Origin of the sequence: Pseudomonas sp. SMN11 (genome assembly GCF_052041945.1) — a bacterium.
Lineage (GTDB): Bacteria > Pseudomonadota > Gammaproteobacteria > Pseudomonadales > Pseudomonadaceae > Aquipseudomonas.
This window is the reverse complement of sequence record NZ_JBKGGW010000015.1, coordinates 55,952-112,642: the sequence shown is the minus strand read 5'-3', so window position 1 is coordinate 112,642 and position 56,691 is coordinate 55,952. Positions and strand designations below refer to the sequence as shown.

The following is a 56,691-nucleotide window of genomic DNA, read 5'->3' as shown; positions in this document are numbered from 1 at the left end:
TGGCGCTCTGCTCTTCACTGCAGAACCCCATCACCCGTTCGACGCCGGCGCGGTTGTACCAACTGCGGTCGAAGATCACCACTTCGCCGGCAGCAGGCAGATGGCCCAAGTAGCGTTGCACGTACATCTGGGTCTTTTCCCGCTCGGTGGGTGCCGGCAACGCCACTACGCGGAACACCCGCGGGCTGACCCGCTCGGTGATGGCCTTGATGGTGCCACCCTTGCCGGCACCATCACGGCCCTCGAAAACGACACATACCTTAAGGCCCTTGGCCACCACCCATTCCTGAAGTTTCACGAGCTCCACGTGCAGTTTCTTGAGCTCTTGCTCGTAGGCTTTGCCGCCCAGTTTCTCTGCCTGTTCTTTCGCATCTTTCTTCCTGGACGGCTTGGCCATGGCGCTCTCCCGAGGGCGAATGAAGAGTCAGTATGGTCGATCCATGACAATTTGCCGTTTCGCTTGTTAAGGCAAATTACCGCGCCCTGGCAGCCCTTACTTCGCCAGCTTGTTGTAGCTGGTCATCAGGTTGCGATAGTCCGGGATATGGTTGGAGAACAGGGTGCCGAGGCCTTCGATATCGTTGCGCCAATCCCGGTGCAGCTCGCAGGCCACACCGAACCAGGTCATCAGCTGGGCACCGGCTGCCTCCATGCGCCGCCAGGCCGAATCACGGGTCAGCTCGTTGAACGTGCCAGAGGCGTCGGTGACCACGAACACCTCAAAGCCCTCCTCCAGTGCCGACAAGGCCGGGAAGGCCACGCAGACTTCGGTGACCACCCCGGCGATCAGCAGCTGCTTCTTGCCGGTGGCTTTCACCGCCTTGACGAAGTCTTCGTTGTCCCAGGCATTGATGTTGCCGGGGCGGGCGATATAGGGGGCGTCGGGGAACTGCGCCTTGAGTTCGGGCACCAACGGGCCGTTGGGGCCGGTTTCGAAGCTGGTGGTGAGGATGGTCGGCAGTTTGAAGTACTTGGCCAGGTCAGAAAGCGCCAGCACGTTGTTCTTGAAGCGGTCGGGGTTGATATCGCGGACCAGTGAAAGCAGGCCGGTCTGGTGATCGACCAGCAGGACGGCGGCGTTATTCTTGTCCAGACGCTTGTATTGGAAAGCCATGGCGCAACTCCTTGCTCTGACGGGTTGGGACTATCAGCGTAGGCAAGGATATGGACAGAGACAGACCGTCAGTCAGTTAGCTTGTTGTTTGCTCTACTGGCCTCATCGCCGGCAAGCCAGCTCTCACAGGTACAGCGCAAGGCTACGAGTCTACGGTGAGCCTGTGGGAGCAGGTGGGAGCAGGTGGATGTCCTACTCCTACCGCGGCCCCATCCTGCGGTAGTTGGAATTTATGGATCATTTACGATAAAAAATGTCAGCTCCTCATTCCGGGACCGTACACCTAAACACATCGACCCTAAATATTATTCACGCGACGGATAGCCGTTGCAACGTCATCAAGTTTAAAACCTTCACTTATCTTACTTGCACGATCAAGCTGCATAGGTGTAGCACTTGCATAGAAGGCATAATCTGAAAATATACGCTCCAACTTTCTACGCTTCGCCGAACGGACATACTCAAAAGAAACATCAGCACCAGATGAATTAAACTCATTCCTTCGCCCTCCCAAGTTTATAGCCATGGTTTTCTGACCTTCACGAGGCACCGTAGAGTAATCAGGAGCGGGGACACTCACAATACCAAATTTCCCCACGGAACGCCTATAACTTGGCGGGGCTACTTCATAAGGAAAAGCCATATAGCTACCCATCGTATAATACTCACTCTGAGCGTCTACCAATTTTAATAAAACGTTGAACTTTCCAGGCCTGGACTGATTCGATGGCCTCGCACTTGCGAAAAAAGGTCTAACAAAAGTAGACACACCTCTGAAAAAATTAAAAGTACGGGCCGAAGTTGGAAATCGCCTATCAGGATCGACATGATTTACAGGATCTCCACCGCAATAGGCGTAACAATTCACTCCACCTCTTCCAAAAGGGCTATGCTCATCTGGCCTGACAAACCGCATCAGCCTGAAATCGTAGACTCGATAACCATTCCCCAATGTGCAAGCACCTTCGTAGATCCAAGGCTGACCATTGAACCCTAAAATTGGCATTCCATCAGACGTAGAAAAAACATATCCATATGGACCATAGGAAAAAGTACTTGATATACCAAGAGCCATAATACCTCCCCCTGCAGAGCTCAGCTATCAGCTACTATCCGTGAAGGCGAGACAAATTAAAAACTATCAAAAATGATAGTTTTCGCCAGCACTCATATAGCAAAATGGCACTAACTACTCCTCAATTTCAGGTTTCCTGGCCAGTTCGCTGTAGCTGATCATCCAGTTGCGGTAGTCCGGGGAGCCAAAGGCGTCAGTGACGACGAATACGTGGAAGCCCTCCTCTCATTGCCCGTAGCGTCGAGAGATTGCTTGCAACCCCATTCATGGGCCGTGCGCGGCCAGAGGACCGCGTCGGGATTGAGAAGTCAGTACTCTTGCCGCTTGCGAAACGCCCAGCGCCCCTCCAGGAAGGTAAAGGTCGCCACCAGTGCCACCAGCAGCCAGAAGCCGTTCGGGTCGTCCGAGAGCGGCACGCCCCCGACGTTCATGCGGTGAATGGAAGTGCTCACCCTGCTTCACCGATGAGCGCAGCTTGTCCACCGAATGCAACGGCTGCAGCCTGGCACTCACCAGCAGCTGGCTGCTGGCGCAGGCCCACAGGGTAGAGACATCCGACGACACCAGGCCGAAGTTGAACACCACGTCGTTGACCACAGCCAGCAGGGTCGAGTCGACATGCTCGATGCGCGTCGAGCGCGAGCCTTCGCGCAAGGTTTCGAAGAACGCCTGCTGACAGATGGGTTCGCCTTGGGCCTTGTTGCGCCTGGGAGATCGAGCGCCGCCCGCGCGGCGCATCGCGGATAAATCCGCTCCTACATTTGTTGCAACGTGCCAAACCTGACAGGCCATGGTTGCCTGCCTTGTGCCATGGCACTCACTTCACAGATTTCTGAACTAATTATTTCTCCTCCGCGATTTTTCCACTCGCCTGCCCCCACCAGAATCGCTTCACCACAATCACAATAACCGTGAGGCCACTCCCGTGGACCAGACACTCCAGGTACGGCAAGCTGCTGCCGACCTCATCAAAGCCTTTGCCAGCAACGACACCGCCCGCTACTTCGCCTGCTTCAGCGAAGACGCCACCTTCCTCTTCCACACCTTGCCGCAACCGCTGCTGTCGCGCCGTGACTATGAAGACCTCTGGGCCCAATGGCAGGCCGAGGGTTTTGCCGTGCTTGGCTGTGAATCGAGCAACGTGCAGGTGAGCCTGCAGGGCGACGTGGCGATCTTCATGCACGACGTTGCCACGCACATCCGCATTGCCGGTGAGGAGCACCAACTGGCCGAGCGCGAGACCATCGTCTTCCGCCGCCATGGCGAACAATGGCTGGCGTGCCACGAGCACCTGTCGGTCGTCACCGCAGCCTGATCCGAATTTACGCGGCCTTGCCGCACTGCCATCGCACCCACAAGAAGGCCCGCGCACCGCGACGGGCCTACAACAACCGCGCTGGAGCATCACCATGAGCCACTCGACCGGTATCGAGACCAATGGCGTCGAACAGATCCCCGACGATCAACGCGACGCCTCCCCGCTGGACCTGTTCCGCCTGATCTTCGGCGGTGCCAACACCTTCGCCACTGCCGTGCTGGGCAGCTTCCCGGTGCTGTTCGGGCTGTCGTTCCAGGCCGGGGTCTGGGCGATCCTCCTCGGCGTCGGCGTGGGCGCGCTGATCCTGGCGCCGATGGGCCTGTTCGGTGCCCTCAACGGCACCAACAACGCCGTGTCGTCGGGCGCGCACTTTGGCGTGCACGGGCGTATCGTCGGCTCGTTCCTGTCGCTGCTCACCGCCGTGGCGTTTTTCTCGCTGTCGGTGTGGAGCTCGGGGGATGCCCTGGTCGGCGGCGCCAAGCGCCTGGCCGGGCTGCCGGAAACCGACCTGACCCTCGGCCTGGCCTACGGCCTGTTCGCGGTGCTGGTGCTGGTGGTGTGCATCTTCGGCTTCCGCTTCATGCTGTGGGTCAACAAGATCGCCGTGTGGGCTTCGAGCCTGCTGTTCCTGCTGGGTATCTTCGCCTTTGCCGGACCGTTCGACGCCGGCTTTGCCGGTAGCGTCAACCTCAGCCAGCCGGGCTTCTGGGCAGCCTTCGTCGGCGCGGCGATCCTGGCCATGAGCAACCCGGTGTCGTTCGGCGCCTTCCTCGGTGACTGGTCGCGCTACATCCCGCGGCAAACGCCGAAGTCGCGCATCATGCTGGCCGTGATCGCCGCCCAGGTCGCCACGCTGATCCCGTTCCTGTTCGGCCTGTGCACCGCCACCCTGGTGGCCACCCAGGCGCCTGACTACATCGCCGCCAACAACTACGTCGGCGGCCTGCTGGCCGTAGCGCCGAGCTGGTTCTTCCTGCCGGTCTGCCTGATTGCAGTGATCGGCGGCATGTCCACCGGCACCACCGCGCTGTATGGCACCGGCCTGGACATGTCCAGCGTGTTCCCGCGGTTACTCAGCCGCGCTGGCGCCACCCTGCTGATCGGTGTGCTGGCGATCGGTTTCATCTTCATCGGCCGCTTCACCTTCAACCTTGTGCAGAGCGTGTCGACCTTCGCCGTGCTGATCATCACCTGCACCAGTCCATGGATGGTGATCATGATCCTCGGCCTGATCACCCGCCGCGGCTTCTACCACGCCGACGACCTGCAGGTGTTCACCCGCGGCCAGCGTGGCGGCCACTACTGGTTCCTGCACGGCTGGAACTGGCGCGGCATGGGCGCGTGGATCCCCAGCGCGATGGTCGGCCTGTGCTTCGTCAACCTGCCAGGGCAGTTCGTCGGCCCGCTGGGCGACCTCGCCGGTGGCATCGACCTGAGCCTGCCGGTAACCCTGGGCCTGGCCGGCGTGCTGTACCTGCTGCTGCTCAACCTGTTCCCTGAACCTGCTGGCGTGTATGGCCCGAATGGCCCGCGCTGGGTGCGCTGCAAAAGCGCCCCGCGCACGCCGGTGACCACCGCCGAAATGGCCTGACTGGATACCGACCATGACCACTTCCCACTATATCGCCGGCCGCTGGGTCGATGGCCAGGGCAGCGACTGCATCAGCGTCAGCGAGCCTGCGCTGGGCCTGCCCTTCGCCGAACTGAGGGCCGCCAGCGTGGCCCAGGTCGACCAGGCCGTGGCCGCCGCCCGTGACGCCCTGCCTACCTGGAAAAAGGTCAGCGCCAGCACGCGCGCGGCCTTCCTGCGCGGCTTTGCCGAACAACTCGGCCAGCGCCGCGAAGAACTGATCACGTTGCAGATGCGCAACAACGGCAAGCCGCGCCACGAGGCCGAAATCGACCTGGACGATGCGGTTGCTACCTTCGCCTACTACGCCGAGCTGGCCGAACAACTGCCTTCGAAGAACCGTGACGTGCCGTTGGCCGTAGCGGGCTTCACCGCTCGCACCCGTCTGGAACCGGTGGGCGTGGTCGGCCTGATCGTGCCGTGGAACTTCCCGCTGGTGACCAGCGCCTGGAAGCTCGCCCCGGCCCTGGCGGCCGGTTGCACCGTGGTGCTCAAGCCGTCGGAAGTGACCCCGCTGATCGAGCAGACCTACGCCCAGATCGCCGACGCCTTGGGCCTGCCGGCCGGTGTGCTGAACATCCTCAACGGCAAAGCCGAAACAGGCGCCGCGCTGAGCAGCCACAACGGCCTCGACAAACTGTCGTTCACCGGCAGCAACAGCGTCGGCAGCCAGGTCATGCGCAGCGCTCCGGCGCAGTGCCGGCCGGTGACCCTGGAGCTGGGTGGCAAGTCGGCGATCGTGGTGTTCGACGACTGCGACCCTGATCAGGCGGTGGAATGGATCGTTGCCGGCATCACCTGGAACGCCGGGCAGATGTGCTCGGCCACTTCGCGCCTGCTGGTGCAGGACGGCATTGCCGATGCGCTGCTGCCGCGCCTGCAAGCTGCGCTGGAAAAGCTGCGGGTCGGCAATCCGCTGACCGAAGAGGTCGACATGGGCCCGCTGACCAGCCAGGCGCAGTGGCTGAAGGTTGCCAGCTACTTCGCAACAGCACGTGAAGAAGGCCTGCAATGCCTGGCCGGCGGGCAGGCACTGGACCGTGAGGGCTGGTTCGTGAGCCCGACGCTGTATGCCGATGTACCAAAGGAAAGCCGCCTGTGGACTGAAGAAATCTTTGGCCCGGTGCTGTGCGCACGTCGCTTCGCCACGGAAGAACAGGCCATTGCCGAGGCCAACGACAGCCGCTTCGGGCTGGTTGCCACGGTCTGCTCCGCCGATCTGGAACGTGCCGAGCGCGTGGCCGATGCACTGGAGGTTGGGCATGTGTGGATCAACTCGGTGCAGGCGGTGTTTGTCGAGACTTCGTGGGGCGGCACCAAGGGCAGCGGGATTGGCCGTGAGCTGGGGCCTTGGGGGTTGTCGGCCTACCAGTCGGTGAAGCATGTGACCCGTTGCCTGGGGTGATAACCAAGGGGCTCTTTCTCCAGAAGGGAAGGGGCTCGTCCCTGAGACCCAGGTATCAGTCGAAGTCTTTGCCCGCGGTTTCCGGCGCCAACTTCAGGCCTACCAACGACAGCAAGATCGCCGCGATGATGTAGAACGCGGGGGCATTGGTGTTACCGGTCAGGCTCACCAGACCGGCGGCAAACAGCTGGGCGAAGCCGCCGAACAAGGCCACGCCGACGCAGTAGGCCAGGGACATGCCACTGGCGCGAATGCGCGTGGGGAACAGCTCCGGCAAAATCGCCAGGTTGGGCACGATGGTGTAGGTCAGCGGAACGCTCAAAAGGAATACCACGGCCAGCAACACTGGCAGGGTCGGGTATTGGTTGAGCAACAGGAAGGCCGGGTAGATCGTCAGCAGCAGGATCGGCAGCGGCCAGAAGATCGCCTTGCGCCGACCGATGCGGTCGCTCAGGCGGCCGGCGTGGGCCGACAGCAACAGCGGCGGCAGGCAGGCGATGATCGCAGCCCAGGTCCCGCTGGCCAGGGGCATGCCCAGCACTCCAATGGCATGGTTGGCGAGGTAGAACTGGATGGTATAGATCGGCACGGTCGCGCCGATCACCAACAGCACGCCCGCCAGCATCTGCCGGGGGTGTTGCAGCAGCAAGGCCAGCTGCTTTCCCTGCGAGGCCGGTGCATGGCTGCGGGTCTGGCGATGGGCATGGGTTTCTTCAAGGCGATGGCGAATGTACTCGCTCACCGGGATGGCCAGGATGCCCATGGCGAAGATCAGGCGCCAGCCCCAGCTGTCCATGGCCGTTGGGCTGAGGAGGTTGCTCAGCAAGGTGACCATCAATGCCCCGATGCAAATGCCCAGGCTCTGGCTAAAGGTCTGCCAGCTGCAGTAGTAGCCGCGCGAATCCTTGTCGGCGTACTCCATCAGCATGGTGGTCGAGGTGCCGATCTGCCCGCCGACCGCGAAACCCTGCAACAGCCTGGCGACAATCACCACCGCCGGCCCGAGCAGGCCGGCCTGAGCATAGGTGGGGGCCACGGTGAACATCAGCGATCCCATCGCCATCAGCCACAGGGTCAGGCGCATGGCCGCCTTGCGTCCGACGCGGTCGGCGTACAGGCCGATCACCAGACCGCCGAGCGGGCGCATGACGAAGCCAGTACCGAATACCGCCAGCGATAGCATCAGGGGGATCAGCGGGTGGTCGCTGAAGGGAAAGAACAGCTTGGCCATGAGCGTGGCCAGCAGGCTGTAGACCAGAAAATCGTAGAACTCCAGGGCATTGCCCACGCAGATCGCGGCAATCGCTCGGCGATTGCTGGGTGGGGCACTGCGGGTGTCGGTGGCGAATTCTGTTGTTTTTGTTGTCATCGTCGTTGCTCTCTTGCGGTGGCCGTCAGGCCAGGAAGCGCCGCGCCAGTCGCACCCAGAAGGTTGCGCCCAAGGGCAGTGCCAGGTCGTTGAAGTCGTAACCGGGGTTGTGGACCTCACAGCTGCCACTGCCTTCGCCATTGCCAATCAGCAGGTAGCAACCGGGCACCCGCTCCAGCCAGAAGGCGAAATCGTCGCTGGCGCAAATGGGTTTCTGGCCCTGCGCCAGGCCTTCATCACCGAGCCAGTCCTGTATCACCTGTTCGGCCAGCTGACTGGCCTGCGGATCGTTGACCAGCACCGGGTAGCCTTCACCGAAGCTCACTTCGGCGGTGGCGCCGTAGCTTTGCGCGTGGTACTCGGCCAGGGCCTGGATGCGCTGGCGCAGCAGGCGGCGCACGGAGGGGTCGAGAGTGCGCACGCTCAGGCGCAGTTCGGCCTGCCCGGGGATGACATTGGCAGCATCGCCGGCCAGGAAGGCACCCACGGTGATGATCGCGGTTTCGCTGGGCGGCACGTTGCGCGAGACGATGGTCTGCAACGCCAGTACCAGCGAAGCACCGACCACCACCGGGTCGATCGCGCGGTCCGGCATGGCGCCGTGACCGCCGTTGCCGTGGATGACGATGGTCACGCTGTCAGTGGACGCCATGCGCGGCCCGGCGAGCACGCCGAACTGGCCGAGTGGCATGCCGGGTGAATTGTGCAGGGCATAGACGGCGTCGCAGGGGAAGTATTCGAACACCCCTTCATCGAGCATGCGCTTGGCCCCGGAACCACCATGGCCTTCCTCGGCGGGCTGAAAGAACAGGTGCAGGGTGCCGCGCCAGTGACGTTCGCGCGCCAGTTCGCAGGCTGCGGCCAGAAGCATCGCGGTGTGCCCGTCATGGCCGCAGGCGTGCATCTTGCCCCGCACCGTGCTGGCCCAGGGTTTTCCGCTCTGTTCGTCGATGGGCAAGGCATCGAGTTCGGCGCGCAGGCCCAGTGTGGGGCCTTCGCCATTGTGCAAGGTACCGACCACGGCGGTTTCGGCCAGGCCTTGGTGGACTTCATATCCCCATTGGCGCAGGTGGCTCACCACTTGGGCGCGGGTGGCGAATTCTTCGAAGCCCAGCTCGGGCTGGCGATGGATGGCCCGGCGCAGATCGATCATGGCCGGAGTGATGGCGATGATACCGGGGGGAATGCAGGGTGTAGGCATGTTGTTGTTTCCTGGTCTGCGAGGCGACACTGCACGGCCCGTTGGCGGCCTTGGCCTCGTGCTCTAACCTAGCGCCAGCGGCGGCGGGGCATAAGCCGCAAAAATGTTGTCATGACGACCCTTGGTGTTCAGGCAGGAGACGCATCGTGAAGCTGCACCAGCTACAGGCTCTGATCGCGGTGGCCGACCACGGCGGTATCCGTTCGGCCGCCCGCGCCCTGGACCTGTCCCAGGCCGCCATCACCCGTGCCTTGCGCGAGCTGGAAGAGGAGCAGCGGCTGCCCTTGCTGGCCCGCCATGCCGGCGGCGCGCGCCTGACCTCGGCAGGATTGGCCCTGCTGCCCCACGCCCGGCAGATCGCCAGCCAGCTGGAGAAGGCCCAGCGTGACCTGGCGAGCCTGCGCGGCGAGCCGCCGACCCACCTGTGTGTGGGGGTCACGCCCTGGTTCGGCCAGACCTTGCTCGGCACTGCGCTACAGGCGTTTCGCGAGGAAATGCCGATGGTTCAGCTGGAGCTGTATGAAGGGCTGCAGGCGGTAAGCCTTGCGCTGTTACGCACCGGCCAGATGCAGTTCGCCCTGGGGCCCGCGAGCGGGCTACCTGGGCAGGAGTTCAGCCATCAAGTGCTGGCGCATTACCACATGCGAGTGCTGGCGCGCACAGACCATCCGCTGCAAGCAGCCCACTCGCTGGGTCAGTTGCTGGAGCAGGACTGGGTCATGAACTTTACCCAGGCCGGGCAGCACGCGCTGATGCACCAGTTGTTCGGGCGCCACGGTTTGAGCATCGAGCCGGGTCGCATCGTTTGCGCCCAGTCCAGCGCCATGCTCAGCAGCCTGATCGTCGACGCAGGCCTGCTCGGTTATTCGCCCGAGCCGATGCTGTTGTGCGAACCGCTGCGTAGCAATGCCAAGGCGCTGGTATTGAACGAGCCGCTGGAGGAAGGCGACATCAGCGTGATACATCTGCGCGACCAAGCCCTGGACCCGGCCGCACGGTGCCTGGTACGTTGCCTGGAGCAAGCGCTGAAGGCTTGCAGCCGATCGCGTGACGCCAACGACCGGGAGTTGGCCGACATGCTCAGGTTGTGCTTCTGATTCGGGGCTGCTGAGGACTGCAAGGCCGAAGCGCTGGTGCCGAGCCGTCGAGAAGAGGCCGGCACATCCAATACAAATCTCCCCCACGTGACTTTCCCCTCCCCCCGCAAAGTCCCACTCCCTGGTACCCCCACAATCACAACACCAGGCCGGACCACCATGCACCCTCAACGCACCGCCTTGCACAACGAGTTGCACGCCCGCCCGTCGCTGTACTTCGATGGCCCGGCGCATGTCTTTCACCTGGCCGTCCTGGGCGGCGATGCGGCTTGCGCTGCACTGCTGCAACGCTGCTGCCCGGAAGCGATCGACGCCGATGCCGCCCAAGGCATCACCCGCCTGAATGGCCACCCGTTCAAATGGGAGCGGCACACCGAGTTCTTCACCCTGACCCTGGTGGTGCCTTGCTCTGCCGCCGACACCGAATGGCTACCGCTACCACCGGTGCTGGCCGAAGCCATCGCGCCGCAGGCGGCGCAGGTGATCAATGCCGTGCAGGTGCTGGTACGTGACGAGCAGGACCTCAACCTGCCCCACTACGGTTTCAAGGACCCATGCGGTTCCTGCGTCGGCGGTGGCGATGCAGTGGTGTGGAGCGACTTCCGCCTGACCACGGACGGCACCAACCGCTTCCTGTTCATCAACCGCCGCCTCAACGCCTACCGCCAGGGCCGGATGATCCGCCGCCTGCTGGAGATCGAGACCTACCGCATGATGGCCTCGCTGACCCTAACCACGGCCAAGGCCCTGAGCCAGGAACTTGATGCCTTCGACAAGACCTTGGTGCAACTGTCGGAGCGCAGTGCCGGCGGTGATGGCCACGATTCCAAGGCCCTGCTCGAGGCCATCGCCCACCTGTCGCGCCAGGTGGTCAGCCGCACGGTGAAGACCCGCCATCGCTTCGGTGCCACCCAGGCCTATGCGCAGCTGGTGTTCGAACGCCTGGGTGAGTTGCGTGAGAGCCATGTCGGAGATTGCCAACGCCTGGGCATCTTCATCGAGCGCCGCTTCAAGCCGACCGTGCGTTACTGCGCGGCTACCGAACAGCGCCTGGAGCAACTGGCGAAGAACGTCGCCAACCTGGGTGACTTGCTGCAGGCGCGGGTGCAGGTCGAGATGGAAGAGCAGAATGCGGGGATCCTGCGTAGCCTCAATGCCCGCGCCGATGCCCAGGTGAAGATCCAGCGGGCGGTGGAAGGGCTGTCGATCATCGCCATCACCTACTACCTGCTGAACCTGTTCAAGCTGCTGTACGGCGGGCTGAATGTGCTGGGGCTTGGGCTGACGGCGCGGGATGCGCTGTTGGGCATGGCGCCGCCGGTGTTGTTGGTGCTGTTGGTGATTTTGCTGCGGATCAGGCAGGCCAAGCAGCATTGAATTCGGGGGCGCTGTGCGCCCCTTTCGCGACACAAGGCCGCTCCTACAGAGGAACGCGATCTCCTGTAGGAGCGGCCTTGTGTCGCGACAGGGCCGCGCAGCGGCCCCGAAATCACACCGATTCGTCGGCCGGACGCGAACTTTCCTGTACCAGCACCATGCTCTGCGGCGAGGACAGGGCAATGCCTTCATCGCGTAAGCGCCCGAGAATGGTGAAGAGCAAGTCGCTGCGGGTGCTCGACACCTGCCGTGGCCCCGCCACGTATCCACTCACACCTATGACCATGCCCGCCGAGGTCAAGTCCTTGAAGCTCACCGAACAGGCTGGCGCATCGAGAATCGCCTCATGCTCGTGATAAGCCGCCAGCAACAGCTCGCGCACGTGGTTGGCATCGGTCTCCAGCGGCAAGGTCAGGGTGATACCCACCACGCCCAAGGCATTGCCCATGGTCACGTTGCGCACGTTCTGCGAGATGAACTGCGAGTTGGGCACGATCACCGTGGAGCGGTCGGACATCTGGATCTCGGTGGCGCGCACGTTGATCCGGCGAATGTCCCCTTCGACCCCCGCCAGGCTCACCCAGTCGCCCACCTTGACCGGGCGCTCAGTTAGCAGGATCAGGCCGGAGATGAAATTCTGCACGATCTGCTGCAAGCCGAAACCGATACCGACCGACAGCGCACTGACCACCCAGGTCAGGCTGGTGAGGTTGATGCGCAGGGTCGACATCACCAGCATGGCCAGGAACAGGAAGCCGAGGTAACCGACCAGGGTCACCAGCGACGCCCGCATGCCGGCGTCCATGTCGGTTTCCGGCAGCAGCCGCTCGCTCAGCCAGCGCTTCACCACGCGAATGCCGAACATGCCGCCGAATAGCATCGCCACCGCCAGCAGGATGTCCTGCGGCACGATGTTGAGGTTACCCAGCAACTTGCCGCCAGTGCCATCCCAGTCGCCCAGGCTGAGCAGCAGCTCGCCGGGGCTGGTACCGGACGGCATCAGTGCCAGCATCACCGCCAGGAACAGCAGCACCGTGCGGCTGATACCCACCAGGATAGTGCTGGCCTGGGCCTGGTGGCGTGGCGCCAAGCCCAAGGTCGAGGCCAGCGCCAGGCCGCCCGACTGACGCGGTGACAGCAGAGTCTCGCAGAGGTCGGCCAGGAACGTGGTCAGCAGATACGCGCACACCGCTACCACGCTTATCCACAGCAGTTTGGCAGTGAGGAAGTAGGCCAGGGTCAGGTAACCAGCCAGCAGCGCCAGAATGATCAGCCCGACCCACACTACGATCACGAACGGAATGAGGCCGGCCAACCCGGTCGGGCGATCCAGTTTGTGCTTGCGTAGTGTGCGGCGGTATCGCACCAGCGCCATTGCGAAGATCGCCGCCACCACCAGCGCCGTCAGGCCGTTGGTGGCCACGGTCAGCGCCAGGCTGGTGCCAATCACGCTGTTGATGCGTTCCATGGTCAGCATGACCATCAACGCCAGCGCCAGCAGCTTGGGGAACCAACCCAACGCATTGGCCACTTCGTCATGGATCGGCGGTAGCCGCCAGGACGGCCGTTGCAGCATCAGCATGGCACGGCCCAGGCCGGTGATGAAGGCGCTGAACACCACCAGGGTGAGGAAGTGATTAGTCAGGCTGGCGATGTCCGAACCCAGTTCGGCGCTGTTTTCCAGCCCCCAGCGCAGCAGCGACACCGAGCCGGAGATGGTGCCAAGGGTGGCCAGGCTCACGCTCAATGCCAGGGCACTGCGACGCAGGCGCCCCTCTGGCAAACGATGCACCATGATGCTGGCCAGCAGGCGCTCGATCACCCGCCGCAGCCAGATCCACACCAGGAACGCGGCCACTACGCTACCGATGAAGAACCAGCGACTATCTGCGCTGAATGCGCTGCTCAGGGCATCGCTGGCCTCGCCACGCAGGTCGCGCAAGCGCGCCACGTCGTCCTCGGTCGGGCGAATCAGGCTCGACCAGAACGCCGGGCTCAGCGGTGAGGCGGCGCGGCTGAGTATCTGCGAGTTGAACTGGCTGCGGCGCAGGTTGACGATCTGCGTCGACAGGTCACGCGCCGACTGGGTCAGCTTGGCGGCTTGCTCCTGCTGCGCGACCAGAGCCTTTTTCTCGGCATCGAGTTGCTTGCGTTGACGGGTCAGGCTTTCGGCTTCGTCCGGTTGCACCGGGCCGAGCACCTTGAGTTTGTCGTCGAGCTTTTCCACATCGGCGGTACGCAAGGCGCTCAAGGCATCAGCCTGGCGTTGTACCTGCACCGCGGCCATGCGCAGCTGCGACAGCAGGTCGTCGTTGGCATTGCTGGTCACGCCCTGGCGGATCTGGTCGAGCCGCTCGCTCAGTTGCTCGTAGCTGGCATTTTCATCGAGCACCGGCATTTCCGCGGCGGCCAGGCTGGACACCGGCGTGGCCGGGGCCGACCAGGCCGGCGCGGCCAGGGCCAGCATCAGGGTCATCACCCCCAGGTAGAATCGGGCAAGGCTGACACGCCTCATCGAATGTTCCTCTTTACACATCGATTTGGCGGGGCATTCTACGCGGCTTCCGGTGATCAGGAGAGTGCCGTTTCTCGCGCCAACAGTTGCCGCTTGCGCTCAACCCCCCATCGATAGCCGCTGATGTCGCCGTCGCGGCGCACCACCCGATGGCAAGGGATGGCCACGGCAATGTGGTTGGCGGCGCAGGCCATGGCCACGGCACGCACGGCCTTGGGTGCACCGATGCACTCGGCGATGTCGGTATAGCTGACCCGGCTGCCCACCGGTACTTCGCGCAAGGCCTGCCAGACCCGTTCCTGGAAGGCGGTGCCCTGGACATCCAGTGGCAGGTCAAGGCCCAGTGCCGGCGCCTCGATAAAGCCTACAACTTCGGCGACCAGCCGCTCGTAGCCGGCATCGCCTCCGATCAGGTGGGCTTTGGGGAACTGGTCCTGCAACTGTTCGAGCAACACTTCAGGATCATCGCCCAAGAGAATCGCGCAGATCCCCTTGTCACTCTGGGCCACCAGAATCGCCCCCAGGAAACATTGGCCAATGGCGAAGTGGATGCGCGCCCCGGCGCCGCCTGAGCGAAACTCACGGGGGCGCATGCCCAGCCGCTGGTCGGCGCTTTCATAGAATCGGCTGTTGGAGTTGTAGCCGGCGTCGTAGATGGCATCGGTCACCGAGCTGTGCCCGTCGCCCAGCCGCTCGCGCAGGCGTCGGGCACGGAAGGCGCTGGCGTAGGCCTTGGGCGTGAGCCCGGTTTCGGCCTTGAACAGGCGGTGCAGGTGGAAAGGACTGACGGCCAGATGCGCGCCGAGCTGGTCGAGGCTGGGCGGGGTGTCGCTGCTTTCCAGCAGACGGCAGGCGCGGGCGACCAGATCGGAGCGGCGGTTGGCGTCTGGTTTTGCCATGCAGCGGCGGCAGGCACGATAGCCGGCAACTTCGGCGCTGCTGGCATCGTTGAAGAACTCGACGTTTTCGCGCTTGGCCATGCGTGATTTGCAGCCGGGGTGGCAGTACACGCCAGTGGTGCGCACGGCGTAGACGAAGTGGCCTGTGGCAGACTGGTCGCGGGCTTGTACGGCTTGCCAGCGTTGGGTGTCAGTAGTGAAGGCATTCATCGCGGTCTACCTCGGCTATCTGTTTCGTCTGTTCCGGCCCTTTCGTGGGTAAACCCGCTCCCACAGGTACTGCACAGGGCTAGGGCATGTTGCGCCCCCTGTGGGAGCGGGTTTACCCGCGAAGAGGCCGGCAAAGCCAATGCAAAAAATCAGGCCCGCCACAGGTACCAGGCAGCCACTGTCCGATACGGGCTCCAGCCACCGCCCAGCGAGCGCATCTGGGCGGGTGTCGGTGCCTTGTCCAGCCCCTTGAGCCGGCGATACCCCTCGCGCACGCCAAAATCGTCCACGGGCAGGATATCCGAACGCTCCAGGCTGTAGATCAACAGCATTTCCACTGTCCAACGGCCCACCCCACGCAAGGGCACCAGGCGCTCTATCAAGGCTTCATCGGCAACGGCCAAAGCCTCATCCCGGCTCGGTACCACGCCCTCCAGGCTTGCCTGGGCGATCCCCTGAATGGTCGCCAGCTTGCTCGCCGAAAAGCCGCAGCCACGCATCACATCGGGGCTGACCGCCAGCAGTTGTTCTGGCGCCGGAAACACCTGCCCAGGGAACAGCGCCAGCAACCGCCCGAGGATCGCCTCGGCCGCCCGCGCATGCAACTGCTGATAGGCAATCGCCCGCACCAACGCTTCATAAGGTTCGCGCCCTGGCGTCGCCTGATGCAGGCAGGGCCCGGTCACCTCGATATGCCGCGCCCAGTCCGGGTCCAGCGCGGCCAGGTATTCAGTGGCTTCACGGTAAGCGTCAGGCGAGAGGTCGGCGAGGATCATCCGTAGCTCCTGTGGGTTCAAAGCAGGCCCAGCTTAGCCCAGCTGCCCATCGCACACCCCCCGGATCTTGCGCGGCTAATTCTTGGTATGCCATTGCTCAATGCCAGCATCCCCGCATAGAATTGAGAACTATTCACAAAAACACACCCCCCCAAAGGACCAGGCCTTCGATACGATGCAGATCAACGACACGCTCAAACCGACCGAGGTCGCCCTGCTCTATCAGTCCCATCACGCCTGGTTGCGTGGCTGGCTGCGCAGCCGGGTAGGTTGTCAGGAGAACGCTGCCGACCTGGCACAGGACACCTTCGTCCGCCTGCTGCGCGCACGCCAGGTGTCGCCATTGAAAGAACCGCGCGCGTACCTGAGCAGCATCGCCCGCGGACTGATGATCGATCAGTTCCGTCGCCGTGCGCTGGAGCGCGCCTACCAGGAAAGCCTGGCGCTGCTGCCCGAGGGCGAAGTGCCCAGCGAGGAGCACCGACTGGTCATCCTCGATATCCTCGAACGCCTCGACCGTGCCCTGCACCAGCTCAAGCCGCGTACCCGCCAGGCCTTCCTGCTGGCGCAGCTCGATGGCCTGAGCATCCCGCAAATCGCACTGCACCTGGATGTTTCGCGGGCTACCGTCGAGCGTGACCTGGCCAAGGCCTTGGGCGCCTGCTACCGGTTGCGCTATGCCGAACTCTGAACGCGCACCCGCACAAGCTCAGGTCGACCAGGCCATCGAGTGGCTGGTCAAACTGCGCTTCGATACCCCGAGCCCGGCTACCGAGCAACGATTCCAGCAATGGTTGGCCAGTCACCCACAGAACGCCCTGGCCTGGCAGCGGGTCAGTGGCCTCAGCAACGAGCTGGCCGGGCTGCCCAACACACTGAGCCGGCGTACTTTGGAGGGCAGCCAGCGCCAGCGCATCAGCCGCCGTGACCACCTCAAGCTGCTGGCCGTGCTGGCCGTCGGCGGCAGCCTCGGCTGGGCCGCCCGCGAGCCCCTCGGGCTGCCGGCGCTGATGGCTGACAACAGCACGGCAACGGGCGAACGCCGCCGCGTGCAGGGCAGTGATGGCAGCCACATCCAACTCAATACCGCCAGTGCCATTGACCTGCACTACAGCGCCGGCCAACGCGAACTGACCCTGGTGCGTGGCGAGTTCAGCCTGGACAGCAACGCCAGCGACAATCGGCCGTTCCGCATCAATACCCGCCTTGGCCCGCTGGCCACACGCGACGGCCAGTTGCTGCTGCGCGAGAACGACCAAGGCCTGCTGCTGGCCGTGCGCCGCGGCGAGGTCACGCTATTCCCCTACTCCGCTTCGCCACGCCAGGTGCATGCCGGCGAAGTGCTGCAAGTGTCGGCGAACGGCGCCTACTCACCGGCCAACCTGCACGCCGACCCTTGGGGCTGGACCGATGGTGTGCTCAGCGTGCAGCAGATGCCGCTCGGCGAGTTTGTCGCCGAACTGGCGCGCTACCGCCCGGGTTTGCTGCACTGTGCGCCGGGAGTGGCCGAACTGAAAGTCTCTGGCACCTACCAGCTGGACGACAGTGAACGAATCCTGCAGCTGCTCGCGCGCAGCCTGCCGGTGCGTATCGATTACCGCACGCGTTACTGGGTCAGCATCGACGCGGCCTGAAAGTTTTCAAAAAAGAATGAGGTGGAATCTCATTCTCGTGCGGCCTGAAGGAACAAAGCCCGAAAAGTGGTCTACGAAACCTTCAGGAGCGGTCGATGATTCACCCGAGTTCCCCCCGCAACGAGCGGCTGCGCCAGGCTGTGCGCGCTGCCGTATTCGGCCTTGGCCTTGGCGCTGGCTTGGCACTTCCGCTGGCGGCACTGGCGGCGCCGGCCGGCCAGCAGCAGATCGACTTGAACATTCCAGCCGGCCCTTTGGCCCCCGCGTTGGACCAGTTGGCTCGTCAAGGCGGGCTGAACCTGTCGTTCGATGCCGCCAGCCTGCAAGGCAAGACCACCCGTGGCGTGCAGGGCCGCCATGATGGCGCCGGGGCATTGTCGATCTTGCTGCAAGGCAGCGATGTGCAGGTGCAGCAGGAAGGTGACAGCAGCTTCCTGCTGATCCCGGCCATGGATGCGGACGGTGCGCTGGAGCTGGGGGCCACCAGCATTTCTTCTGACCGCCTGGGCGAAACCACCGAGAACAGCGGTTCATACACTACCGGCGCAGTGACCATCGGCAAGACCGCGCAAAGCCTTCGCCACACCCCGCAATCGGTCACTGTGGTCACCCGTCAGCGCATCGACGATCAGAACATCACCAACCTGACCAACCTGCTGGAGCAGACGCCCGGGGTTGTCGTGAACCTGACCGACAGCGAGCGGGTGCAGTACTACTCGCGCGGCTATGCGATCGATGCCATCCAGTATGACGGTGCCACCGTGGTGCAAAGCAGCGGTGGCGGATCGTTCATCCAGAGTGATTCGGCAATCATCGATCGCGCCGAGATCCTGCGCGGCGCCACCGGCATGATCCGCGGCGCCGGCAACCCGTCGGGTACGGTCAACCTGGTGCGCAAGCGCCCAACCTATGAGTACCAGGGCGAAGGCAGCGTGACCCTGGGCTCGTGGGACGCCCAGCGCTACGTGGCGGACATTTCCGGCCCGCTGACTGAAACCGGCAACGTGCGTGGACGGGTGATTGCCGTGCACGATGACAAGGACCACTTCCAGCAATCGCGCCAGGAACGCAAGGAAGTGCTCTACGGCGTGCTGGCCTTCGACCTGAACGACAGCACCACCCTGACCACTGGCCTTGAGTGGACCAAGCTCGACGCCACTGGCGCCTGGGGCAACTTGCCTGCCGACTACGACGGCTCGCCCCTGCCATTCGGCCGTAGCACCTACCTGGGTGCCGACTGGAACCGCTGGAACCGCAGCAACCTGCAGACGTTCGCCGAGCTCGAGCACCGCTTCGACAACGACTGGAAGCTCAAGCTGATGGCCCAGCGCACCCACTTCAAACTGGCCGACGACGGCTTCAAGCAGACCTACTTCACCCGCGCCAGCGGTACCGCCAACCCGACCAACAACCCGTACCTGATGAACTATCAGGTCACCGAAGGCGATGGCGGTGAGAGCCTGCAGAACAACCTCAGCGCCACGCTGAACGGGCCATTCGACCTGCTCGGCCGCACCCATGAGCTGATGCTGGGCGTGGAGCGCATTCGCAACGACTCCTACGCCTCTGCCACCAACAATGTGCAGTCCGGCGTATTCGACATCCGCGAGTGGGACCCGAAGACCAGCCTGGCCAACCCGCACATCGACATCACCGCCCACCCGGTGCGTACCCGCACCACCCAGGAAGGCGCCTATGCCACCTGGCGCATCTCACTGGCCGACCCGCTTACCGCGATCATCGGCGCGCGCTCGAACTGGTATGACTACGAGCAGGAAAACAACACGCGCAGCAATGGCAAGTTCAGCGTCGACAACAAGATCGTGCCGTACGCCGCGCTGATCTACGACCTCAACGACAACTTCAGCACCTACGCCAGCTATACCGAAATCTTCAACCCGCAGACCGCCACCGACGTCAGCGGCTCGGTGCTCGAGCCGACCACCGGCGAGGCATACGAAACCGGTATAAAGGGTGAGTTCTACGAAGGCCGACTGAACACCTCGCTGGCGTTCTTCCGCATCTACCAGGTGGGCAACCCGCTGGACGACATCAACGGCCCCAACCCATGCCTGCCCAACTACACCTCGGGTTACTGCAAGGTGGCGGCGGGCAAGAACCGCAGCCAGGGTTTCGAGCTGGAGATTTCTGGTGAAGTGCTGCCGGGCTGGAACGTCAGCGGTGGCTACACCTACAACACCACCGAGTACCTCAAGGACACCACCAGCAATACTGGCAATGCCATCCGCACCACCGACCCCAAGCGCATGCTGCGCCTGTTCAGCTCCTATCGCCTGCCAGGCGAGCTGGGGGCCTGGACCATCGGTGGCGGGGTTCAGGCGCAGAGCGACATCTACAACCGCAGCGGCACGGCAGTGGCTTCACAGTCGGGCTATGCGGTGTACAACGCCATGGTCAACTACCGCTTCAACGACAACTACTCGTTGCAGTTGAATGCCAACAATATCTTCGACCGCAAGTACTATCGCCAGGTGGCGCCGACGCCGACCGGATATTACTGGGGTGATCCACGCAACGTGTCGGTGACCCTGCGCGGGACCTTCTGAAATCCTGCACCGGCCTCTTCGCGGGACAAGCCCGCTCCGACACAGATTGCGCAATACCTGTAGGAGCGGGCTTGTCCCGCGAAGAGGCCCGTACAGGCAAGCCAAAACTCAGTCGGCAACCGCCCGCAACTTCCCCACCCTCCGGTACGACTGCCGGGCAAAGCACACGAACAGCCCCGCCATCAGCGCCAGCGCCATCGGCAAGCCATGTGGCGCCACATCCATCGCCGCCCCGCTCACCAGCGGCCCGACCAGGCTGCCGACACCCCACAGCAGGCCCACGCTGGCATTCGCCGTGACCAGGTCCTGCCCCTTGAAGCGTTGCCCGATCAGCACCAGCGCCAGGGTGTAAATACCGCCCGCCACCGCGCCCAGCAGCACCAGCATCGGCCACAACAGCCAGGTTACCTGCAGCAGCCATGGCAGGGCGATGCCGATGGCCATCGCCACCAGCCCGCACACCAGGTGCAGCCCGGTGCGCTCGACGCGGTCGGCCAGCCAGCCCAGCGGCAGCTGGAACACCATGTCGCCGGCAAACACCACGGTCACCATCAGTGCCGCCACGGCCACGGCAAAACCGTGGCTGCTGGCATACACCGGCAGCAGCGACAGCACCACGGCATCGAAGAACGAGAAGAACAGCACCGCCACGCACAGCGCCGGCGCCACGCGGAAGAAACCTGCCAGGCCGAAGCTCTTCTCACCCTCATCGCCATGCTCGACATGGTCGTTGGGCACGGTCAGCAGGATGCACAGCAGGGCCAGGCCATAACCGATGGTGACCACGCCGATAATCCACGGGCTGTCGGCGCCCATCAGCGCGATCAGGGCCGGGCCAAGCACCTGGAAGCCGGTGAAGCTGGTGGCATACAGGGCCATGATCTTGCCGCGGTTGTGGTCCGGGCACAGCTCGTTGACCCAGGACTCGCCGAGGATGATCGCGATGCCCATGCCGATGCCCAGGCCCAGGCGCAGCACGGCCAGCAGCCACAGCGTATCGAACGCCGAATCGAGCAAGGCGATGCTCACGGTGCACAGGCTGAAGCACAGCAGGTAGATGGTGCGCCGGGTCAGGTGCCGGCAGCAGGCGTCGACCATGAACGCCGAGAGCATCATGCCCGCGGCCGGGATGGCCGAAATGACACCGATTTCCAGGGTGCCGGCACCGGCCTCGTGCAAGCGCAACGACACCAGCGGCAGGCTGGCCCCCAGGCTGAAGCCCACCACCGACACGGCGAACAGAAGGCCCGCCAGCAAACGCATGTTCATGTACCACTCCAAGCAAAACTGAAAAAGACGCACAGATACAGGCGCCCACACGCACGCCAGGAAGGCGGACGACGCAAAGGCGCGGGGATGTCAGTTCAGGGCTTGGTGTGGCGAGAAAGTGAAGGCGAACAGCACGCTGCGGCGACGCTTGAGCACCGTATCGCTCGGCCACGCACGACGCATGGCCTGGAGGGCAGGCTGGCGGGCGTGTGGAAGGGATTGGCTACGGCGCATTGCTGTGGCTACTACGCAGGTGTTGAAAAGAGAGGCGGCACTCTAGGCCAAGGTTGACCTTATCGTCAATTGCCCGGGGGCCTCTGCGAGGCCCTTTCCGACCGGTCCGGCGCCCCGGCAAGGCCGCTCCCACAGTGATCGTGTCAGCCTGGCGATGTGCAGTCCGTGTGGGAGCGGCCTCGCCGGGGCGCCAGACCGGTCGGAAAGGGCTGCAAAGCAGCCCCGGCGATGTCAGCGTTTACCAGTATTTGGCAGAAACACCGCCAACAGGCCGAACAACGGCAGGAACGAGCACAACCCATACACATACTCGATCCCGCGCAAATCAGCCAGGTACCCCAGCAGGGCCGCACCAATGCCGCCAAAGCCGAACATCAACCCGAAGAACACCCCGGCAATCATGCCCACGCTGCCCGGCACCAGCTCCTGGGCATACACCACGATCGCGGAAAACGCCGAGGCCAGGATGAAACCGATCACCACGCTGAGCACCGTGGTCCAGAACAGGTCGGCATACGGCAGCACCAGGGTGAACGGCGCCACACCAAGGATCGAGAACCAGATCACCGCCTTGCGCCCGATGCGGTCACCGATCGGCCCGCCGAAGAAGGTACCCGCCGCCACCGCACCAAGGAACAGGAACAGGTGCAACTGCGAGCTGGCCACCGACAGGCTGAACTTCTCGATCAGGTAGAAGGTGAAGTAACTGGTGAAGCTGGCCATGTAGAAGTACTTGGAAAACACCAGCAGCCCGAGTACCACCAGCGCCGCGATCACCCGCCCGCGTGAGATGCCGTGGGTGGCCTGCACCGCCTTGCGCGCCTTGGCCTGGTTCAGGTGCTCCTTGTACCAGCGGCGCAGCATGAGGGTTACGGCAAAGAAGAACAGCGCCGCCACGCCGAACCAGGCCACATGGGTCTGGCCGAACGGAATCACGATCGCCGCCGCCAGCAACGGACCGAAGGCAGAACCGGTGTTGCCGCCAACCTGGAAGGTCGACTGCGCCAGGCCGAAACGGCCGCCCGATGCCAGCCGCGCGATCCGCGAGGTCTCCGGGTGGAAGGTCGACGAACCGATGCCGACCAGTGCCGAAGCCAGCAGAATCATCGGGAAGCTGCCGACGAAGGCCAGCATGACGATCCCCACCAAGGTGCACAGGGTGCCCAACGGCAACAGGTTGGGCGTGGGCCTGCGGTCGGTGAAGAAGCCGACCCACGGTTGCAGCAGCGAGGCGGTGATCTGGAAGGTCAAGGTGATCATGCCGATCTGGGCGAAGCTCAGGTCGTAGTTGGCCTTGAGCATCGGGTAGATCGCCGGCAGCACGGACTGGATGAGGTCGTTGATCAGGTGCGCCAGGGCGCAGAAGGCGATGATGCGCATCACCAGCGGATTGGCTTGGTTTGCCGAACCGGTGCTGGCGGTGGGGGTGCTGCTGATGGCCATGAGCTTGAATTCCGTCCGCAGGTTTGGGATCCGATTATCGGGAAACAAATAGATACATAGCTACCTTTTTGTTTAACCTGCAATGCGTACTTGTAAATGGTTCTCAATATATTTAGCATCCTCAGCCTACCTTCCCCCGTAATCGTTGGGCGAAACCGCCCTCACGCGAGCACACCGACCCATGAGCCCGATGCCCGCCACGCATATTCAGGCCGATCCTCAGCAGGAAGCGCTGGAGTGGTTTGCCCGCCTGCGCCAGCCCGGCTGTGATGAAGGCGAACGCCAGGCATTCGGCCGTTGGTGCCAGGAGCCGCGCAATGCGCACGCCTATGCCGAACTGGAAGCGTGCTGGCAGCAACTTCAGGTGCCCACCGCCCGGCCACGGCCGCGTTTGCTCAAGGTCCGCCGTAGCAATCTGGGCAAGGTATTGGCCGTGCTGTTCCTGCTGTTGCTCGGCGCTGTTGCCTATCTCTACTGGCCACTGATGCAACGCCTGGCGAGCGAGCTGGCTACTGATGTAGGTGAGCGGCGCAGCGTGCGCCTGGCTGACGGTTCAACGCTGCACCTGGACAGCGCCAGCGCAATGAACGTCGATCTGCGCGGGCGCACGCGCCAATTGCACCTGGTACAAGGCCAGGTGTACCTGGAGGTAGTCCTCGATGGCCGCGCCATGGAGGTTCAGGTCGACGATACCCGCATCCAGGTGTACGGCACCCGCCTGATGGTGGCGCGCCATGCCGATCAGGATGAACTGGTGGTGCTCAATGGCAAGGCCATGGTCATCCAGGGCGGCGACCAGCGCATGGTGTCGGCGGGTGAACGAGTGACCTTCAGCGAGGCACGGATCAACCCGGTACAGAAAGCCGACGTTAAGACGGCGGATGCCTGGCGTACCGGCCACCTCCGCGCCAGCGACATGCCCTTGGGACAAGTCATTGAGCGACTGGCAAGCTACCAGGGCCGTCGGGTCTGGCTGATGGATGAGCAGACTGCCTATCGACGGGTGAGTGGCGACTTCAACCTCGACCGCCCAGGCGAAACCCTTGCGGCACTGGCTGCCGAGCAGCATTTGCAGCTGTATGGCGTGCTCGGGCAGTGGCTGATCGTCCGTTGAAACCGGGGTCGGTCGCTAAGTTTTTGAAAGGCGTGCAATTTTTTTTGAAATGAGTGTTGACACAGGTCCATCACAAGGGAATAATGCGCCCCATCGGCTACATAGCTCAGTTGGTTAGAGCATAGCATTCATAATGCTGGGGTCCGGGGTTCAAGTCCCTGTGTAGCCACCAAACAAGTCAAAGGGCTTACCGCAAGGTAGGCCCTTTTTCTTTGCCTGCAGAAAAGTCCCGCCCTATCAACGCACGCCGGCGACCGCCACGGCCAGCCCCAAACCGATCAGCGCAACACCGATCACACGGTCAACCAGCCGCTGCCTTGCGATCATCAGCGCACGCAACCCCGCACGGGAAAAGAACAACGCCACCAGGCTAAACCAGGCCCAGTGAGCGAACGACATGAATGCACCGTAGGCGAAATCCATTCCCAATGAACTGCCCGGCCGCACCACCTGGGTGTAGGCACTGACGACAAAAAGCATGGTCTTGGGGTTGAGGGCGTTGGTCATGACGCCTGTGCGTAAGGCTGCCAGCACGCCGGGTTGCGCCACCTCCCCTTCCAGGCTGATGCGACTTGTATTGGTCAATGACTGGTAGCCCAGGTAAATCAGATAGCCCGCACCGAGCACTTTCATGGCCAGGAACAGCGCCGGGCTCTGGCTGATGACCACGGCGATCCCCAGCACCGTGTACAGCACATGCACCTGCACGCCCAGGGCGATCCCCACCGCAGCGGCCAGTCCGGCCTTGCGGCCCTGAGCGTAACTGCTGCGAGTGACCAGGGCGAAGTCGGCGCCCGGGCTGACGACAGCCAGGATAGTGAAGAGGGCAACAGCAATGAGTTCGGTCAAGGGAAAGGCCTCGATAGACGATGAAAAAGCACAGATGCATCTATTATCGCGGGCGTGGGTATGCCTAAAAATCGATTTATAGTTGAGTAGATCTGATAGTTTTTTTCACAGACAGGGGAACCATGAAACTGCCAACCCTCAGTGCCTTCCGCTACTTCGACATCGCCGCTGAAACCGAAAGCTTCGTCCGCGCCGCCGAGCGCCTGCATGTCACCCACGGCGCCGTCAGCCGCCAGGTGCGCCTGCTAGAGGAAAGCCTGGGCATCGAACTGTTCGAACGGCGCAACCGGGCGATTTTCCTCACCCCCGCCGGCCGGGCACTGCACGGCACCACCCAGGCGATATTCGAACAGCTCGAAGGCGCCGTGCAGCGCCTGCAACAACAGCAACGCGACAACGTGCTGGTGCTGTCTTGCGAGCCGACCATCGCCATGCGCTGGCTGATCCCACGCCTGCCACGCTTCCATGCCGCGAACCCGGAGCTGCAACTGCATCTGGTGGCTGCCGGCGGGCCGGTGGACTTTGCCCGGAGCGGGGTCGACCTGGCACTACGCCGGGATGACTTCCATTGGCCACCGGCGCTGCACAGCATGAAAATATGCGATGAGTGGATTGGCCCGGTCAGCCGCACCAGCAGCGACAATCTGGGCGGCCAACGCCTGCTGCACAGCAGCACCCGCCCCAACGCCTGGCCCACCTGGCTGCGCCTGAGTGAGCGGCAGGCAACCCACTGCAAACGCAGCGACTTCGAACACTTCTACCTCTCGCTACAGGCCGCCAGTGCCGGCCTGGGCCTGGCCATCGCCTCGGCATTGATGGTGCGTGACGAACTCGACAGCGGCCAGTTGCACGCCCCGTTCGGCTTCCTGCGCGATGGCTCTGCCTATTACCTGCTCAGCCCGCAGCCACTGAGCGATGGCGGCAAGCGCCAGCGTTTCGCCAAATGGGTGATAAGTGAATGCCAGGCCTGCCTCACTCACCTAGGCTTGCTGCAGAACGACGAGCTTGAACCGCCATCACCACCCCAGGTGCGATAACCCGCGGTATCGATGTGGATGCGCCCGCTCGGGTAGCGCCCCAGGCCCATGTTCCAGGCCTGACCATGCTGCTGCCAGAAGCGACACAGTGGATTGGGGTCGGCCCAGGCCGGCAGCAGGATATCGACCGCGAAGGCGCGAGTATGGGCACTCCCCACGGCGCCGCCCGCGCAGCGATTGAGATCGGGGCTGCGATAAGCCGACACCACTTCAAACTGGCGCAAGATGCCTTGCCCGTCGAGGGTATTGAGCAACGACAACGTGGAACGCACTGCCGGCCAGTTGCTGGCCGGCGGTACCGCAAACGGCGAGGCATGGCACAGCTTCCAGTCCGACGCCGAACGCAGCAGCTGATGGATAGGTACAACTCCGTACAGACGCGCATCCACCAGCATCTCGCGAAACGGCCGGGTCTGATGGTCACCCGCCCACTGCGCGAACATCCACACGTCGCGCTCGTCCGCCAGTGCCATTGTGCTCGACAGCACACCTGCGGCCAGCAGCAGCCCGCTTGCTCTTCTCATCCCCACGCTCCCTGCCTCAGTATGAGCACGGCCGCCAACCCGGGAGGCCACTGACAAGGAGTTAAGCATGCACAAGACTGCCTTACCGATCCTCGCCGTCCTCGCCTTCAGCGGCCTGGCCCTGGCCGACGCGCGCATCGACCTGGGCGACACCCAGCGCGTCACCCGCCTCTTCGCCTTCCCCAACAACTGCCACGTGATCTGCTACCGCGACTGGACGCTGGAGCAGACCGTCGAGCACTACCTGACCCAGAGCGTACGCCGCGACGGCCATGCCAACGCCCAGGTCCACGTCAGCCGCGAGCGCGACCGGCTGCATGCCACCATCAGCGACGTGCCCGCCAACTATGTCGAGCCCCTGCGCAAGCTGCTCGACACTGGCGAGCTGGCCTATAACGGTGCCACCCAGCTGAACAAGGACGGCAAATGGTCCTACGACTGGTACCTGTTCCTGCCGCTGGGCATGGCCCTGCAGAACCGCCGCAGCATCGAGCTGCTGCACTTCCCGCCGGACTATTCGCTGACCCAGGCCCAGGACTACCTGCGCTCCAATACCACCGACCGCTGGGCTGAACTGCTGACTTTCAATGGCGTCGACGCCAGTCAGACCCCGGCCTACCAGACCATCATCGACATCGCCCCGATCGCCGCCCCGGCCAGTGCGGGCGATGCCCTGAGCGGCACCTACGGCTACTTCAAGGACTACCAGCTGCGCATGGTCAAGGAGATGACCCTGCAGAACACCGCCAAACCCCTGCCCATGGTCGCCTTCGGCGCACCGGTGCGCAGCTGGATCCAGCAACAGTACGGGCCACAGGTGAATGTGCTAGGCCTGGTCAGCATCAGCTCGCAGGCGGGCGCCCAGGTGCCGGTGCTGGGCGCCAACCACCCGAGTGCGATCTGGTATGCGGCGAACAAGGACAGCCATGGCGGCGATCAGGATGCGGCCGATGCGGCGGGGCTGAAGATGATGGGGCAGGATTTGACGGCGGCCTGCTGGCAGGCGGGGATGGGCCGTAACTCAGGGGCAGAACCGAAGATGACCCTGGAGGCCTGCTCGACCAAGTGGCAGGTGACACAGAAGAAGCAGACCTGTGAGCTGTTCTTCCGCACCGTGCGCAATTACACGCCGGAGCAGGCGGCGGCGAAGTGCAATACCGGGGAGATGACCCGCAGCCTGCGGGACCTGAAGAAGCCGGTCGAGGTCGTGCCGCGGGAGCTGTGATCGACTTACCGCCCCCTTCGCGGGCAAGCCCGCTCCCACAGGGAACCCACAGTCTTAAGGTATGCATCAATCCTGTGTGAGCGGGCTTGCCCGCGAAGGGGCCGGTACAGGTTTACTCAGTCCTCAAGCAGCGTACAAGCCATCACCAGCGCATCTTCGCGCCCACCAGCAACCGGGTAGTAATCGCGACGGCGGCCGATCTCGTTGAAGCCATAACGCTCATACAAGCGATAGGCCGACTGGTTGCTGGCCCGCACCTCAAGGAAGCACTCGCGGCCATTGAGCTGATAGGCCCGCGCCATCAGGTGCTCAAGCAGCTTCAGCCCCAGCCCACAACCCTGGTTCTCGGGTTTGACGGTGATGTTGAGCAGGTGCGCCTCGTCGATGATCACATTGATCACCCCATGCCCCACCTGTTGCTGGCCATCGAACATCAGCCACACTTCGTAGGATTTGAGTGCATCCTGAAAGATCCCGCGGGTCCAGGGATGACTGAACGCGGCATATTCGATCTTAAGCACGGCATCCAGATCCGCCTCGGTCATCGGGCGGAAACTGATCGAGTCACTCATTCAACGCTCTTCCAGCGCGCCATCAGCTGGCGCATCGCTTGCCAGACGTCCGCCTTGCGCTGCGGCTCGTCCATCAACAGTTCAAGGCCCGGCAAGGCCCAGGCATCGCCCAGGCCGTCGACCTTCAGTACTTGGTAATAGGCTGCATCGTTGGCGCTGGCTGCGAAACGCATGGCCGGCAAGCCGATCAGCCACAGCACGCTGCAGGGGGTTTCTTCCAGGCGCGCCTGGATGAAGCCCTGGACGAAGTCACGTGCGGCATCCGGACCCTGGTCCATGTTGCCGCGCACCAGCAGCGGCCAGCGCACGGGCTCGCCAATGATCTGCGGCGCATCGGGCAGGCCGGCGGCACGCAGCATGTCCTTGAGCAGCAGATAGGAGGGGTCGCGACTCTGGAAAGGCTGGCCGGTAGCCAGCTCGACCAGCAACAGGCAGCTGCCGGCGCGCAGCAGTTGCAACGCGAAACGCGGTGGCGGTACCGGGGCCGGGCGCGGTGCGGGGGCCTCTTCCTCGGCTACGACCGGCTTGGCAGCGACCTTGGGCGTGCTGCCCGGGCGCGGAATCTCGATTTTCGGGCGCTCGCCGGAGCGGGCCTGGGGCGCGACCGGCGCCTCGCTGGCCGCCGGGGCGGATGGCCGAACCGCGAAATCGACTGGCTCTACCGGCGCTTGCGGCAACAGCAGCTCGGGGCGCGACGGTGCGGCGAACGGCAGTTCGGCGCGCGGCAGCCAATGCACCACTTGCATGGCGGAAAGGTAGGCGCGGCGGCGGGGTTCGGTCAGCAAGGCTCGGGGGTCCGGGGTTCGAAACGTCGCACATTCTAACGTTGTTGGCCGGGCTGCGCTGCAACTGGTCGGCGGAAAATTGTTGCCTGTGCCCCGCAAACGAGCCAGTGGATCCCCTACAAGCACCAAGGTTATCTCTCATTACAGACCAAGGGGTGAAATCCTCCCCTCCGGATGAAGTACAATCGCCCCCTTTTTACTTGGCAACGAGTAGACGCCAATGATCGAACCCAAGCGCGTCCTGCGCGCCCTAGCCGAACACTGGGCTCTGATCGAGCCGCTGTGCGAGCGCTTCGACCAAGGCACCCTGAGCCTGGTGGAGCTGCGCCAGCAACTGGGCCGCCAGCAGGTGGAAAGCACGCCGCAGGACATCACCCAGCTGCTCGACGTGTGGATCCGCCTGGATATCCTGGTGCCGGTGGCCAAGAGCCCGAACCGCTTCGAGCTCAACGCCCAGATCCACGACTTCCTCGCCTACCTACGCCGCGAGCACCGGCTGGGCCTGTGCCTGGAGATCGAGGCCTACCTGCGCCACCTGGAGCGCCTGGCCGGGCATATCCAGGATGCCTTCGACAACCGCGACAGCGACGACCTGGCGCGCCAGCTGCGCCTGCTCGACATGCGCGTGCGCGACGTACTGAAGAAGCTCGACAACGACGAGCAGGCGCTGGTCGCCGTGGCCGAACGGGCCAAGACCAGCAACCGCCAGATCCCGCTGCGCCAGCGTTACGCCGAAGTACTGGCGACCTGGGACGAGTACGTCGAGCCGATGATCCAGCTGGTGAACGCCGACGGCGCCTTCGAGCAAGGCGTGCGCAAGGTCGAGACCGTGCTGCTGAAGCTGCTCGGCGAACAGGCGCGTCTGGGCCACCTGGTCGATGACGACATGCTGCTGCGCACCCACGCGCGCATCCTGGAAATGCAGACCAGCGCCCAGCTGACCCTGCGCCACGCCCGCGAACTGCTGCTGCCGCTGCGTGAAGAAGCGCGCCGGCACAACGCCGTGACCCGTGGCGCCGCGCTGGCGCTGTCGGTGATCCGGCGCAAAGGCATCGATGCCGTGCCGCAAGCGGCCATGCCGCTGTTCACCCGCCCGCAGAGTACCTTCCTCGGCAGTGCCAGCCAGGTCGAGGCCTACGTCTATGCCCTGGCCCGCTTCGAGCCGAAGCCGGCCAAGTTCCCCAAGGCGCACAAGACCCAGAAGGGCCCGCTGCCGCGCGCACCACGCACGGTCAAAGAGATGCTCGAGCGCTGCGAAGACGCCCTGCCGCTGCCAGACCTCATGGTCTGGCTGCTGGACCAGGAGCCCGAAGGCGCCACCGATGAACTGCTGTACTGGTTCTCGCGCCTGTCGCGGGAGAAGCGCTTCAAGCGCGAACGCCTGGAGCGGCGCGAGTACACCACCCACGAACACCTGGTCAGCCTGCGCTCGTTCGCCCTGACGTCCAGCCGCGAAGCGCAACCTGAAACCAACGCGAGCCCAGCCAATGCATCTTGATCTTTCCGAACTGTCCCAGCTCGCGCCGATCTTCCGCGAGCTGTTCAAGGGCTTCCACGTCAGCCGCCGCGACCCTGAAATGTACGCCCAGCTGTCGAACTTCCAGGACCAGTACCGCACCCTGTTCAAGGCCCTGGGCTTCGAGCTGGTGTGCGACACCCGCGGCTTCTACTACTTCGTCCCCGAACAGGCCGCCGCGCAGGTCAACAAGACCGCCCAGCGCCTGTCGCTGTTCACCTTCATCATCGTCGAGCACCTGGCCGACCAGGGCCGCGACCCGATGGCCGTGCTCGACGGCGGCAGCATCGGCCGCGACGAGCTGCCCTCGCTGCTGGACAAGTACCGCGACCTGTTCCTGCAGGCTGAAGTGCAGACCGTCGACGAGCTGGAAGAAAAGATCATGCGCCGCATGACCCAGCTCGGCTTCGCCCATGAAGAAGGCGGCATCTACCGCTTCCTGCCGCCGATGCACCGCTTCCTCGACGTATGCCTGTCGGTGCAGCAGGACCGCGACCTGGCCGCCAGCCTGCACAGCGACCTGCCACTGCCGACCCCGGTACTGGTGGAAGAAGAAAGCCCGGAACAACTCAACCGCACCGACGACCCGCTCGACCTCACCCCGTTCGACGGCGAGGAAAGCGAAGAGGATGCCCTGGCCCGGGCCATCCGCGAAGAGCAACAGGAGATTGACGCATGAGCCAGGAACGCTACGGCATCCGCCGCTTCGCACTGCTCAACACCGCCGGCTACAGCCTCGGCCTGTTCCCGCTGGAGCACCCGCTGTCGGTGTACGGTGCCAACAACCTGGGTAAATCGGCGTCGATCAACGCCCTGCAGTTCCCGATCCTGGCGCGCATGTCCGACATGAGCTTCGGCAAGTACAGCCTGGAGCAGTCGCGCCGTTTCTACTTCGCCAGCGATACCTCGTACATCCTCTGCGAACTGAACCTGCCCCACGGCCCACACGTGATCGGTGTGGTCGGCCGCGGCCCGGGCGGCGGTTTCGGCCACCAGTTCTTCGCCTACAAAGGCGAGCTGGACCTGGCCCACTACCAGAAGAACGACACCTGCCTGCGCCAGAAAGAGCTGTTCACCAACCTTGAGCGCCTGGGCCTGAAGGCCTATGAACTCAAGCCCGATGAACTGCGCCGGCTGCTGGTCGGCGGCCACACCTCGTGCCCGCTTGACCTGACCCTGATCCCCCTGCGCTCGACCAGCGAACAGAGCCTGAAAACCTTCCGCGCGCTGTTCATCAACCTGCTGCACATGCGCGAGATCACCGCTGCCAAACTCAAGCAGCTGTTCCTCGACGCCTTCGAGCACAGCCTGCGCTCGGGCAGCGTCGACTACATCGCCGCCTGCGAAGAAGCTTTCCGCGACGTTCGCCGCATGGAGCAGGACTACAACGCCCTGGTAGCAGCCGGTCCGCTGGTCGAGGCCCTGGCCGGCGGCGTCGCCCAGCGCGACATCCTGCGCGGCAAGCTTCACCGCCTTTCGCCTTTGCTCGACAACCTGCTGGGCACCTGGCAGGAATACGCCATGGCGCGCAAGGAAGAGCTGGTGATCCAGGCCGAGCACTTCCGTGGCGAGCAGGACCGCCTGCAGAACGACCAGCGTGGCGGCACCCAGGAGCTGATGCGCCTGGAACGTGAAATCACCGGCATCCAGCGCTGGCTCGGCGAGCTGTCGGTGCTCAAGCACCGCTTCGCCCTGGTCGAGGACGTCAAGGTGCTGGAGCAGGGCTTGCTAGCCGCCAAGGACGCCCATGATGAACTGGCCGGTGCCCTGGCGCAGTCGCGTCAGTTCAGCGCCGAAGACCTCGACGAGCGCGTGCGCGACCTGGAAAAACGCCTGAAGCAGGTCAAGCAGCAGCTCGACCACGCCGACAACAACAGCTATGCGCGCCTGCGCGAAGAGTTCTCGCAGCAGGACGTCGATCGCCTGATGCGCCTGTTCAACGGCGCACTGTTCAGCCTGCCGCTGGGCGATCGCGGCATCGAGCTGGACGACAGCGACCTGTGGGTGAAATCCCTGGAAGCGGTGCTCGACGGCTTCAAGGGCGAGCGCTTCGAGGCCCCTGGCCTGTCCATCGACATCTCCAACATCGACCCGCCGGCCCTGCAGGCCCTGGCCGACCGTGCGGCCCTGCGCGACCAGAAGGAGCGCCTGGAAAAGGAGCTCAAGCAGCTCAAGACCCAGCAGCAGGTCGCCGCCGACCGCACCGCCTCCAAGGCGCAGACAGAAGCCCTGTACCAGGAAGTGCTGGACGCCCAGAAAGCCCTGGAAGACTTCCGCCGCAGCGAAACCCTGAGCGCCGAAGAGCCCGAGAAGATGGAGCAACTGGCGCAGCTGGAAGCCGCCCAGGACGAGCTCAAGCGCTCCAGCGACGCCTTCACCGAGCGCGTCCAGCAGCTGTCGGCCAAGCTGCAGCTGGTCGGCCGTCAGATCGGCGACCTGGAATCCAAGCAGCGAACCCTGGAAGACGCCCTGCGCCGCCGCCAACTGCTGCCGGCCGACCTGCCCTACGGCACGCCGTTCATGGAAGCTGTCGATGACTCCATGGACAACCTGCTGCCGATGCTCAACGACTACCAGGACAGCTGGCAGGCCCTGCAACGCGTCGACAACCAGATCGAGGCGCTGTACGCCCAGGTGCGCCTGAAGGGCGTGGCCAAGTTCGACAGCGAAGACGACATGGAGCGCCGCCTTCAGCTGCTGGTGAATGCCTACGCACACCGCACCGACGAGGCCCTGACCCTGGCCAAGGCGCGCCGCGCCGCGGTCACCGACATCGCCCGGACCCTGCGCAACATCCGCAGCGACTACGACAGCCTCGAGCACCAGCTGGCCCTGTTCAACCGCGAGATCAACAAGCGCCAGGTGTCCAACCTGGAGAGCTTCCGCGTGGTGCTGGCGCCGAACAAGGAAGCGCTCAAACACATCGACCAGATCATCCACAGCGCCGGCCAGTACGAAGAAGGCGAGACCCTGTCGGTGTTCGACCTGACCCAGAGCGCCGAGCAGGACAACAAGAACGAAGAGGCCAAGGAGTACCTGGCGCGGCTGGTGGCGGCAAATCATAACCAGCTGGGCCTGAAGGACCTGTTCGAGCTGGCGTTCGAGATCACCAAGGTCAACGGCCAGCCGATCATCCACGCCGACATCGACGGCGCGGCGTCCAACGGCACCACCATGACCATCAAGGCGCTGACCAACATGTACTTGTTGCTGCACCTGATGGACCGCGACCTGGCCGGGCGCATTCGCCTGCCGTACTACCTCGACGAAGCGGCGGACATCGACGAACGCAACCAGGCGGCACTGCTGGAGACCAGCCTGCAGCTGGGCTTTGTACCGATTCTGGCGAGCGTGAAGCCGCAGGTGTCGGCGCGCGTGGCGATCGACCTGGAAGGTGGCAGCGGGCCGAATGGCATCTACATCGACGAGGCGGACTGGAAGTACATCAGCCGCCTGGATGAAGTGAAGGCGGTTGTGCGCGAGGATCAGGCCGAAGAGTTGGCCTGAGAAATCCGCTCCTACAGGGGAATGCTTGTAGGAGTGGATTTATCCGCGATTGGAGGCCGAAGGCCTCCCCTTGGACATCAATGATTCCAAGGTAGAATCGGGATTGCGGTCACCGCATTCTGCGGGCTGCCTTCGATCATGCGGTCGCTGTACACCAGATACACCAGGGTATTGCGCTTCTTGTCGAGGAAGCGCACCACCTGCATGGTCTTGAACACCAGCGAGGTGCGCTCCTTGAACACCTCCTCACCGTCCTTCAATTCACCCTTGAAGTTGATCGGCCCGACCTGACGGCAGGCAATCGAAGCCTCCGCCCGATCTTCCGCCAACCCCAAACCACCCTTCACGCCGCCCGTTTTGGCCCGCGACAGGTAGCAGGTCACTCCTTCGACCTTAGGGTCATCGAACGCCTCGACCACGATGCGATCGTTCGGCCCGAGGAACTTGAATACTGTGGACACCTGGCCGATCTCCTCGGCCCCGGCCAGCATCGGCAGGGCAACGACGGCCAGGGCAAGCGCCCGCTTGAGCAGCTTCATACCAGCACCAGGTTGTCGCGGTGCACCAGCTCCGGCTCGGCGATATAGCCCAGCACGGTCTCGATCTGATCGGACGGCTGGCCGATGATCTTCTGCGCCTCCAGCGCGCTGTAGTTGGCCAGGCCACGGGCCACCTCGACGCCATCCGGTCCGACGCAGACCACCATCTCGCCACGGCGGAAGCTGCCCTGCACGGTCTTCACGCCGACCGGCAGCAGGCTCTTGTTCGCCTCACGCAGCGCCTGCACGGCGCCCGCGTCGAGCACCAGGGTGCCGCGAGTCTGCAGGTGGCCAGCCAGCCACTGCTTGCGTGCCGCCAGCATGCCGCGTTCGGGCGACAGCAGCGTGCCCAGGCGCTCACCGGCCTTCAGGCGGTCCAGCACACGCTCGATGCGGCCACCGATGATGATCGTGTGGGCGCCGGAACGGGCTGCCAGGCGTGCAGCGCGCAGCTTGGTCTGCATGCCGCCGCGGCCCAGGGCACCGCCGGTACCACCAGCCACGGCATCCAGCGACGGGTCGTCGGCGCGGGCTTCGTAAATCAGCTGGGCCTCGGGGTTGTTGCGCGGGTCGGCATCGAACATGCCGTCGCGGTCGGTGAGGATCACCAGCAGGTCGGCTTCCACCAGGTTGGCCACCAGCGCGGCCAGGGTGTCGTTGTCGCCAAAGCGGATCTCGTCGGTGACCACGGTGTCGTTCTCGTTGATCACCGGCACTACCCCCAGGTCAACCAGGGTGCGCAGGGTGCTCCGGGCATTCAGGTAACGCTTGCGGTCGGACAGGTCATCGTGGGTCAGGAGGATCTGCGCGGTGTGCTTGCCATGCTCGCCGAAGCTCGTTTCCCAGGCCTGCACCAGGCGCATCTGGCCGATCGAGGCAGCCGCCTGCAACTCGTTCATCGCACTCGGTCGGGAAGTCCAGCCCAGCTGGCTCATGCCGGCAGCCACGGCCCCGGAGGAGACCAGTACCAACTCCACGCCTGCTTCACGCAGCGCGACCATCTGCTCGACCCATACGGCCATGGCGCCGCGGTCGAGGCCCTTGCCATCGGCGGTCAGCAGGGCACTGCCAATCTTCACGACCCAGCGCTTGGCGCCCGTCACCTTGCTTCGCATCTTCTTCCAACCTATGTCGAATCTGTAGATACCGTGGATACAAAAACGCCGCTCCTGAGAGCGGCGTTTAGTGTACTGCAACCGATCAGTCGCGCACGTAAATGATTTCCGGGCCGTCTTCGTCGTCCTCGAAATCATCATCCCAGCCATCGTCGTCGTCGCCGATGTCGTGCACGCTCTTGACGCCGGTGCGACGCAGGGTACGGGCGTCGTCCAGGGCCTGCAGCTGGGCGCGGGCTTCGTCTTCGATGCGCTGGTCGAGGTCGGCCAGCTCTTCGGCGTAGGCCGGGTCGTTGGCCAGGCGGTCGGCGCGGTCTTCGAGGTAGCGCATCAGGTCGTGGCTGAGCTTGTCGGTGCCCTGCTTGGAGATGGCCGAGATCACGTAGACCGGGCCTTCCCATTCCAGGCGGTCGATCACTTCCTGCACGCGCTCATCGCGCTCGTCGTCCATGACCATGTCCGACTTGTTCAGCACCAGCCAGCGCTCGCGCTCGGCCAGGGACGGGCTGAAGCGGGTCAGCTCGTTGACGATCACTTCGGCGGCATCGGCCGGGCTGCTTTCGTCCAGCGGCGCAATGTCGACCAGGTGCAGCAGCACGCGGGTACGCGCCAGGTGCTTGAGGAAGCGGATGCCCAGGCCGGCACCGTCGGAGGCGCCTTCGATCAGGCCGGGGATGTCGGCGATGACGAAGCTCTTCCAGCGGTCGACGCTGACCACGCCCAGGTTGGGTACCAGGGTGGTGAACGGGTAGTCGGCGACTTTCGGCTTGGCGGCCGAGACCGAACGGATGAAGGTGCTCTTACCCGCGTTCGGCAGGCCCAGCAGGCCAACATCGGCCAGTACCTTCATTTCCATCTTCAGGTCGCGCTGGTCACCCGGCTTGCCTGGGGTGGTCTGGCGCGGCGCACGGTTGGTGCTGGACTTGAAGCGGGTATTACCCAGGCCGTGCCAACCGCCCTGGGCGACCATCAGCTTCTGGCCAGGGGTGATCAGGTCACCAATCACTTCCTGGGTCGAGGCGTCGATCACGGTGGTGCCGACCGGCACGCGCAGGAACAGGTCATCGCCCTTCTTGCCGGTGCAGTCGGTGCTGCCACCGTTGGAGCCGCGCTGGGCTTCGTGGTGACGGGTGTAGCGGTAGTCGACCAAGGTGTTGAGGTTTTCGTCGGCAACCATGTACACCGAACCACCATCACCACCGTCACCGCCGTTTGGGCCGCCGTTCTCGATGAACTTCTCGCGACGGAAGCTCATGCAACCGTTACCGCCGTCACCGGCTTTGACCCGAATGGATACTTCGTCAACAAACTTCATTGAAAACCGCCTCTCGCCTGCGGGCGAGTTGAATACTGAAAAACCTGAGGCTCTTGCAAAAATGAGCGCGGCGGCCCCGTACGACCGTAGAAACCCACGCCGGCAGCCCAAACAAACAGCTTTGCAAGAGGCTCACCACAAACGAAAAAGCCCCGTCGCATGACGGGGCTTCTGGAGCGACGTCGCGATTAAGCGGCGACGATGCTCACGTAACGGCGCATGAACTCGCCTTTCTTCTCGAACTTGATCACGCCTTCGATCTTGGCGAACAAGGTGTGATCCTTGCCCATGCCAACGCCGTAGCCAGCGTGGAATTCGGTGCCGCGCTGACGGACGATGATGTTGCCTGGCTTGATAACCTGGCCGCCATACATCTTCACGCCAAGGCGTTTAGATTCTGAGTCGCGACCGTTACGAGTACTACCACCAGCCTTCTTGTGAGCCATGGTTCAATTCTCCAAATAAATTCAGGGGACCGAGGCGATTAAGCCTGGATACCGGTGATTTTGATCTCGGTGAACCACTGGCGGTGGCCCATACGCTTCATGTGGTGCTTACGACGACGGAACTTGATGATGCGAACCTTGTCGTGACGGCCTTGCGAAACGACTTCGGCAACCACTTTAGCGCCGGCGACGACTGGTGCGCCGATGGTGACTTCTTCACCGTTGGCAACCAGCAGGACGCGATCGAAGGTCACGGATTCGCCAGTGGCGACTTCCAGTTTTTCGATCTTGAGGAATTCACCTTCAGCGACTTTGTACTGCTTGCCGCCGGTAACGATTACTGCGTAAGACATGGTATTTCTCCGATAATCCTGCTCACCCAGCGCTTTATATGATGAGTATTGGCTGGCATGGCTGCATGGGGCTGGAACGGCCCTGTGCAATTGCGTAAGGCAGGTGCTGCCCAGGAAGTTAGGGTGCGCGATTGTACGCAACCCCGCTTTTGCTTGCAAGTCCCGCCCCCGGCCCGTGGGCACCGCGCCTTGACACACCGGGACCCGCGACCTAGCATGCCGCGCAACCTCACTGGAGCAGCCGATGCAACCCCAAACCTTCTACCGCGCGGTAGCTGAAGATTTCAGCGCCGTCGACGAGATCATCAAGAAGCAGCTGACCTCGCGCGTGCCGCTGGTATCGAAGATCGGCGACTATATCACGTCCGCCGGTGGCAAGCGCCTGCGTCCGCTGCTGGTCCTGCTGTGCGGCAAGGCCCTGGGCCGTGAAGGCGCCGACCTGCGTTTGCTGGCCGCGACCATCGAGTTCCTGCACACCGCCACCCTGCTGCACGACGACGTGGTCGACATGTCCGGCATGCGCCGTGGCCGCTCCACCGCCAACGCCCTGTGGGGCAACGCACCGAGCGTGCTGGTGGGCGACTTCCTCTATTCGCGTTCGTTCGAGATGATGGTCGAGCTGGGCTCGATGCCGGTCATGCAGATCCTGTCCAAGGCCACCCGGGTGATCGCCGAAGGCGAAGTGCTGCAACTGTCGCGGGTACGCGACGCCAGCACCACCGAAGAGGTGTACATGGACGTCATCCGCGGCAAGACCGCCATGCTGTTCGAAGCCTCGACCCACAGCGCCGCGGCACTGGCCGAAGCCAGCGAAGCGCAGCGCGAAGCCCTGCGCACCTTCGGTGACCACCTGGGCGTGGCCTTCCAGCTGGTCGACGACCTGCTCGACTACGAAGGCGATGCCGAAGCCTTGGGCAAGAACGTCGGCGACGACCTGGCCGAAGGCAAGCCGACCCTGCCGCTGATCTACACCATGCGTGAAGGCACACCGGAGCAGGCTGCACTGGTGCGCAAGGCGATCCAGAAGGGTGGACTGGAAGACCTGGAACAGATTCGCGAGGCCGTCGAGGCTTCGGGTGCACTGAAGTACACCGCCGAGCTGGCGCGTGATTACGTCAAGCGTGCCATCGAGTGCCTGGAAGTGCTGCCAGCCAGCGAATACCGGGATGCGCTGGTCGAACTGAGCGAGTTTGCGGTCGCGCGTACCCACTGACAGACCGAGTCGCCTTCTTCGCGGGCAAGCCCGCTCCCACAGGGAATAGTGCAGCCCTTGAGGTAGCACGATCCCTGTGGGAGTCGGGCTTGCCCGCGATGCATTTGTACGGGCAGAACACTTCGCCAGCAAAACCTTATATAATATGGGCCTTTAACCGTCTGTCTGTTTAAGGAACCGAAGTGAGCACGCTGCCACCCTGCCCCAAATGCAACTCCGAATACACCTACGAGGATGGCACCCAGCTGATTTGCCCCGAGTGCGCCCACGAGTGGTCGGCCAGCGGCGAAGCCGAAGCGGCCAGCGATGACGTGGTGAAGAAGGATTCGGTCGGCAACATCCTGCAGGACGGCGACACCGTTACCGTGATCAAGGACCTCAAGGTCAAGGGCTCGTCCCTGGTGGTCAAGGTCGGTACCAAGGTCAAGAACATCCGCCTGTGCGATGGCGACCACGACATCGACTGCAAGATTGACGGCATCGGCGCCATGAAGCTGAAGTCGGAATTCGTGCGTAAGGTCTGATTACAAATTCAGGCAATTGGCGCTTGCTATTCTGATAATAAGAATTATTCTCATTGGAACCGCTTTCCAAGGAGAATAGCCATGACTTATCTGATCGACGCCTGGCTGGACCGCCCCCACCCCTATCTGCGCATCCTCCATCGGGAAACCGGTGAGGTGTGCGCAGTGCTCGAAGAAGAAGCACTGGACGAGCTGCGCGACCAGGGTGACCTGGATCTGTACGGGCTGAATTCGAGTGAGCCTGTGGTGCTCAAGGAGCTGGTGCGGAACCTGTTTCTGTTCTGCTATGCACGGGCCTTGCGCCCAGGGGGAACAGACTGGAATTGAGACTGGCCAGGCCGGCCTCTTCGCGGGGCAAGCCCGCTCCTACAGGGTCTGCGCAGCCTTTGAGGTTGGCGCAGATCCTGTAGGAGCGGGCTTGTTCCGCGAATGGGCCGCAAAGCGGCCCCAAAGGCATTACAGAACGTCGAGCAGCTCGACGTCGAACACCAGGGTGCTGTGCGGCGGGATGCTGCCAACGCCTTGGGCGCCGTAGGCCAGCTCGCTCGGCACGTACAGGCGCCATTTGCTGCCGGCGTTCATCAGCTGCAGGGCTTCGGTCCAGCCAGCGATCACGCCGCCAACCGGGAATTCAGCCGGCTGACCACGGTCGTAGGAGCTGTCGAACACGGTGCCGTCGATCAGGGTGCCGTGGTAGTGGGTGCGCACGTTGCTTTCGCGGGTCGGCTTGGCGCCTTCACCGGCGGTCAGCACCTCGAATTGCAGGCCCGAAGCCAGGGTGGTGATGCCGTCGCGCTTGGCGTTTTCGACCAGGAATTCCTTGCCAGCGGCAGCGGCGGCTTCAGCCTTGGCAGCAGCTTCGGCTTGCATCACGTCACGGATGACCTTGAAGCTGGCCGACAGGTCGGCTTCGCTGACACGGCTCTCGGCGCCGCTGAAAGCGTCGGTCAGGCCGGCCAGGATGGCTTCCAGGCTCACGCCTGGTGGCGGGTTGTCGCGCAGCTGGCCGCCCAGTTGACGGCCGATGCCGTAGCTGACGCGCGTTTCGTCGGTGGACAGGTTGAGTTCGGACATTGTCGTGCTCCACTGCAGGGCGCAGTGCAGCCGCGCCCTTGATGAAAAGGGCGAGCAGCCTAGCACACAAGGCCGGCGCGAGCAGCTACCAGGCCGAACGCTGGGAAATCGGCACCTTCAGGTCTTCTTCCGGGTGCGTGCCCATGCCGCACATTTCGTCCTGCACCGACCAGTGCACGAGGTTCATCGACACCATCGGAATGGTCTGCAGCAACTTGCGCGCATCCTCCACCGAGCGCACGCGCAAGCGCTCACCGCGGGTATCGGACAGGGGATGGGGATGGCCTTTGACCCGGGCCTCGATCAGGTAGTCGCCGCCTTCGATGGCAATCAGGTTCAGTTCGTCGACATGGCCAGCCCTGGCCTCGGAGTTGAGCTGATGCAGGTTCATGAGAGCACCTCGCTTTGGGAACCACGCATGAGTGCTCATTTTTTGTACGAATCGGGGGATTGCACAAGGCATTACTGACGCCGCTCGTCAGTTGGCTTCGATCCTTTGTGGGAGCGGGCTTGTGTCGCGAAAGGGCCGCAGAGCGGCCCCGGCAATTTCAGCTTGAGGGCAGAAAGCCTGGGGCCGCTGCGCAGCCCTTTCGCGACGCAAGGCCGCTCCCACACTGACAGCGCCAGCTGTTAGTGCTTGGTCAGCTTGTCCAGGTAGCCCATGCAGAAGGCCGAGACCACGAAGGTCATGTGGATGATCACGTACCACATCAGGTAGTCGGTGGAGATGTTCTGCGCATCCATGAACACCCGCAGCAGGTGGATGGAAGAAATCGCCACGATCGAAGCGGCTACCTTCATTTTCAACGACGAAGAGTCCATCTTGCCCAGCCAGTTGAGCTTTTCCTTGCTCTCATCGATGTCCAGCTGCGACACGAAGTTCTCGTAGCCGGAAATCATCACCATCACCAGCAGGCCGCCCACCAGCGACATGTCGATCAGCGACAGGATGACCAGGATCAGGTCGGCTTCACTGAGGGCGAAAACGTTGGGCAGGACGTGGACAACTTCCTGGAAGAATTTCAGCGCCAGGGCCAGCAGGCCGAGGGACAGGCCGAAGTAGATGGGAGCGAGCAGCCAGCGCGAGGCATACATCGCGTTTTCGAGAATACGTTCCATGGAGGGTTTGGGACTCGTCAGGTGACTGGAAAATCGGCCGCGAGTATAGCCAGCCACCTGTGACAGCAAAAGCCTGCGGCCAGATGCCGCACCGCTGAGTGTGTATGCTCAGGTTTCAGGGTGGAACTGGTAATCCCCCAGGTTCCGGCAGCGTTCGCCGTTGATCCGCCGCAGCTGAGCCTGCAGGTGCAGGCACCAGATCTGAGGGTCGTCGGCCACCTGATACCCATGCAGGGTCAGGCTGTCGACAATGGCGCTGAGCACGGATTCGGCCACCATCGGCCCGTGGAAGGGCCCCTGTGCCTTGATCGCCGAGGGTTGCTCACCGGCCATGCCGGCAGCGAACAGCAAGGTCCACATACCGTTGTCGCCGGCCAGCGGACGAATGCTGCATTCAATGCGGGTCACCAGGCCCAGGCACTGGCGAGTAAGGCTGAGGTTGCGCATGGCCGCGTTCCCCTCGAATGAGCCCTGTTCAGCCTGAAAACCCAGGCTGTTTCCATCCTGAACCCTGATACCGTCCTTAAGTTCCAGCATAGAAGAACAGCACAGAAAGATGGAAAACCGGCGCTGAACGGTAGCACATGGCCGCCAGCGCCGATTTATTGACTCAGGCCGGTTTGGCCTGGGCAATCACCTCTTCCAGGCGTTCCTTTTCTGCCTTCTCGATTTCTTCTTCGCTGATCATCTCGGCAATCTCGCGCAGACGCTCGACCACCCGGGCGTTGACGCTGCCTTCGGTGAACTGGCCCTTGTCGTCCAGCTCCCCGGCCTCCTCGCCCACCAGCAGGCTCAGCGCCTCGTCGGCCTGGCTCACGGCATAGACGTGGAACATGCCGTTCTCCACCGCCTGCAGCACGCGCTCGTCGAGCATCAGCGTGGCAACGTTGGCACGCGGGATGATCACCCCCTGCTCGCCGGTCAGGCCACGCGCCTCGCAGAGGCGGAAGAAGCCTTCGATCTTCTCGTTGACCCCACCCACCGCCTGCACTTCACCGAACTGGTTGATCGAGCCGGTGATGGCGAAGCACTGCTTGAGCGGCGTGCGCGACAAGGCCGAGATCAGCGTGCAGGCTTCACCCAACGAGGCACTGTCACCATCGACATAGCCGTAGGACTGCTCCAGGGCGATGCTCGCAGAAATCGCCAAGGGGAATTCCTGGGCATAGCGACTGCCCAGGTACCCGGTGAGGATCATCACCCCTTTGGAGTGGATCGGCTGGCCGAGGTTGACCTCGCGCTCGATGTCGACAATGCCGCTGCCGCCGGGGTAGACGGTGGCGGAAATGCGCGCCGGCATGCCGAACGCCGAGTCGCCGACTTCCAGCACGGTCAGGCCGTTGCACTTGCCGATGGCCGCACCTTCGCTGTCGATCAGGATGATGCCGGCGAGCATGTCGTCGAGCACCCGCTGCGAGACACGCCCAGTGCGGGTGGCCTTGGCCTTGAGCGCACGCTCGATGTGCCCGGCATCGGTCATCTCGTCGCTGGCCAGCTGACGGATGAAATCAGCCTCGCTGACCAGCTGGAACAGGTCACCGATACGTGCCGACAGGCGCGACTGGTTTTCCGCCAGACGGGCGCTGTAGGTGGCAAGGCGCGCCACAGCATCGCTGGTCAGCGGCGCCATGCCTTCTTCGTTGGTGCGGGTGCGCAGCAGCTGGGCGAACTGCTCGAGGTTCTCATCGACCATCGGCATGTCTTCGTCGAAGTCGACCAGCACACGGAACATCTCCTGGAAGTCCGGATCGTGGTCTTGCAGCGCGTAATACAGCTGGCGCGAACCGATGATCACCAGCTTGATGTTCAGCGGGATCATCTGCGGCGTCAGACTGACCGTGGCGACACGGCCCAGCTCGCCCAGTGGCGACTCCATCTTCAGCTTGCGCGATTGCAGGGCGCGCTTGAGGGCGTCCCAGACGAAAGGCTCGCCCAGCATCTTCTCGGCTTCGAGAATCAGGAAGCCGCCGTTGGCGCGGTGCAGCGCGCCCGGGCGCAGCTGCCGGTACGAGGTGTACAGTGCCCCTTGGTCGGTGCTGTATTCGATGCGGCCGAACAGGTTGTCGTAGGTCGGGTGCGGCTCGAACACCACCGGTGCGCCACCGTCAGCGTGGTGACCGACCACCAGGCTCGGCGCGTATTGCTCCTCGAGCAGCTTGCGCGCAGCGGCGTCGGTCTTGCTGTCTTCAACCAGCTGCTCGACCACGGTACGCAGCAGGTTCAGCTGCACAGACTGCAGGTAGGCGCAGACGGCCGCGTTCTCGGCGTACTTTTCCGACAGCGGCGCCAGCAGCGGCTGCAGGGCCAGGGTGATGGTTTCTTCGTTGAGCTGGCGCAGTTGGTTGTTCGACTCGCGTTTCCATTGCGGCAGGCTGGCCAGCTCCTCGTTGAGGCGCTCCTCGAGCAGCGCGATGTCCTCGTGGAACTGCTCGCGGATTTCTTCGGGCAACTGGGCAAATTCGGCCTCGTCCAGTGCCTTGCCGTCGGCCATCGGGGTGAAGGCGACGTTGCTGGCATCGCGGTACAGGGCCACGTCCTTTTCCAGCGATGCACGCTCGATCACATCCAGCGCACGGTCATAACGCTGGTTGAAGGCGCGGTCGATGGCGCCCTTCTTCTGCTGGTACGAAGGGTGCTCGAACACCGCCGGGAAGGTCGCCAGCAGGTTGTCGATCAACCCGCCCATGTCGCTGATGAACTCGGCCGCGCTGCCGGAGGGCAGCTCCAGTGCGCGGGGCTCGCGGGTGTCGTCGAAGTGGTTGACGTAGAGCCAGTCGGCTGGGGTCTGCTGGCGCTTGCCCTCGGCTTTGAGGTAGCGCTTGACGAACGAGAAGCGGCCGGTGCCCGGCTCGCCCATCACATACACGTTGTAACCAGGGCGCGGCATGGCCACGCCGAACTGCAGGGCCTCGACAGCACGCTCCTGGCCCAGGACTCCGCGAAACGGCTCCAGATCGTCGGTATTGGTAAAGGCAAACTGCTCGGGGGAGAAACGCCGGGTCAGGGCTTCAGGCGCGAGACGCAGGCGCGCAGCGACAGGATCGGGCATTGGGTTTCCTTACTTCGGCGGGGCAGATACGCAGCATTCTGGCGCTGCCCGCGCGCGCCTTGCAAGGCTCCACAGGACTTTATGTCGCAGCCGGGACGCTGTCATGTCCGAGCAAATTTTTCGCAATCAACGACGCAACCTTTAGAACATGCCTAAACTCCAAGCTGCGCGGGTGGGTGAAATGCTTTCCCGACCTGGCAACCGCGTTGCCAGACAAACCCTGACCCTTGGTTAAGACAAAGAGAACAATGCTATGAAACGGATTCTTCTGGGTACTCTGTTCACCGTGGTCTCGCTGAACGCCCTGGCCGAAGCGCCGGGCGGCCCGAACTGCGGCTGGGGCAACATGCTGTTCGAAGGCCAGCGCGGTACGCCAGCGCACTTCCTGGCCTCCACCACCAACGGCACCTCCGGTAACGCCACCTTCGGCATGACCTCGGGCACCAACGGCTGCTCGACCAAAGCTTCGCTGACCTACGGCGGCAAATCCTGGTTTGCCATGAATGGCATGATGAACGAGCTGTCCGAAGACATGGCCATGGGCCAGGGCGAAGCCCTGACCACCTACGCCGTGGTTCTGGGCGTCGCGCCGGAAGATCGCGGCTACTTCGCCTCGGTCACCCACCAGCACTTCAACCAGATCTTCAGCAGCGCCGACGTGACTGCCGAAACTGTCCACAGCAACACCCTGGCCGTTCTGAAGAACGACCCACGCCTGGCCAAATACGCCACCGAGGCCTGAGTGCAGCTGCTCCCGCCCCGGCCTCCGGGGCGGGTTTCGCCTTTTTTCGGCATCGTTAAGAAGTAGTTGCCCGACATGCTCAAACGCCTCGCTTCCCTGGCGCTGTGTGCCTGCGCCCCCGTTCATGCCATGCCCGTGCTGGACCCAGGCCGTATCCAGCAACTGGCCAACACCCCTTACTGGATTGCCCTGGGCCACTATGAAACCGCCAAGCTCGGCGGCTGGCGCAGCTATGTGGACGACGACGCCTTCTTCCTCGCCGAGGACGGCGCGCACCACCCGGACCAGGAGCTCAAGGCCACGGTCGAAGCGCTGTACGCCCCGGCCAGCCTGGGTGACAAGCACGCCCAGTGCGTATTCCCCGCACGCACCCGCTGGCTGCGTGAACAGCTCGACCTGCAAAGCCTGCCGCAACCGGACTGCCAGGAGTTCAAGACCTGGTACAAGTCGATCGACCCGCACAGTGCGGCGTTGATCTTCCCGGCTGCCTACCTGAACAGCCCTTCGTCGATGTTCGGCCATACCCTGCTGCGCATCGACCAGTCCAACACCCGCAGCGACGACACCACGCTGCTGAGCTATGCAATCAATTTCGGTGCTTACATCGAAGGCAGTGACAACAGCATCCTGTATGCCTGGAAGGGCCTGATGGGCGGCTACCCGGGCCTGTTCGCGCTGATGCCCTACCAGGAAAAGCTCTCCGAATACCGCAGCCTGGAGAACCGCGACCTGTGGGAGTACCAGCTGGACCTGACGCCAGAGGAAACCGGGCGCATGGTCGAGCACGTCTGGGAACTGAAGCAGATCCAGTTCGATTACTTCTTCTTCGACGAAAACTGCTCCTACCGCCTGCTGGAGTTGCTGCAGGTAGCCCGGCCAAGCCTGGACCTGACCTCGCAGTTCCCGCTGACCGCCATCCCCACCGATACGGTGAAGGCGGTGAAGCAATCGGGCCTGGTCGCCAGCGAGACTTACCGCCCGTCACGCGAACGCGAGCTGCTGGCCAGGGCCGAGCCACTGGACCATGACGAGAAGCGCCAGGTGCTGGCCGTCAGTGCCGATACCACACAGCTGCAAAGCCCCGATTTCAAAGCCCTGCCCCGCGAGCGCCAGGCGCTGGTGCAGGATGCCGCATACCGCCTGGAGCGCTACCGGGCCAATGGCCAGGAGCGTGACCCTGGGCAGGCCAAGCGCAGTTTCGAGCTGCTGCGGGCGATCAACAGCAACCCGCCGCCGCCCTTGCAGATCGAGCGGCCCGGCCTGCCCGAGGACGGCCATGACTCGCGGACCTGGCAACTGGGCGTCGGTACCCGAGAGGACCGCGCCTACGCCGAATACGGCCTGCGCATGGCCTACCACGACCTCAATGACAATGCCTATGGCTTCCCGCTGGGAGCGCAGATCGAGATCCTGCAGCTCAAGGTGCGCCAGTACGAAGGCAACGACTGGCAGGTGCAGCGCCTGGACCTGGCCACCATCCGCTCGCTGACGCCGCGCAACGAGCTGCTCAAGCCTTGGTCCTGGCAAGTGGCCGGTGGCCTGGAGCGGGTGCCGGGCAAGCATGACGACGAGGTGCTGGTGAGCCATGTGAATGGCGGTGCCGGTGGCACCTGGCAACTGGCCGATGGCTTGCTGGGCTTCGCCTTGGGCACGGTGCGGGTCGAGCACCACAACGACTTCGCCCAGTTCGTCGCCCCGGCGACAGGGTTCAATGGTGGGCTGCTGTGGCGCAACGGGCTGGGCAACATGACGCTGGAGGCCAAAGGCGATTACTTCACAAATGGCGAGGTGCGGCGCAGTGTGAGCTTGAACCAGCAGTGGGAGATCAGCCAGAACCTCGGGGTGAGATTGAGTGCTTCGCGGGAGTTCAGCCACCTGGCGACGGCGCAGAACGAGGTGATGCTGGAGCTGAAGTGGTATCACTATTGACGCGGCCCTGTGGGAGCGGCCTTGTGTCGCGAAAGGGGTGCGAAGCGCACCCATGATTTCCGCGTTTCAAGCTGATATTGCCGGGGCCGCCTTGCGGCCCTTTCGCGACACAAGGCCGCTCCTACAGTGATTGCGTCAAGGCCGGCAGGTGTGATCCAACCGACTCTTTGACACTGTTTTGACAGCTCCCTGACAAATCGCCACCTAGACTTCCAGCATCTATCCAAGGGTCCAGGTGGTCATGTCGCGGTACTGGTTCGGCTTGTTCATTGCGTTGCTGCTGGCGGGTTGCGAAACCACCCACGATCAGATGGTCAACCACGGTTATCCCCCCGCCTACGCCGACGGCTATCAGGACGGTTGCAGCAGCGGCCGTCAGGCGGCCGGGCTGATGGTTGGCGACTTCAAGAAAGACGTACCACGGTACCTGCACGATCGCCACTACGAGACTGGCTGGGACGATGGTTTCCGACAGTGCCACGCGATGCAGAACAGCGAGGAGCAGCGCCAGTACCATGAGCGCTTCTGGGACGAGCGTGATCGCGAGTGGCAACAGGAGAAAGACCAGGGCGCCGCCCGTGCCTATCGCCGCAACTAGGTCGCAAACGGACATCCACTGAAACCGCCAGCCTGCCATGCTGGTCTCCACTAGAAGGAGGCCATTGCATGAGCCGAGCATTCGTCAACGAAGACCAGACCGCCGCCCAGGCTGACCAGCCCGTGGAGCGGCGCGTCAGCGACCAGCCCAACTACGTCACCGCCAGCGGCCTGCGCCAGCTGCAACAGCGCGTGAGCGAACTCAATGCCTTGCGCAGCGAGTTGCAGGCCCAAGACGAGCGCGGCGACAAGCAGCGTCTGGCTGATACCGAGCGGGACCTGCGCTATTTCAGCGCGCGAGTGCAGAGCGCGCAGGTGGTGCCGGAGGCGACATCGCGCAGCAAGGTGCAGATTGGGAGCCGGGTCAGGTTCGTTGATGAGCAGGACCAGGAGCATGTGGTGGAGCTGGTGGGCGAGGATGAGGCGGATGCCGGGCGCGGGATGATCAACTGGGGATCGCCGCTGGGGCGGGCATTGCTTGGGGCCGGACCTGGGGATGAAGTGCTCTGGCGGCGGCCGGCGGGGGATCAGATGATCGAGATTATCGAAATCGGTTGAGGCCCTGGGGCTGCTTTGCAGCCCTTTCCGACCGGTCCGGCGCCCCGGCAAGGCGGCTCCTACAGAGTAAGCGTTCCCCTGTAGAAGCGGCCTTGCCGGGGCGCCGGACCGGTCGGAAAGGGCCGCAAAGCGGCCCCGGCAGTCTAGAATCAGACCACGCCCTGAGCCAACATGGCATCGGCAACCTTGACGAAGCCCGCAATGTTCGCGCCCTTCACATAGTTGACCTTGCCATCGGCCTCTTCACCGTAATGCACGCAGGCATGGTGAATCGACTGCATGATGTTGTGCAGCTTGCTGTCCACTTCACCAGCCGTCCACAGCAGGCGCATGGCGTTCTGCGACATCTCCAGCCCAGACACCGCCACGCCACCGGCGTTGGATGCCTTGCCCGGTGCGTACAGGATGCCAGCCTCGATGAACAGGTCGACCGCCGCCAGGGTAGTCGGCATGTTGGCACCTTCGGCCACGCAGATGCAGCCGTTGCGCAGCAGGGTACGGGCGTCTTCGATGTCCAGCTCGTTCTGCGTGGCGCACGGCAGGGCGATGTCGCATGGCAGCGTCCACGGGGTCTGGCCCTTGCGGAACTCCAGGCCGAACTGGTCAGCCAGCTCGCTGATACGCCCGCGCTTGACGTTCTTCAGCTCCATCAGCGCATCCCACTGGGCGTCGGTCAGGCCGGCTTCGGCGTACAGGGTGCCTTCGGAGTCGGACAGCGAAATCACCTTGCCACCCAGGTCCATGACCTTGCGCGCAGCGTACTGGGCGACGTTGCCGGAACCGGAGATGGCCACGCGGCGGCCATCGATGCGCAGGCTCTGACGCTTGAGCATTTCTTCAGCGAAGTACACACAGCCGTAGCCGGTGGCTTCAGGGCGGATCAGGCTGCCGCCGTAGGTCATGCCCTTGCCGGTCAGAACCGAGGTGAACTGGTTGGCCAGGCGCTTGTACTGGCCGAACATGAAGCCGATCTCGCGGGCACCCACGCCGATGTCACCGGCCGGCACGTCGCAGTCGGCACCGATGTGGCGGTACAGCTCGCTCATGAAGGCCTGGCAGAAGCGCATGACTTCGGCATCGCTCTTGCCTTTCGGGTCGAAGTCAGAGCCACCTTTGCCGCCGCCCATGGGCAGCGAGGTCAGGGAGTTCTTGAACACCTGTTCGAATGCCAGGAACTTGAGCACGCTCAGGTTCACCGACGGGTGGAAGCGCAGGCCGCCCTTGTACGGGCCGATGGCGCTGCTCATCTGGATGCGGTAGCCGCGGTTGACCTGGACCTTGCCCTGGTCATCGACCCACGACACGCGGAACAGCACGGCGCGCTCAGGCTCGACCATGCGCTCGAGGATGCCGGACTGCAGGTAGTGCGGGTTGGCTTCGAGGAAGGGCCACAGGGTACGCAGCACTTCTTCCACAGCCTGGTGGAATTCCGGTTGGCCCGGGTCGCGTTGCTGAAGGCGCGCGAGGAAATTGTCGACAGATTCGATCATGGTAGACATCTCACCAAGAGGATTGGACTTATTGGTTTTTTCTGGAATGTACCAAGAAGCAATCGCACTGGAATAGGGCGAAATGTCGTTTTTATGAAATTATTTGGTGCGTTTTATATAAGTGTATACAAAATCACCATCAGTTCATCGGTAAAATCGGCGCCTTGCCGCTGTGAGCCGGCACAAAAATGGGGCCGCGAAGGGCCCCATTCTTGTGCGTCAGAAGACCGGCTTACTGGGCCAGCTTCTTGTGCCGTACGCGGTGCGGCTGGGCAGCAGCATCGCCCAGGCGCTTCTTGCGGTCGGCTTCGTACTCGGTGTAGTTGCCCTCGAAGAACACCACGTTCGAGTCATCTTCGTACGCCAGGATGTGAGTGGCCACACGGTCCAGGAACCAACGGTCGTGGGAGATCACGATGGCGGCGCCCGGGAAGTCCAGCAGGGCTTCTTCCAGGGAACGCAGGGTTTCGACGTCGAGGTCGTTGGACGGTTCGTCGAGCAGCAGGACGTTACCGCCCTCCTTCAGGGTCAGGGCCAGGTGCAGGCGGCCACGCTCACCACCGGACAGGTCCTTGACGAACTTCTGCTGGTCGCCACCCTTGAAGTTGAAGCGGCCAACGTAGGTGCGCGACGGGATCTCGTAGCTGCCGATCTTGATCATGTCGGAACCGTCGGAAACCTGTTGGAACACGGTCTTGCCGCCGTCCAGGTCCTCGCGGCTCTGGTCCACGCAGGCCAGTTGCACGGTCTCACCGATCTCGATGCTGCCCGAGTCCGGTTGTTCCTTGCCCATCAACATGCGGAACAGGGTCGACTTACCGGCACCGTTACCACCGATCACGCCAACGATGGCGCCCTTCGGCATGGCGAACGACAGGTTGTCGATCAGCACGCGGTCGCCGTAGCCCTTGGTGACGTTCTTGAACTCGATGACCTTGTCGCCCAGGCGCGGACCGGCCGGGATGTAGATCTCGTTGGTTTCGCTGCGCTTCTGGAATTCCTGGGACTGCATTTCTTCGAAACGCTGCAGACGGGCCTTGGACTTGGACTGGCGAGCCTTGGCGCCTTTGCGCACCCACTCCAGTTCCTCTTTCATGGCCTTCTCGTGGGCGCTCTGCTGCTTGGATTCCTGGGCCAGACGCTCCGACTTGGCTTCCAGCCAGCCCGAGTAGTTGCCTTCGTACGGGATACCGGCGCCGCGGTCCAGTTCGAGGATCCAGCCAGCGACGTTATCGAGGAAGTAACGGTCGTGGGTAATCGCTACCACGGTGCCTGGGAAGTCGTGCAGGAAGCGCTCCAGCCAGGCTACCGAGTCGGCATCCAGGTGGTTGGTCGGTTCGTCGAGCAGCAGCATGTCGGGGGCCGACAGCAGCAGGCGGCACAAGGCCACGCGGCGCTTCTCACCACCGGACAGGTGTTCGATACGGGCATCCCAGGCCGGCAGGCGCAGGGCGTCGGCGGCGACGTCCAGCTGGCGCTCCAGGTTGTGGCCGTCGGCGGCCTGCAGGATGGCCTCGAGCTTGGCCTGTTCGGCAGCCAGCTTGTCGAAGTCGGCGTCTGGCTCGGCGTAGGCGGCATAGACCTCGTCCAGGCGAGCCTGGGCGTCCTTGATCACGCTGACCGCTTCCTCGACCACTTCACGCACGGACTTGTTCGGGTCCAGTTGCGGTTCCTGCGGCAGGTAACCCACGTTGATGTCGGGCATCGGACGGGCTTCGCCGTCGAATTCCTTGTCGACGCCCGCCATGATCCGCAGCAGGGTCGACTTACCGGCGCCGTTCAGGCCGAGCACGCCGATCTTGGCGCCTGGGAAGAACGACAGGGAAATATTCTTGAGAATTTCCCGCTTCGGCGGCACGACCTTGCTCAGCCGATGCATGGTGTAGACGTATTGAGCCAAAACCAAGCCCTCTAAATAGGTAAAGACATCGACGATCGCCCAGGCTTTGTGGCCAGGGGGATGTGTTTACGGGGTTTCATTGAACAAAGTCGACCATTCTACGCCAACGCGCGGCGTTGCACAGGGTGGTCGGATGGTGGGGTGGGATCGTTGTGATGCTGGCCGGCATTTATTGCCTGTGCCGGCCCTTTCGCGGGACAAGCCCGCTCCTACAAAGAACACCAGGCTTGCAGGAGCGGGCTTGCCCCGCGAAGAGGCCGGCACAGCAGCCGAAGATGGCTCAGACGTGACGCTGCTTGACAGCCTTGCCCCGCGGCAGGCGGCAACGCTCGCCCTGCTCGGCCAGGCGCGCAGCATAAGCGGCCTTGACGCTGAAGCCACCACTGCGGGCAGGCTGCTCGGCAACCTTGCCGGGCTGGACAGGCTTGGCCGCAACTGGCGTGCTGACAACCTTGCCAGCCGGCTTGGCCACGGCAGCCACAGGTGCCTCTTGAGCCGGCGCTGCCGCCGCCTTGGCGGTCTTGCGCAGTTCAGCCAGCGATGGCGTCTTATTCTTTGAGGCCGAAGCGTCTGGTTTGTCCAGCGAGCGCTGGCACGATTTGCAGGATACGTCCGCGGTCACGGCAGTGCTGACAAGGGTCTGACTGCTGCGCCCACAGGCGGAATCGAGGCCATTGGTGGAAAAGTGAGTAACCAAAACCGAACATCTCCGATGCGTTGTCATTGAAGCGGGCGGCATTCTCGCACAGGATGCAGGGTCTTGCCGAACGGGCCGGTATCACTACGACCACTGGCACCGGACAACAGGGCTGGCACATTGCCATAATCACAGGCATGCTAGCCCGTTCGGAAGTCCGGCTTTATAGTGCGCAGCCGCGGTCCTGGCCTGTGCAGATACCGGCATACACCGTGCATGTTCCCTCCCTGCCATCGCCAGCCCAATCGCAGGACCAACGCTTGACCGATCTCAATCATCCGACTCTGCTGCGCCCCGCTTCGCCGGCCCCAGTCGCTTCGCTGCGTGGTTCGGTCAAAGGTGCGCTGGCCCTGCTGGCCCTGATCTTGCTGGCTCTGCTGCTGTGGCAACTGTTCTCGCAGTTCCGCCACACCCAGGCCGACCAGCGCCAGCTGAATCTGGACGCGAGCGCCGAACTCGCCGACCACCTGGGCCTGAACCTGGCGCTCAAGGCCCAGCAGGCCCTCAACGTGGTCCAGCCCTACGTCAAGGCGCCGACGCCCGCCGCCCTGCCAAGCCTGCTGGTGACCCTGCGCGAACGCCTGCCCGCCCTGCGCGACCTGGCGTGGCTGGACCACGCCGGGCAACTGCGCAGCGACAGCCTGGCTGGCAGCCCAGACCGCCAGTTGATTGACGAACTGGTTGGCCTGAACCAGGACCGCAGCTACTTTTTCGCCAATTCGGCGGACAACCGCAACATCTACCTGCTGTTGCGCCAAACGGCGGAACAGGATCGCGGCTACTGGCTGCTGCGCCTGTCACCGGACTATTACCAGGCGCTCACCGCGCACCTGGACGGCCCCGGCCACCCGCTGTGGCTGCTGGAAAACAGCCGCAGTGGCGAAGTACTGGAACGTCACGCCCCGGTCCAGACCAGTGGTGAACCACTGCAAAGCGTGATGCTCGCCTACATCGACAACAGTGCCTGGCAATTGCGTGGGCTGTTCGACGCCGGCCTGGCCCAGCAGAAGCTGCTGCCGGCACTGATCGGCAAGTGCCTGCTGGCGCTGTTCTGCGCCCTGCTGCCGGTGTTGGCGCTGGTCAACATGCGCCGTCGCCAGCGCGCGCTGCAGGAAGACCGCCGGCGCTACCAGGAAATCTTCGAAGGGACGGGCGTGGCCTTGTGTGTGCTGGATCTGTCGAGCCTGCCCGGCCAGCTCGACCGCTATCACCTGCGCAACCTGGCCGGGCTCAAGCAGAGCCTGGCGCTGGACCCCGACCTGTGCCGCTCGCTTTTGCTGGAACTGAAGATCACCGAGATCAACCAGGTGGCGCGCCAGCTGCTCAATGTCGAGTGCCACGAAGGCGCCTGGCAACGGCTGATCAATGGCAGCGGCGTTGGCCGCGACAGCATCGGCATGCAACTGATCGATGCCCTGATCGAACAGCGCCCGTCGCTGGAGCTGGAAGTGCGCTTGCCCGCGCCGTTGGGCGGTGAGCTGCACCTGTGGCTGATGGCGCGCCTGCCGCAGCAGCGCCGCGACTACCAGGCGGTGATCCTCAGCATCAGCGACATCACCAGCCGCAAGCAGGTGGAGTTGTCGTTGCTGGAGCGTGAAAGCTTCTGGTCCGACGTGGTGCGCACTGTGCCCGACCAGCTGTACGTGCAGGACGTGCTCAGCCAGCGAATGATCTTCAGCAACCGCCACCTCGGCCAGACCCTCGGCTACGACCGCACCGAGCTGGCGCAGATGGGCGACCGCTTCTGGGAACTGCTGCTGCACCCCGAAGACGCCGCGCACTATCAGGCTATGCGCCAGCAACAGCGCGACAGCGCACACAGTCAGTCGCTGCACACCCAGCTGCGCTTCCGCCACCGTGACGGCGGCTGGCGCTGCTACGAAATCCGCGAGCAGGTGCTGACCCGCGACGACGATGGCCTGGTTACGCGCATCATCGGCGTGGGCAAGGATGTCACCGTGCAGATCGAGGCCAGCCAGTCGCTGCGTGACAGCGAGCAGCGCTACCGCATGCTCGCCGAAAGCATCAGCGACGTGATCTTCTCCACCGACAGCCGCCTGCAGCTCAACTACCTCAGCCCGTCGGTGCAAGCGGTGCTGGGCTACCAGGCCGACTGGATCTTCGACAACGGCTGGCAGTCGATCATCGCCAACCCGTCCCAGCTCACCGGCATCTACAGCCTGATGGAGCGGGTCAGCAAGGCCATGGGCGACAGCGAGCAGCTGGCACAACTGCGCAGCCAGCTGCCGACGCAACTGTTCCTGTTCGACTGTCTGCGCGCCGATGGCCGCAAGATCCCCATCGAGTTGCGCCTGGTGCTGGTGTGGGACGAGCACCAGCGCTTCGAAGGCGTGCTCGGCGTAGGCCGCGACATCAGCCAGCAACGCCGTGCGGAGAAAGACCTGCGCATGGCCGCGACGGTATTCGAACACTCCACCTCGGCCATCCTCATCACCGACCCGGCCGGCTACATCGTGCAGGCCAACGAAGCGTTCAGCCGGGTCAGTGGCCATGCGGTCAGCGACGTGCTCGACCAGCTACCGGCCATGCTGGTGGTCGAGGACCAGCAGCAAAGCCACCTGCGCTACGTGCTCAAGCAGCTGCACCAGCGCGGCAGCTGGGAAGGCGAAGTGTGGCTCAAGCGCCGCGACGGCGACCATTACCCGGCGTGGGTCGGCATTACCGCTGTGCTCGACGACGAAGGCGACCTGGCCAGCTATGTGTGCTTCTTCACCGACATCAGCGAGCGCAAGGCCAGCGAGCAGCGCATCCACCGCCTGGCCTACTACGACGCCCTCACTCACCTGCCCAACCGCACGCTGTTCCAGGACCGCCTGCATACCGCGCTGCAGCAGGCTGAACGGCAGAAGTCGTGGGTGGTGCTGATGTTCCTCGACCTCGATCGCTTCAAGCCGATCAACGACTCCCTCGGCCACGCCGCGGGCGACCGCATGCTCAAGGACATGGCCCTGCGCCTGCTGGCCTGCGTCGATGACGACGACACCGTGGCGCGCATGGGCGGCGACGAGTTCACCTTGCTGCTGCAGCCGCGCGCCACCCGCGAGATGGCCTTGAATCGCGCCATCCATGTGGCCGAGAGCATTCTGGGCAGCCTGGTGCGACCGTTCGTGCTGGAAGGCCGCGAGTTCTTCGTCACCGCCAGCATCGGCATCGCCCTCAGCCCGCAGGACGGCAACGAGCTGAGCCAGCTGATGAAGAACGCCGACACCGCCATGTACCACGCCAAGGAGCGCGGCAAGAACAACTTCCAGTTCTACCAGACCGAAATGAACGCCAGCGCCCTGGAGCGCCTGGAGCTGGAGAGCGACCTGCGCCACGCGCTGGAGCAGAACGAATTCATCCTCTACTACCAGCCGCAGTTCAGCGGTGACGGCAAACGCCTGACCGGTGCCGAAGCACTGCTGCGCTGGCGCCACCCGACCCGCGGCCTGGTGCCGCCGGGCGACTTCATCCCGGTGATCGAAGAACTGGGCCTGGTGGTGGATGTCGGTGACTGGGTGCTGCGCGAGGCCAGCCGCCAGCTGAAGGTCTGGCACAAGAACAAGGTGCGGGTGCCGAAGGTGTCGGTGAACATCTCGGCGCGGCAGTTCTCCGACGGCCAGCTGGGCACGCGGATTGCCACCATCCTCGACGAAACCGGCCTGCCGCCGGCCTGCCTTGAGCTGGAACTGACCGAGAGCATCCTGATGCGCGAGGTCAACGAGGCACTGCAGATTCTCGCCAGTCTGAAGAACCTTGGCCTGAGCAT

The 56,691-nt window shown here is 63.5% G+C and carries 48 protein-coding genes, 1 tRNA gene and 2 pseudogenes (2 of these 51 only partly in view); 23 read left to right on the top strand and 28 right to left on the bottom strand.

Annotated elements, in window-relative coordinates; translation table 11 throughout:
• The 4 genes and pseudogenes from ppk2 to ACLEJU_RS15180 all read right to left on the bottom strand — a co-directional run.
• Window positions 1-397 carry the beginning of a polyphosphate kinase 2 gene (gene ppk2 / locus ACLEJU_RS15195; RefSeq protein WP_435425246.1) on the bottom strand. It extends 422 nt beyond the left edge of the window, so the window shows 397 of its 819 coding nt (coding positions 1-397); it begins with the start codon at window positions 395-397; its stop codon lies beyond the left edge, outside the window.
• A gap of 96 nt (window positions 398-493) precedes the next feature.
• Window positions 494-1,114, bottom strand: coding sequence for an isochorismate family cysteine hydrolase YcaC (gene ycaC, locus ACLEJU_RS15190; RefSeq protein WP_435425247.1), 621 nt, complete (start codon window positions 1,112-1,114; stop codon window positions 494-496).
• 298 nt (window positions 1,115-1,412) lie between these two features.
• Window positions 1,413-2,189, bottom strand: coding sequence for an RHS repeat-associated core domain-containing protein (locus tag ACLEJU_RS15185; RefSeq protein ID WP_435425248.1), 777 nt, complete (start codon window positions 2,187-2,189; stop codon window positions 1,413-1,415).
• A gap of 432 nt (window positions 2,190-2,621) precedes the next feature.
• Window positions 2,622-2,855, bottom strand: a pseudogene (locus ACLEJU_RS15180) (magnesium transporter CorA); the annotation flags it as partial.
• A 259-nt stretch (window positions 2,856-3,114) separates the two neighbouring features.
• Here ACLEJU_RS15180 and ACLEJU_RS15175 point away from each other — a divergent pair.
• From ACLEJU_RS15175 to ACLEJU_RS15165, 3 genes are all read left to right on the top strand, one after another.
• Entirely contained in the window at window positions 3,115-3,504 is a 390-nt protein-coding gene (locus ACLEJU_RS15175; protein WP_435425249.1) for a YybH family protein, read from the top strand.
• Window positions 3,505-3,598: 94 nt separating this feature from the next.
• Window positions 3,599-5,098, top strand: coding sequence for a purine-cytosine permease family protein (locus ACLEJU_RS15170; protein WP_085673948.1), 1,500 nt, complete (start codon window positions 3,599-3,601; stop codon window positions 5,096-5,098).
• A 13-nt stretch (window positions 5,099-5,111) separates the two neighbouring features.
• A complete protein-coding gene (locus ACLEJU_RS15165; protein WP_435425250.1) occupies window positions 5,112-6,542 on the top strand; it encodes an aldehyde dehydrogenase family protein in 1,431 nt (476 codons plus the stop codon).
• A gap of 55 nt (window positions 6,543-6,597) precedes the next feature.
• Here ACLEJU_RS15165 and ACLEJU_RS15160 read toward each other — a convergent pair whose 3' ends face one another.
• Both ACLEJU_RS15160 and ACLEJU_RS15155 read right to left on the bottom strand, forming a co-directional pair.
• Window positions 6,598-7,911: an MFS transporter gene (locus ACLEJU_RS15160; RefSeq protein ID WP_435425251.1), complete on the bottom strand. Its 1,314-nt coding sequence runs from the start codon at window positions 7,909-7,911 to the stop codon at window positions 6,598-6,600.
• Between the two features lie 25 nt (window positions 7,912-7,936).
• A complete protein-coding gene (locus tag ACLEJU_RS15155) occupies window positions 7,937-9,112 on the bottom strand; it encodes a M20 aminoacylase family protein (RefSeq protein WP_435425252.1) in 1,176 nt (391 codons plus the stop codon).
• 146 nt (window positions 9,113-9,258) lie between these two features.
• Between ACLEJU_RS15155 and ACLEJU_RS15150 the strand changes: the two genes are divergently transcribed.
• A complete protein-coding gene (locus ACLEJU_RS15150) occupies window positions 9,259-10,209 on the top strand; it encodes a LysR family transcriptional regulator (RefSeq protein WP_435425253.1) in 951 nt (316 codons plus the stop codon).
• A 159-nt stretch (window positions 10,210-10,368) separates the two neighbouring features.
• Window positions 10,369-11,586, top strand: a complete 1,218-nt coding sequence (locus ACLEJU_RS15145; RefSeq protein ID WP_435425254.1) for a DUF3422 domain-containing protein — start codon at window positions 10,369-10,371, stop codon at window positions 11,584-11,586.
• Window positions 11,587-11,698: 112 nt separating this feature from the next.
• Here ACLEJU_RS15145 and ACLEJU_RS15140 read toward each other — a convergent pair whose 3' ends face one another.
• From ACLEJU_RS15140 to ACLEJU_RS15130, 3 genes are all read right to left on the bottom strand, one after another.
• On the bottom strand, window positions 11,699-14,101 hold the full coding sequence (locus tag ACLEJU_RS15140; RefSeq protein WP_435424494.1) for a DUF3772 domain-containing protein: 2,403 nt from the start codon (window positions 14,099-14,101) through the stop codon (window positions 11,699-11,701).
• Window positions 14,102-14,157: 56 nt separating this feature from the next.
• On the bottom strand, window positions 14,158-15,210 hold the full coding sequence (gene ada, locus ACLEJU_RS15135) for a bifunctional DNA-binding transcriptional regulator/O6-methylguanine-DNA methyltransferase Ada (RefSeq protein WP_435424495.1): 1,053 nt from the start codon (window positions 15,208-15,210) through the stop codon (window positions 14,158-14,160).
• A 149-nt stretch (window positions 15,211-15,359) separates the two neighbouring features.
• On the bottom strand, window positions 15,360-15,986 hold the full coding sequence (locus ACLEJU_RS15130) for a DNA-3-methyladenine glycosylase family protein (RefSeq protein WP_435424496.1): 627 nt from the start codon (window positions 15,984-15,986) through the stop codon (window positions 15,360-15,362).
• Window positions 15,987-16,161: 175 nt separating this feature from the next.
• Here ACLEJU_RS15130 and ACLEJU_RS15125 point away from each other — a divergent pair, with 175 nt between their 5' ends.
• The 3 genes from ACLEJU_RS15125 to ACLEJU_RS15115 all read left to right on the top strand — a co-directional run bounded on the left by ACLEJU_RS15125 (window position 16,162) and on the right by ACLEJU_RS15115 (window position 20,187).
• The gene (locus ACLEJU_RS15125) at window positions 16,162-16,677 is read left to right on the top strand and encodes a sigma-70 family RNA polymerase sigma factor (protein WP_435424497.1); all 516 of its coding nucleotides are present in this window, start codon (window positions 16,162-16,164) and stop codon (window positions 16,675-16,677) included.
• Complete coding sequence (locus tag ACLEJU_RS15120; protein WP_435424498.1) at window positions 16,664-17,620, top strand: FecR domain-containing protein; 957 nt, start codon at window positions 16,664-16,666, stop codon at window positions 17,618-17,620. Before ACLEJU_RS15125 ends, ACLEJU_RS15120 begins: the two co-directional genes overlap by 14 nt.
• A gap of 95 nt (window positions 17,621-17,715) precedes the next feature.
• Complete coding sequence (locus ACLEJU_RS15115; protein WP_435424499.1) at window positions 17,716-20,187, top strand: TonB-dependent siderophore receptor; 2,472 nt, start codon at window positions 17,716-17,718, stop codon at window positions 20,185-20,187.
• Window positions 20,188-20,295: 108 nt separating this feature from the next.
• Here the strand turns inward: ACLEJU_RS15115 and ACLEJU_RS15110 are convergent, their stop codons facing one another.
• Together ACLEJU_RS15110 and ACLEJU_RS15105 are read right to left on the bottom strand one after the other, a co-directional pair.
• Window positions 20,296-21,456: an MFS transporter gene (locus ACLEJU_RS15110; protein WP_435424500.1), complete on the bottom strand. Its 1,161-nt coding sequence runs from the start codon at window positions 21,454-21,456 to the stop codon at window positions 20,296-20,298.
• A 465-nt stretch (window positions 21,457-21,921) separates the two neighbouring features.
• Window positions 21,922-23,133 carry an MFS transporter gene (locus ACLEJU_RS15105; protein WP_435424502.1) on the bottom strand — a complete coding sequence of 404 codons (1,212 nt, stop codon included), beginning with the start codon at window positions 23,131-23,133 and terminating at the stop codon, window positions 21,922-21,924.
• A gap of 181 nt (window positions 23,134-23,314) precedes the next feature.
• On the opposite strand from ACLEJU_RS15105, the gene ACLEJU_RS15100 reads away from it, so the two are divergent.
• Both ACLEJU_RS15100 and ACLEJU_RS15095 read left to right on the top strand, forming a co-directional pair.
• Entirely contained in the window at window positions 23,315-24,247 is a 933-nt protein-coding gene (locus tag ACLEJU_RS15100) for a FecR family protein (protein WP_435424503.1), read from the top strand.
• Between the two features lie 95 nt (window positions 24,248-24,342).
• Window positions 24,343-24,419, top strand: a tRNA-Met gene (locus ACLEJU_RS15095).
• A 65-nt stretch (window positions 24,420-24,484) separates the two neighbouring features.
• On the opposite strand, the gene ACLEJU_RS15090 is transcribed toward ACLEJU_RS15095, so the two are convergent.
• Window positions 24,485-25,096 (bottom strand): LysE family translocator, encoded by a 612-nt coding sequence (locus ACLEJU_RS15090; protein ID WP_435424504.1) that lies wholly within the window; start codon window positions 25,094-25,096, stop codon window positions 24,485-24,487.
• Window positions 25,097-25,218: 122 nt separating this feature from the next.
• Here ACLEJU_RS15090 and ACLEJU_RS15085 point away from each other — a divergent pair, with 122 nt between their 5' ends.
• A complete protein-coding gene (locus ACLEJU_RS15085) occupies window positions 25,219-26,133 on the top strand; it encodes a LysR substrate-binding domain-containing protein (protein ID WP_435424505.1) in 915 nt (304 codons plus the stop codon).
• Here ACLEJU_RS15085 and ACLEJU_RS15080 read toward each other — a convergent pair.
• On the bottom strand, window positions 26,073-26,657 hold the full coding sequence (locus tag ACLEJU_RS15080; RefSeq protein WP_435424506.1) for a D-Ala-D-Ala carboxypeptidase family metallohydrolase: 585 nt from the start codon (window positions 26,655-26,657) through the stop codon (window positions 26,073-26,075). The genes ACLEJU_RS15085 and ACLEJU_RS15080 overlap by 61 nt on opposite strands.
• A gap of 67 nt (window positions 26,658-26,724) precedes the next feature.
• Between ACLEJU_RS15080 and ACLEJU_RS15075 the strand changes: the two genes are divergently transcribed.
• Window positions 26,725-27,882 (top strand): hypothetical protein, encoded by a 1,158-nt coding sequence (locus ACLEJU_RS15075; RefSeq protein ID WP_435424507.1) that lies wholly within the window; start codon window positions 26,725-26,727, stop codon window positions 27,880-27,882.
• 116 nt (window positions 27,883-27,998) lie between these two features.
• Here ACLEJU_RS15075 and rimI read toward each other — a convergent pair whose 3' ends face one another.
• Both rimI and ACLEJU_RS15065 read right to left on the bottom strand, forming a co-directional pair.
• On the bottom strand, window positions 27,999-28,454 hold the full coding sequence (rimI, locus tag ACLEJU_RS15070; protein ID WP_060512520.1) for a ribosomal protein S18-alanine N-acetyltransferase: 456 nt from the start codon (window positions 28,452-28,454) through the stop codon (window positions 27,999-28,001).
• The gene (locus ACLEJU_RS15065) at window positions 28,451-29,239 is read right to left on the bottom strand and encodes an energy transducer TonB (protein ID WP_435424508.1); all 789 of its coding nucleotides are present in this window, start codon (window positions 29,237-29,239) and stop codon (window positions 28,451-28,453) included. The genes rimI and ACLEJU_RS15065 overlap by 4 nt, the downstream gene beginning before the upstream one ends.
• A gap of 220 nt (window positions 29,240-29,459) precedes the next feature.
• On the opposite strand from ACLEJU_RS15065, the gene mksB reads away from it, so the two are divergent.
• The 3 genes from mksB to mksF are packed head-to-tail and all read left to right on the top strand — an operon-like array spanning window position 29,460 to window position 34,262.
• Entirely contained in the window at window positions 29,460-30,737 is a 1,278-nt protein-coding gene (gene mksB, locus ACLEJU_RS15060) for an Mks condensin complex protein MksB (protein ID WP_027918274.1), read from the top strand.
• On the top strand, window positions 30,727-31,434 hold the full coding sequence (gene mksE, locus ACLEJU_RS15055) for an Mks condensin complex protein MksE (protein ID WP_027918273.1): 708 nt from the start codon (window positions 30,727-30,729) through the stop codon (window positions 31,432-31,434). The genes mksB and mksE overlap by 11 nt, the downstream gene beginning before the upstream one ends.
• Window positions 31,431-34,262 carry an Mks condensin complex protein MksF gene (gene mksF, locus ACLEJU_RS15050; RefSeq protein WP_435424509.1) on the top strand — a complete coding sequence of 944 codons (2,832 nt, stop codon included), beginning with the start codon at window positions 31,431-31,433 and terminating at the stop codon, window positions 34,260-34,262. Before mksE ends, mksF begins: the two co-directional genes overlap by 4 nt.
• A 77-nt stretch (window positions 34,263-34,339) precedes the next feature.
• Here mksF and ACLEJU_RS15045 read toward each other — a convergent pair whose 3' ends face one another.
• From ACLEJU_RS15045 to rplU, 5 genes are all read right to left on the bottom strand, one after another.
• Entirely contained in the window at window positions 34,340-34,801 is a 462-nt protein-coding gene (locus ACLEJU_RS15045) for a CreA family protein (protein WP_435424510.1), read from the bottom strand.
• Complete coding sequence (gene proB, locus ACLEJU_RS15040) at window positions 34,798-35,916, bottom strand: glutamate 5-kinase (RefSeq protein WP_435424511.1); 1,119 nt, start codon at window positions 35,914-35,916, stop codon at window positions 34,798-34,800. Before proB ends, ACLEJU_RS15045 begins: the two co-directional genes overlap by 4 nt.
• A gap of 85 nt (window positions 35,917-36,001) precedes the next feature.
• Window positions 36,002-37,231, bottom strand: coding sequence for an Obg family GTPase CgtA (cgtA, locus tag ACLEJU_RS15035; protein WP_294339283.1), 1,230 nt, complete (start codon window positions 37,229-37,231; stop codon window positions 36,002-36,004).
• A gap of 188 nt (window positions 37,232-37,419) precedes the next feature.
• On the bottom strand, window positions 37,420-37,677 hold the full coding sequence (gene rpmA / locus ACLEJU_RS15030; RefSeq protein WP_003247464.1) for a 50S ribosomal protein L27: 258 nt from the start codon (window positions 37,675-37,677) through the stop codon (window positions 37,420-37,422).
• 38 nt (window positions 37,678-37,715) lie between these two features.
• Window positions 37,716-38,030, bottom strand: coding sequence for a 50S ribosomal protein L21 (gene rplU, locus ACLEJU_RS15025; protein WP_003247466.1), 315 nt, complete (start codon window positions 38,028-38,030; stop codon window positions 37,716-37,718).
• 244 nt (window positions 38,031-38,274) lie between these two features.
• Between rplU and ACLEJU_RS15020 the strand changes: the two genes are divergently transcribed.
• From ACLEJU_RS15020 to ACLEJU_RS15010, 3 genes are all read left to right on the top strand, one after another.
• Window positions 38,275-39,243, top strand: coding sequence for a polyprenyl synthetase family protein (locus ACLEJU_RS15020; protein WP_435424512.1), 969 nt, complete (start codon window positions 38,275-38,277; stop codon window positions 39,241-39,243).
• A 182-nt stretch (window positions 39,244-39,425) separates the two neighbouring features.
• Window positions 39,426-39,767: a zinc ribbon domain-containing protein YjdM gene (locus ACLEJU_RS15015; protein ID WP_103445748.1), complete on the top strand. Its 342-nt coding sequence runs from the start codon at window positions 39,426-39,428 to the stop codon at window positions 39,765-39,767.
• Between the two features lie 81 nt (window positions 39,768-39,848).
• The gene (locus tag ACLEJU_RS15010) at window positions 39,849-40,094 is read left to right on the top strand and encodes a PA4570 family protein (RefSeq protein WP_060512530.1); all 246 of its coding nucleotides are present in this window, start codon (window positions 39,849-39,851) and stop codon (window positions 40,092-40,094) included.
• A gap of 129 nt (window positions 40,095-40,223) precedes the next feature.
• On the opposite strand, the gene ACLEJU_RS15005 is transcribed toward ACLEJU_RS15010, so the two are convergent.
• The 5 genes from ACLEJU_RS15005 to ACLEJU_RS14985 all read right to left on the bottom strand — a co-directional run bounded on the left by ACLEJU_RS15005 (window position 40,224) and on the right by ACLEJU_RS14985 (window position 45,009).
• Entirely contained in the window at window positions 40,224-40,841 is a 618-nt protein-coding gene (locus ACLEJU_RS15005; protein WP_435424513.1) for an FKBP-type peptidyl-prolyl cis-trans isomerase, read from the bottom strand.
• An 85-nt stretch (window positions 40,842-40,926) separates the two neighbouring features.
• Window positions 40,927-41,232 carry a DUF6482 family protein gene (locus ACLEJU_RS15000; protein ID WP_435424514.1) on the bottom strand — a complete coding sequence of 102 codons (306 nt, stop codon included), beginning with the start codon at window positions 41,230-41,232 and terminating at the stop codon, window positions 40,927-40,929.
• Between the two features lie 239 nt (window positions 41,233-41,471).
• Window positions 41,472-41,960: a TIGR00645 family protein gene (locus ACLEJU_RS14995; protein ID WP_003247486.1), complete on the bottom strand. Its 489-nt coding sequence runs from the start codon at window positions 41,958-41,960 to the stop codon at window positions 41,472-41,474.
• 108 nt (window positions 41,961-42,068) lie between these two features.
• Complete coding sequence (locus ACLEJU_RS14990) at window positions 42,069-42,407, bottom strand: PA4575 family protein (protein ID WP_027918263.1); 339 nt, start codon at window positions 42,405-42,407, stop codon at window positions 42,069-42,071.
• A gap of 163 nt (window positions 42,408-42,570) precedes the next feature.
• Window positions 42,571-45,009: a Lon protease family protein gene (locus ACLEJU_RS14985; protein ID WP_435424515.1), complete on the bottom strand. Its 2,439-nt coding sequence runs from the start codon at window positions 45,007-45,009 to the stop codon at window positions 42,571-42,573.
• 253 nt (window positions 45,010-45,262) lie between these two features.
• On the opposite strand from ACLEJU_RS14985, the gene ACLEJU_RS14980 reads away from it, so the two are divergent.
• The 4 genes from ACLEJU_RS14980 to ACLEJU_RS14965 all read left to right on the top strand — a co-directional run bounded on the left by ACLEJU_RS14980 (window position 45,263) and on the right by ACLEJU_RS14965 (window position 48,835).
• On the top strand, window positions 45,263-45,751 hold the full coding sequence (locus ACLEJU_RS14980; protein ID WP_054887210.1) for a DUF3015 domain-containing protein: 489 nt from the start codon (window positions 45,263-45,265) through the stop codon (window positions 45,749-45,751).
• Between the two features lie 75 nt (window positions 45,752-45,826).
• Window positions 45,827-47,680 carry an Lnb N-terminal periplasmic domain-containing protein gene (locus ACLEJU_RS14975; RefSeq protein WP_435424516.1) on the top strand — a complete coding sequence of 618 codons (1,854 nt, stop codon included), beginning with the start codon at window positions 45,827-45,829 and terminating at the stop codon, window positions 47,678-47,680.
• Window positions 47,681-47,921: 241 nt separating this feature from the next.
• The gene (locus ACLEJU_RS14970) at window positions 47,922-48,278 is read left to right on the top strand and encodes a hypothetical protein (RefSeq protein WP_435424517.1); all 357 of its coding nucleotides are present in this window, start codon (window positions 47,922-47,924) and stop codon (window positions 48,276-48,278) included.
• Window positions 48,279-48,346: 68 nt separating this feature from the next.
• Window positions 48,347-48,835, top strand: a complete 489-nt coding sequence (locus ACLEJU_RS14965; RefSeq protein ID WP_435424518.1) for a GreA/GreB family elongation factor — start codon at window positions 48,347-48,349, stop codon at window positions 48,833-48,835.
• Window positions 48,836-48,984: 149 nt separating this feature from the next.
• Here the strand turns inward: ACLEJU_RS14965 and gdhA are convergent, their stop codons facing one another.
• From gdhA to ACLEJU_RS14950, 3 genes are all read right to left on the bottom strand, one after another.
• On the bottom strand, window positions 48,985-50,325 hold the full coding sequence (gdhA, locus tag ACLEJU_RS14960) for an NADP-specific glutamate dehydrogenase (protein WP_435424191.1): 1,341 nt from the start codon (window positions 50,323-50,325) through the stop codon (window positions 48,985-48,987).
• Between the two features lie 232 nt (window positions 50,326-50,557).
• Complete coding sequence (gene ettA / locus ACLEJU_RS14955) at window positions 50,558-52,225, bottom strand: energy-dependent translational throttle protein EttA (protein ID WP_103445757.1); 1,668 nt, start codon at window positions 52,223-52,225, stop codon at window positions 50,558-50,560.
• A gap of 280 nt (window positions 52,226-52,505) precedes the next feature.
• Window positions 52,506-52,922: a hypothetical protein gene (locus ACLEJU_RS14950; protein WP_435424190.1), complete on the bottom strand. Its 417-nt coding sequence runs from the start codon at window positions 52,920-52,922 to the stop codon at window positions 52,506-52,508.
• Between the two features lie 959 nt (window positions 52,923-53,881).
• Between ACLEJU_RS14950 and ACLEJU_RS14945 the strand changes: the two are divergent.
• A pseudogene (locus ACLEJU_RS14945) lies at window positions 53,882-56,691 on the top strand (sensor domain-containing protein) (its annotated part continues 322 nt past the right edge of the window); the annotation flags it as partial.

Excerpts from the sequence above, each read along its gene's own strand:
- ACLEJU_RS15100 (WP_435424503.1), top strand. The coding sequence starts at position 23,315 with ATGAGCCCGATGCCCGCCACGCATATTCAGGCCGATCCTCAGCAGGAA.
- mksF (WP_435424509.1), top strand. The coding sequence starts at position 31,431 with ATGAGCCAGGAACGCTACGGCATCCGCCGCTTCGCACTGCTCAACACC.
- gdhA (WP_435424191.1), bottom strand. The coding sequence starts at position 50,325 with ATGATCGAATCTGTCGACAATTTCCTCGCGCGCCTTCAGCAACGCGAC.
- ACLEJU_RS15155 (WP_435425252.1), bottom strand. The coding sequence starts at position 9,112 with ATGCCTACACCCTGCATTCCCCCCGGTATCATCGCCATCACTCCGGCC.
- ACLEJU_RS15080 (WP_435424506.1), bottom strand. The coding sequence starts at position 26,657 with ATGAGAAGAGCAAGCGGGCTGCTGCTGGCCGCAGGTGTGCTGTCGAGC.
- ACLEJU_RS15105 (WP_435424502.1), bottom strand. The coding sequence starts at position 23,133 with ATGGCCATCAGCAGCACCCCCACCGCCAGCACCGGTTCGGCAAACCAA.
- ACLEJU_RS15110 (WP_435424500.1), bottom strand. The coding sequence starts at position 21,456 with ATGAACATGCGTTTGCTGGCGGGCCTTCTGTTCGCCGTGTCGGTGGTG.
- ACLEJU_RS15165 (WP_435425250.1), top strand. The coding sequence starts at position 5,112 with ATGACCACTTCCCACTATATCGCCGGCCGCTGGGTCGATGGCCAGGGC.
- rimI (WP_060512520.1), bottom strand. The coding sequence starts at position 28,454 with ATGAGTGACTCGATCAGTTTCCGCCCGATGACCGAGGCGGATCTGGAT.
- rplU (WP_003247466.1), bottom strand. The coding sequence starts at position 38,030 with ATGTCTTACGCAGTAATCGTTACCGGCGGCAAGCAGTACAAAGTCGCT.
- ACLEJU_RS15085 (WP_435424505.1), top strand. The coding sequence starts at position 25,219 with ATGAAACTGCCAACCCTCAGTGCCTTCCGCTACTTCGACATCGCCGCT.
- ACLEJU_RS14975 (WP_435424516.1), top strand. The coding sequence starts at position 45,827 with ATGCTCAAACGCCTCGCTTCCCTGGCGCTGTGTGCCTGCGCCCCCGTT.
- rpmA (WP_003247464.1), bottom strand. The coding sequence starts at position 37,677 with ATGGCTCACAAGAAGGCTGGTGGTAGTACTCGTAACGGTCGCGACTCA.
- ACLEJU_RS15120 (WP_435424498.1), top strand. The coding sequence starts at position 16,664 with ATGCCGAACTCTGAACGCGCACCCGCACAAGCTCAGGTCGACCAGGCC.
- ACLEJU_RS15000 (WP_435424514.1), bottom strand. The coding sequence starts at position 41,232 with ATGAACCTGCATCAGCTCAACTCCGAGGCCAGGGCTGGCCATGTCGAC.
- ACLEJU_RS14995 (WP_003247486.1), bottom strand. The coding sequence starts at position 41,960 with ATGGAACGTATTCTCGAAAACGCGATGTATGCCTCGCGCTGGCTGCTC.
- ACLEJU_RS15145 (WP_435425254.1), top strand. The coding sequence starts at position 10,369 with ATGCACCCTCAACGCACCGCCTTGCACAACGAGTTGCACGCCCGCCCG.
- ACLEJU_RS15010 (WP_060512530.1), top strand. The coding sequence starts at position 39,849 with ATGACTTATCTGATCGACGCCTGGCTGGACCGCCCCCACCCCTATCTG.
- ACLEJU_RS15160 (WP_435425251.1), bottom strand. The coding sequence starts at position 7,911 with ATGACAACAAAAACAACAGAATTCGCCACCGACACCCGCAGTGCCCCA.
- ACLEJU_RS15075 (WP_435424507.1), top strand. The coding sequence starts at position 26,725 with ATGCACAAGACTGCCTTACCGATCCTCGCCGTCCTCGCCTTCAGCGGC.
- ACLEJU_RS15115 (WP_435424499.1), top strand. The coding sequence starts at position 17,716 with ATGATTCACCCGAGTTCCCCCCGCAACGAGCGGCTGCGCCAGGCTGTG.
- ycaC (WP_435425247.1), bottom strand. The coding sequence starts at position 1,114 with ATGGCTTTCCAATACAAGCGTCTGGACAAGAATAACGCCGCCGTCCTG.
- ACLEJU_RS15020 (WP_435424512.1), top strand. The coding sequence starts at position 38,275 with ATGCAACCCCAAACCTTCTACCGCGCGGTAGCTGAAGATTTCAGCGCC.
- ACLEJU_RS15045 (WP_435424510.1), bottom strand. The coding sequence starts at position 34,801 with ATGAAGCTGCTCAAGCGGGCGCTTGCCCTGGCCGTCGTTGCCCTGCCG.
- mksB (WP_027918274.1), top strand. The coding sequence starts at position 29,460 with ATGATCGAACCCAAGCGCGTCCTGCGCGCCCTAGCCGAACACTGGGCT.
- ACLEJU_RS14980 (WP_054887210.1), top strand. The coding sequence starts at position 45,263 with ATGAAACGGATTCTTCTGGGTACTCTGTTCACCGTGGTCTCGCTGAAC.
- mksE (WP_027918273.1), top strand. The coding sequence starts at position 30,727 with ATGCATCTTGATCTTTCCGAACTGTCCCAGCTCGCGCCGATCTTCCGC.
- ada (WP_435424495.1), bottom strand. The coding sequence starts at position 15,210 with ATGAATGCCTTCACTACTGACACCCAACGCTGGCAAGCCGTACAAGCC.
- ACLEJU_RS15170 (WP_085673948.1), top strand. The coding sequence starts at position 3,599 with ATGAGCCACTCGACCGGTATCGAGACCAATGGCGTCGAACAGATCCCC.
- ACLEJU_RS14985 (WP_435424515.1), bottom strand. The coding sequence starts at position 45,009 with ATGCCCGATCCTGTCGCTGCGCGCCTGCGTCTCGCGCCTGAAGCCCTG.
- ACLEJU_RS15140 (WP_435424494.1), bottom strand. The coding sequence starts at position 14,101 with ATGAGGCGTGTCAGCCTTGCCCGATTCTACCTGGGGGTGATGACCCTG.
- ACLEJU_RS15125 (WP_435424497.1), top strand. The coding sequence starts at position 16,162 with ATGCAGATCAACGACACGCTCAAACCGACCGAGGTCGCCCTGCTCTAT.
- proB (WP_435424511.1), bottom strand. The coding sequence starts at position 35,916 with ATGCGAAGCAAGGTGACGGGCGCCAAGCGCTGGGTCGTGAAGATTGGC.
- ACLEJU_RS15130 (WP_435424496.1), bottom strand. The coding sequence starts at position 15,986 with ATGATCCTCGCCGACCTCTCGCCTGACGCTTACCGTGAAGCCACTGAA.
- cgtA (WP_294339283.1), bottom strand. The coding sequence starts at position 37,231 with ATGAAGTTTGTTGACGAAGTATCCATTCGGGTCAAAGCCGGTGACGGC.
- ACLEJU_RS14970 (WP_435424517.1), top strand. The coding sequence starts at position 47,922 with ATGTCGCGGTACTGGTTCGGCTTGTTCATTGCGTTGCTGCTGGCGGGT.
- ACLEJU_RS14990 (WP_027918263.1), bottom strand. The coding sequence starts at position 42,407 with ATGCGCAACCTCAGCCTTACTCGCCAGTGCCTGGGCCTGGTGACCCGC.
- ACLEJU_RS14965 (WP_435424518.1), top strand. The coding sequence starts at position 48,347 with ATGAGCCGAGCATTCGTCAACGAAGACCAGACCGCCGCCCAGGCTGAC.
- ACLEJU_RS15005 (WP_435424513.1), bottom strand. The coding sequence starts at position 40,841 with ATGTCCGAACTCAACCTGTCCACCGACGAAACGCGCGTCAGCTACGGC.
- ACLEJU_RS15185 (WP_435425248.1), bottom strand. The coding sequence starts at position 2,189 with ATGGCTCTTGGTATATCAAGTACTTTTTCCTATGGTCCATATGGATAT.